Source organism: Wolbachia pipientis (genome assembly GCF_030373985.1).
GTDB lineage: Bacteria > Pseudomonadota > Alphaproteobacteria > Rickettsiales > Anaplasmataceae > Wolbachia > Wolbachia pipientis_D.
Map to the genome: position 1 here is coordinate 1 of NZ_JAUCRB010000001.1, position 57,671 is coordinate 57,671.

At 34.6% G+C, this 57,671-nt stretch carries 54 protein-coding genes, 2 tRNA genes, 1 rRNA gene and 4 pseudogenes (1 of these 61 running past the window's edge); 33 read left to right on the top strand and 28 right to left on the bottom strand.

Features of this window, described 5'->3' with window-relative positions:
- The 13 genes and pseudogenes from QUS22_RS00005 to QUS22_RS00075 all read left to right on the top strand — a co-directional run.
- Nucleotides 1-869, top strand: a 16S ribosomal RNA gene (locus QUS22_RS00005); the annotation flags it as partial.
- 100 nt (nucleotides 870-969) lie between these two features.
- The gene (gene sdhC / locus QUS22_RS00010) at nucleotides 970-1,347 is read left to right on the top strand and encodes a succinate dehydrogenase, cytochrome b556 subunit (RefSeq protein WP_289512958.1); all 378 of its coding nucleotides are present in this window, start codon (nucleotides 970-972) and stop codon (nucleotides 1,345-1,347) included.
- On the top strand, nucleotides 1,344-1,706 hold the full coding sequence (sdhD, locus tag QUS22_RS00015; protein WP_289512959.1) for a succinate dehydrogenase, hydrophobic membrane anchor protein: 363 nt from the start codon (nucleotides 1,344-1,346) through the stop codon (nucleotides 1,704-1,706). The genes sdhC and sdhD overlap by 4 nt, the downstream gene beginning before the upstream one ends.
- Nucleotides 1,707-1,790: 84 nt before the next feature.
- A complete protein-coding gene (locus tag QUS22_RS00020) occupies nucleotides 1,791-3,038 on the top strand; it encodes a hypothetical protein (RefSeq protein ID WP_289512960.1) in 1,248 nt (415 codons plus the stop codon).
- Nucleotides 3,039-3,163: 125 nt separating this feature from the next.
- A pseudogene (locus tag QUS22_RS05640) lies at nucleotides 3,164-4,465 on the top strand (sugar phosphate nucleotidyltransferase).
- Nucleotides 4,466-5,033: 568 nt separating this feature from the next.
- Nucleotides 5,034-5,359: pseudogene (locus tag QUS22_RS00040) on the top strand (ECH_0659 family protein).
- Between the two features lie 172 nt (nucleotides 5,360-5,531).
- Nucleotides 5,532-5,717, top strand: coding sequence for a head-tail connector protein (locus QUS22_RS00045; protein WP_289512965.1), 186 nt, complete (start codon nucleotides 5,532-5,534; stop codon nucleotides 5,715-5,717).
- Nucleotides 5,718-5,953: 236 nt separating this feature from the next.
- Nucleotides 5,954-6,115 carry a hypothetical protein gene (locus QUS22_RS00050; protein WP_289512966.1) on the top strand — a complete coding sequence of 54 codons (162 nt, stop codon included), beginning with the start codon at nucleotides 5,954-5,956 and terminating at the stop codon, nucleotides 6,113-6,115.
- A gap of 92 nt (nucleotides 6,116-6,207) precedes the next feature.
- Nucleotides 6,208-6,617: pseudogene (locus QUS22_RS05450) on the top strand (DUF3168 domain-containing protein).
- Nucleotides 6,618-6,663: 46 nt separating this feature from the next.
- Entirely contained in the window at nucleotides 6,664-6,855 is a 192-nt protein-coding gene (locus QUS22_RS00060; protein ID WP_410543815.1) for a hypothetical protein, read from the top strand.
- Nucleotides 6,856-6,916: 61 nt separating this feature from the next.
- On the top strand, nucleotides 6,917-7,696 hold the full coding sequence (locus QUS22_RS00065; RefSeq protein ID WP_289512969.1) for a hypothetical protein: 780 nt from the start codon (nucleotides 6,917-6,919) through the stop codon (nucleotides 7,694-7,696).
- A gap of 331 nt (nucleotides 7,697-8,027) precedes the next feature.
- Nucleotides 8,028-8,213, top strand: a complete 186-nt coding sequence (locus QUS22_RS00070) for a hypothetical protein (protein ID WP_289512970.1) — start codon at nucleotides 8,028-8,030, stop codon at nucleotides 8,211-8,213.
- 738 nt (nucleotides 8,214-8,951) lie between these two features.
- On the top strand, nucleotides 8,952-9,284 hold the full coding sequence (locus QUS22_RS00075; RefSeq protein ID WP_289512971.1) for a hypothetical protein: 333 nt from the start codon (nucleotides 8,952-8,954) through the stop codon (nucleotides 9,282-9,284).
- A 259-nt stretch (nucleotides 9,285-9,543) separates the two neighbouring features.
- Here QUS22_RS00075 and QUS22_RS00080 read toward each other — a convergent pair whose 3' ends face one another.
- From QUS22_RS00080 to QUS22_RS00100, 5 genes are all read right to left on the bottom strand, one after another.
- Nucleotides 9,544-10,902: a DNA recombination protein RmuC gene (locus tag QUS22_RS00080; protein ID WP_289512972.1), complete on the bottom strand. Its 1,359-nt coding sequence runs from the start codon at nucleotides 10,900-10,902 to the stop codon at nucleotides 9,544-9,546.
- A 108-nt stretch (nucleotides 10,903-11,010) separates the two neighbouring features.
- Nucleotides 11,011-11,415 (bottom strand): hypothetical protein, encoded by a 405-nt coding sequence (locus QUS22_RS00085; protein WP_289512973.1) that lies wholly within the window; start codon nucleotides 11,413-11,415, stop codon nucleotides 11,011-11,013.
- 565 nt (nucleotides 11,416-11,980) lie between these two features.
- Complete coding sequence (gene typA / locus QUS22_RS00090; RefSeq protein ID WP_289512974.1) at nucleotides 11,981-13,810, bottom strand: translational GTPase TypA; 1,830 nt, start codon at nucleotides 13,808-13,810, stop codon at nucleotides 11,981-11,983.
- Between the two features lie 243 nt (nucleotides 13,811-14,053).
- A complete protein-coding gene (locus QUS22_RS00095; RefSeq protein WP_289513259.1) occupies nucleotides 14,054-14,857 on the bottom strand; it encodes a glutamine amidotransferase-related protein in 804 nt (267 codons plus the stop codon).
- 276 nt (nucleotides 14,858-15,133) lie between these two features.
- Nucleotides 15,134-15,206, bottom strand: a tRNA-Phe gene (locus QUS22_RS00100).
- Between the two features lie 81 nt (nucleotides 15,207-15,287).
- Between QUS22_RS00100 and coaD the strand changes: the two genes are divergently transcribed.
- On the top strand, nucleotides 15,288-15,788 hold the full coding sequence (gene coaD, locus QUS22_RS00105; protein WP_289512975.1) for a pantetheine-phosphate adenylyltransferase: 501 nt from the start codon (nucleotides 15,288-15,290) through the stop codon (nucleotides 15,786-15,788).
- Between the two features lie 74 nt (nucleotides 15,789-15,862).
- Nucleotides 15,863-16,081 (top strand): zinc-finger domain-containing protein, encoded by a 219-nt coding sequence (locus QUS22_RS00110; protein WP_289512976.1) that lies wholly within the window; start codon nucleotides 15,863-15,865, stop codon nucleotides 16,079-16,081.
- A 5-nt stretch (nucleotides 16,082-16,086) separates the two neighbouring features.
- Here QUS22_RS00110 and QUS22_RS00115 read toward each other — a convergent pair whose 3' ends face one another.
- The 6 genes from QUS22_RS00115 to rpsB form a co-directional block, all read right to left on the bottom strand.
- A complete protein-coding gene (locus tag QUS22_RS00115) occupies nucleotides 16,087-16,713 on the bottom strand; it encodes a phosphatidate cytidylyltransferase (RefSeq protein WP_289512977.1) in 627 nt (208 codons plus the stop codon).
- Nucleotides 16,703-17,398 carry a polyprenyl diphosphate synthase gene (gene uppS, locus QUS22_RS00120; RefSeq protein ID WP_289512978.1) on the bottom strand — a complete coding sequence of 232 codons (696 nt, stop codon included), beginning with the start codon at nucleotides 17,396-17,398 and terminating at the stop codon, nucleotides 16,703-16,705. Before uppS ends, QUS22_RS00115 begins: the two co-directional genes overlap by 11 nt.
- A 183-nt stretch (nucleotides 17,399-17,581) precedes the next feature.
- Nucleotides 17,582-18,139 carry a ribosome recycling factor gene (gene frr, locus QUS22_RS00125; RefSeq protein ID WP_289512979.1) on the bottom strand — a complete coding sequence of 186 codons (558 nt, stop codon included), beginning with the start codon at nucleotides 18,137-18,139 and terminating at the stop codon, nucleotides 17,582-17,584.
- A 7-nt stretch (nucleotides 18,140-18,146) separates the two neighbouring features.
- Nucleotides 18,147-18,890, bottom strand: coding sequence for a UMP kinase (gene pyrH / locus QUS22_RS00130; RefSeq protein ID WP_289512980.1), 744 nt, complete (start codon nucleotides 18,888-18,890; stop codon nucleotides 18,147-18,149).
- Between the two features lie 10 nt (nucleotides 18,891-18,900).
- On the bottom strand, nucleotides 18,901-19,770 hold the full coding sequence (gene tsf, locus QUS22_RS00135; protein WP_289512981.1) for a translation elongation factor Ts: 870 nt from the start codon (nucleotides 19,768-19,770) through the stop codon (nucleotides 18,901-18,903).
- Nucleotides 19,751-20,599 (bottom strand): 30S ribosomal protein S2, encoded by an 849-nt coding sequence (rpsB, locus tag QUS22_RS00140; RefSeq protein WP_289513260.1) that lies wholly within the window; start codon nucleotides 20,597-20,599, stop codon nucleotides 19,751-19,753. The genes tsf and rpsB overlap by 20 nt, the downstream gene beginning before the upstream one ends.
- 181 nt (nucleotides 20,600-20,780) lie before the next feature.
- Between rpsB and QUS22_RS00145 the strand changes: the two genes are divergently transcribed.
- A tRNA-Asp gene (locus tag QUS22_RS00145) sits at nucleotides 20,781-20,854 on the top strand.
- Between the two features lie 233 nt (nucleotides 20,855-21,087).
- Here QUS22_RS00145 and carB read toward each other — a convergent pair.
- From carB to QUS22_RS00160, 3 genes are all read right to left on the bottom strand, one after another.
- Nucleotides 21,088-24,315 (bottom strand): carbamoyl-phosphate synthase large subunit, encoded by a 3,228-nt coding sequence (gene carB / locus QUS22_RS00150; protein WP_289512982.1) that lies wholly within the window; start codon nucleotides 24,313-24,315, stop codon nucleotides 21,088-21,090.
- A gap of 143 nt (nucleotides 24,316-24,458) precedes the next feature.
- Nucleotides 24,459-25,232, bottom strand: a complete 774-nt coding sequence (locus QUS22_RS00155; protein WP_289512983.1) for an SDR family oxidoreductase — start codon at nucleotides 25,230-25,232, stop codon at nucleotides 24,459-24,461.
- Nucleotides 25,201-26,043 (bottom strand): YihY/virulence factor BrkB family protein, encoded by an 843-nt coding sequence (locus tag QUS22_RS00160; protein WP_289512984.1) that lies wholly within the window; start codon nucleotides 26,041-26,043, stop codon nucleotides 25,201-25,203. The genes QUS22_RS00155 and QUS22_RS00160 overlap by 32 nt, the downstream gene beginning before the upstream one ends.
- A gap of 244 nt (nucleotides 26,044-26,287) precedes the next feature.
- Here QUS22_RS00160 and QUS22_RS05455 point away from each other — a divergent pair.
- Nucleotides 26,288-26,371, top strand: a pseudogene (locus QUS22_RS05455) (hypothetical protein); the annotation flags it as partial.
- Nucleotides 26,372-27,231: 860 nt separating this feature from the next.
- On the opposite strand, the gene QUS22_RS00165 reads toward QUS22_RS05455, so the two are convergent.
- Nucleotides 27,232-27,882 carry a coiled-coil domain-containing protein gene (locus QUS22_RS00165; protein WP_289512985.1) on the bottom strand — a complete coding sequence of 217 codons (651 nt, stop codon included), beginning with the start codon at nucleotides 27,880-27,882 and terminating at the stop codon, nucleotides 27,232-27,234.
- Nucleotides 27,883-27,959: 77 nt separating this feature from the next.
- The gene (locus QUS22_RS00170; RefSeq protein ID WP_289512986.1) at nucleotides 27,960-28,145 is read right to left on the bottom strand and encodes a hypothetical protein; all 186 of its coding nucleotides are present in this window, start codon (nucleotides 28,143-28,145) and stop codon (nucleotides 27,960-27,962) included.
- Nucleotides 28,146-28,659: 514 nt separating this feature from the next.
- On the opposite strand from QUS22_RS00170, the gene QUS22_RS00175 reads away from it, so the two are divergent.
- Nucleotides 28,660-30,003: a phosphomannomutase/phosphoglucomutase gene (locus QUS22_RS00175; protein ID WP_289512987.1), complete on the top strand. Its 1,344-nt coding sequence runs from the start codon at nucleotides 28,660-28,662 to the stop codon at nucleotides 30,001-30,003.
- Here QUS22_RS00175 and QUS22_RS00180 read toward each other — a convergent pair.
- The 6 genes from QUS22_RS00180 to QUS22_RS00205 form a co-directional block, all read right to left on the bottom strand.
- A complete protein-coding gene (locus tag QUS22_RS00180; RefSeq protein ID WP_289512988.1) occupies nucleotides 30,000-31,223 on the bottom strand; it encodes a heme biosynthesis protein HemY in 1,224 nt (407 codons plus the stop codon). The genes QUS22_RS00175 and QUS22_RS00180 overlap by 4 nt on opposite strands.
- Nucleotides 31,220-31,951, bottom strand: coding sequence for a hypothetical protein (locus QUS22_RS00185; RefSeq protein ID WP_289512989.1), 732 nt, complete (start codon nucleotides 31,949-31,951; stop codon nucleotides 31,220-31,222). Before QUS22_RS00185 ends, QUS22_RS00180 begins: the two co-directional genes overlap by 4 nt.
- Entirely contained in the window at nucleotides 31,944-33,173 is a 1,230-nt protein-coding gene (locus QUS22_RS00190; RefSeq protein WP_289512990.1) for a lipoprotein-releasing ABC transporter permease subunit, read from the bottom strand. The genes QUS22_RS00185 and QUS22_RS00190 overlap by 8 nt, the downstream gene beginning before the upstream one ends.
- A 587-nt stretch (nucleotides 33,174-33,760) precedes the next feature.
- Nucleotides 33,761-34,612 (bottom strand): ParB/RepB/Spo0J family partition protein, encoded by an 852-nt coding sequence (locus tag QUS22_RS00195; protein WP_289512991.1) that lies wholly within the window; start codon nucleotides 34,610-34,612, stop codon nucleotides 33,761-33,763.
- Nucleotides 34,609-35,451 carry a ParA family protein gene (locus QUS22_RS00200; protein WP_289512992.1) on the bottom strand — a complete coding sequence of 281 codons (843 nt, stop codon included), beginning with the start codon at nucleotides 35,449-35,451 and terminating at the stop codon, nucleotides 34,609-34,611. Before QUS22_RS00200 ends, QUS22_RS00195 begins: the two co-directional genes overlap by 4 nt.
- A 90-nt stretch (nucleotides 35,452-35,541) precedes the next feature.
- Nucleotides 35,542-38,022, bottom strand: coding sequence for an ATP-binding protein (locus QUS22_RS00205; RefSeq protein ID WP_289512993.1), 2,481 nt, complete (start codon nucleotides 38,020-38,022; stop codon nucleotides 35,542-35,544).
- A gap of 113 nt (nucleotides 38,023-38,135) precedes the next feature.
- On the opposite strand from QUS22_RS00205, the gene hemF reads away from it, so the two are divergent.
- The gene (hemF, locus tag QUS22_RS00210) at nucleotides 38,136-38,960 is read left to right on the top strand and encodes an oxygen-dependent coproporphyrinogen oxidase (RefSeq protein ID WP_289512994.1); all 825 of its coding nucleotides are present in this window, start codon (nucleotides 38,136-38,138) and stop codon (nucleotides 38,958-38,960) included.
- A 208-nt stretch (nucleotides 38,961-39,168) separates the two neighbouring features.
- Here the strand turns inward: hemF and grxD are convergent, their stop codons facing one another.
- The 3 genes from grxD to QUS22_RS00225 form a co-directional block, all read right to left on the bottom strand.
- Nucleotides 39,169-39,492 carry a Grx4 family monothiol glutaredoxin gene (gene grxD / locus QUS22_RS00215; protein WP_289512995.1) on the bottom strand — a complete coding sequence of 108 codons (324 nt, stop codon included), beginning with the start codon at nucleotides 39,490-39,492 and terminating at the stop codon, nucleotides 39,169-39,171.
- A gap of 15 nt (nucleotides 39,493-39,507) precedes the next feature.
- Nucleotides 39,508-39,726: a BolA/IbaG family iron-sulfur metabolism protein gene (locus tag QUS22_RS00220; protein WP_289512996.1), complete on the bottom strand. Its 219-nt coding sequence runs from the start codon at nucleotides 39,724-39,726 to the stop codon at nucleotides 39,508-39,510.
- A 67-nt stretch (nucleotides 39,727-39,793) separates the two neighbouring features.
- The gene (locus QUS22_RS00225; protein ID WP_289512997.1) at nucleotides 39,794-41,113 is read right to left on the bottom strand and encodes a malic enzyme-like NAD(P)-binding protein; all 1,320 of its coding nucleotides are present in this window, start codon (nucleotides 41,111-41,113) and stop codon (nucleotides 39,794-39,796) included.
- Between the two features lie 144 nt (nucleotides 41,114-41,257).
- Here QUS22_RS00225 and pgsA point away from each other — a divergent pair, with 144 nt between their 5' ends.
- The 7 genes from pgsA (at nucleotide 41,258) to QUS22_RS00260 (ending at nucleotide 47,759) form a co-directional block, all read left to right on the top strand.
- Nucleotides 41,258-41,800, top strand: a complete 543-nt coding sequence (gene pgsA, locus QUS22_RS00230) for a CDP-diacylglycerol--glycerol-3-phosphate 3-phosphatidyltransferase (protein WP_289512998.1) — start codon at nucleotides 41,258-41,260, stop codon at nucleotides 41,798-41,800.
- Nucleotides 41,801-41,908: 108 nt separating this feature from the next.
- A complete protein-coding gene (locus QUS22_RS00235) occupies nucleotides 41,909-42,871 on the top strand; it encodes a hypothetical protein (RefSeq protein ID WP_289512999.1) in 963 nt (320 codons plus the stop codon).
- A 593-nt stretch (nucleotides 42,872-43,464) separates the two neighbouring features.
- Nucleotides 43,465-44,199 (top strand): outer membrane protein assembly factor BamD, encoded by a 735-nt coding sequence (locus tag QUS22_RS00240; RefSeq protein ID WP_289513000.1) that lies wholly within the window; start codon nucleotides 43,465-43,467, stop codon nucleotides 44,197-44,199.
- A gap of 46 nt (nucleotides 44,200-44,245) precedes the next feature.
- Entirely contained in the window at nucleotides 44,246-44,995 is a 750-nt protein-coding gene (locus QUS22_RS00245) for a YebC/PmpR family DNA-binding transcriptional regulator (protein WP_289513001.1), read from the top strand.
- Nucleotides 44,996-45,259: 264 nt separating this feature from the next.
- Nucleotides 45,260-46,117: a M23 family metallopeptidase gene (locus QUS22_RS00250; protein ID WP_410543816.1), complete on the top strand. Its 858-nt coding sequence runs from the start codon at nucleotides 45,260-45,262 to the stop codon at nucleotides 46,115-46,117.
- Entirely contained in the window at nucleotides 46,101-46,970 is an 870-nt protein-coding gene (locus QUS22_RS00255) for an SPFH domain-containing protein (protein ID WP_289513003.1), read from the top strand. The genes QUS22_RS00250 and QUS22_RS00255 overlap by 17 nt, the downstream gene beginning before the upstream one ends.
- A gap of 90 nt (nucleotides 46,971-47,060) precedes the next feature.
- Nucleotides 47,061-47,759 carry a thiamine diphosphokinase gene (locus QUS22_RS00260; protein WP_289513004.1) on the top strand — a complete coding sequence of 233 codons (699 nt, stop codon included), beginning with the start codon at nucleotides 47,061-47,063 and terminating at the stop codon, nucleotides 47,757-47,759.
- Nucleotides 47,760-47,788: 29 nt separating this feature from the next.
- Here QUS22_RS00260 and QUS22_RS00265 read toward each other — a convergent pair whose 3' ends face one another.
- Nucleotides 47,789-48,994 carry a hypothetical protein gene (locus tag QUS22_RS00265; protein WP_289513005.1) on the bottom strand — a complete coding sequence of 402 codons (1,206 nt, stop codon included), beginning with the start codon at nucleotides 48,992-48,994 and terminating at the stop codon, nucleotides 47,789-47,791.
- A gap of 125 nt (nucleotides 48,995-49,119) precedes the next feature.
- On the opposite strand from QUS22_RS00265, the gene QUS22_RS00270 reads away from it, so the two are divergent.
- Together QUS22_RS00270 and lepA are read left to right on the top strand one after the other, a co-directional pair.
- Entirely contained in the window at nucleotides 49,120-50,526 is a 1,407-nt protein-coding gene (locus QUS22_RS00270) for a malonyl-CoA decarboxylase (RefSeq protein ID WP_289513006.1), read from the top strand.
- Nucleotides 50,527-50,590: 64 nt separating this feature from the next.
- A complete protein-coding gene (gene lepA, locus QUS22_RS00275; protein WP_289513007.1) occupies nucleotides 50,591-52,387 on the top strand; it encodes a translation elongation factor 4 in 1,797 nt (598 codons plus the stop codon).
- Nucleotides 52,388-52,887: 500 nt separating this feature from the next.
- Here the strand turns inward: lepA and QUS22_RS00280 are convergent, their stop codons facing one another.
- Both QUS22_RS00280 and QUS22_RS00285 read right to left on the bottom strand, forming a co-directional pair.
- The gene (locus QUS22_RS00280) at nucleotides 52,888-54,159 is read right to left on the bottom strand and encodes a M16 family metallopeptidase (RefSeq protein WP_289513008.1); all 1,272 of its coding nucleotides are present in this window, start codon (nucleotides 54,157-54,159) and stop codon (nucleotides 52,888-52,890) included.
- 1 nt (nucleotide 54,160) lies between these two features.
- The gene (locus QUS22_RS00285; protein ID WP_289513009.1) at nucleotides 54,161-54,769 is read right to left on the bottom strand and encodes a superoxide dismutase; all 609 of its coding nucleotides are present in this window, start codon (nucleotides 54,767-54,769) and stop codon (nucleotides 54,161-54,163) included.
- Nucleotides 54,770-54,940: 171 nt separating this feature from the next.
- On the opposite strand from QUS22_RS00285, the gene QUS22_RS00290 reads away from it, so the two are divergent.
- The 5 genes from QUS22_RS00290 to trpS form a co-directional block, all read left to right on the top strand.
- Nucleotides 54,941-55,531: a hypothetical protein gene (locus QUS22_RS00290; protein ID WP_289513010.1), complete on the top strand. Its 591-nt coding sequence runs from the start codon at nucleotides 54,941-54,943 to the stop codon at nucleotides 55,529-55,531.
- Nucleotides 55,532-55,702: 171 nt separating this feature from the next.
- Nucleotides 55,703-56,023, top strand: a complete 321-nt coding sequence (rpsP, locus tag QUS22_RS00295) for a 30S ribosomal protein S16 (protein ID WP_289513011.1) — start codon at nucleotides 55,703-55,705, stop codon at nucleotides 56,021-56,023.
- A 9-nt stretch (nucleotides 56,024-56,032) separates the two neighbouring features.
- Nucleotides 56,033-57,019: a polyprenyl synthetase family protein gene (locus QUS22_RS00300; protein WP_289513012.1), complete on the top strand. Its 987-nt coding sequence runs from the start codon at nucleotides 56,033-56,035 to the stop codon at nucleotides 57,017-57,019.
- Nucleotides 57,020-57,080: 61 nt separating this feature from the next.
- Nucleotides 57,081-57,647: a nucleotide exchange factor GrpE gene (locus QUS22_RS00305; protein ID WP_289513013.1), complete on the top strand. Its 567-nt coding sequence runs from the start codon at nucleotides 57,081-57,083 to the stop codon at nucleotides 57,645-57,647.
- A 13-nt stretch (nucleotides 57,648-57,660) separates the two neighbouring features.
- Nucleotides 57,661-57,671: the start of a tryptophan--tRNA ligase gene (gene trpS, locus QUS22_RS00310; protein WP_289513014.1), read on the top strand. It continues 988 nt past the right edge of the window; the window shows 11 of its 999 coding nt (coding positions 1-11); its start codon is at nucleotides 57,661-57,663; its stop codon lies off the right edge, out of view.

Consider the following 57,671-nt stretch of genomic DNA (forward strand, 5'->3'; position numbering starts at 1 on the left):
AATTCCTAGTGTAGAGGTGAAATTCGTAAATATTAGGAGGAACACCAGTGGCGAAGGCGTCTATCTGGTTCAAATCTGACGCTGAGGCGCGAAGGCGTGGGGAGCAAACAGGATTAGATACCCTGGTAGTCCACGCTGTAAACGATGAATGTTAAATATGGGAAGTTTGCTTTCTGTATTACAGCTAACGCGTTAAACATTCCGCCTGGGGACTACGGTCGCAAGATTAAAACTCAAAGGAATTGACGGGGACCCGCACAAGCGGTGGAGCATGTGGTTTAATTCGATGCAACGCGAAAAACCTTACCACTCCTTGACATGGAAATTATACCTATTCGAAGGGATAGGGTCGGTTCGGCCGGGTTTCACACAGGTGTTGCATGGCTGTCGTCAGCTCGTGTCGTGAGATGTTGGGTTAAGTCCCGCAACGAGCGTAACCCTCATCCTTAGTTACCATCAGGTAATGCTGGGGACTTTAAGGAAACTGCCAGTGATAAGCTGGAGGAAGGTGGGGATGATGTCAAGTCATCATGGCCCTTATGGAGTGGGCTACACACGTGCTACAATGGTGGCTACAATGGGCTGCAAAGTCGCAAGGCCAAGCTAATCCCTTAAAAGCCATCTCAGTTCGGATTGTACTCTGCAACTCGAGTGCATGAAGTTGGAATCGCTAGTAATCGTGGATCAGCATGCCACGGTGAATACGTTCTCGGGTCTTGTACACACTGCCCGTCGCGCCATGGGAGTTGGTTTCACTCGAAGCTAATGACCTAACCGTAAGGAGGGAGTTATTTAAAGTGGGATCAGTGACTGGGGCGAAGTCGTAACAAGGTAGCAGTAGGGGAATCTGCAGCTGGATTACCTCCTTAGGCTTTGTGCATAACTCACTACTTTTAATGGTAGTGTTATTATACACTATGCTGCTGTCTTTACTTCTACTTTATTTTAACTTCCTGATAATTGAATTTTATGAGTTATAGGCCTCTTTCTCCACATTTACAGATATATAAATTACAAGTTACTAGTTTTTTCTCTATTATGCACAGGTTGACTGGTATCTTGTTATTCCTTTTATTAATGGTACTTTCTTGGTATTTCATATTACATATTTATTTCCCTGGACTATTTATAGTAAAGTACTTAAATGTATTGTTATCTACTCCTATTGCTAAGGTAGCTTACATTTTATACCTTGTAAGTTTTCTATATCATTTTCTTAATGGTATTCGTTATTTGTTATGGGATGTTGGGCTTAATTTGGAAATTACTGGTGTTTCGAAAAGTGCTATACTACTGACAGTAATGCTACTTCTTTCTACTATGACTTTTTTATTTATGTTTATATGAATCAATCTGGAAATTCAGTACGTCATTGGTGGGTTCAGCGTGTTTCTGCGGTAATTTTACTATTTTTATTTCCCTGGTTTATCTATTCATTCTCTTATGTATTTTATGCTAATAGCCCTGTGTATTTTAATGAAAAATTACTTCAGGCTATTAATCACCCTCTAAAGCTTTTATTTTTTGTTGTATTGCTATTTTATATTTTTTGGCATGCAGTGCTTGGAATGCAGGTAGTGTGTGAAGATTATATACATAGTGTACCTCTAAGAATTTTTACGATTACATGTATAAAGTATTTATCGAGCATCACTTATATAGCCCTTGCTTTTACAATTTTTGTCTTTTACAGGCATATTTTCTAGTAAAATTGTTAATTGTGTGTTAATATATTATTAGTGTACTAGTTCTATTATTGAGCTATAGCATTATGATTTTGGTTTAGTAACATGTTAGGAGCTTTGAAAAAGTGGGAAACGAACCTTGTGCTAAATGTGAAGGATCTATTTACTCCACCTGACTCTCAAGTTTATGTCAAAGACCTGAGAAAGGTCATGGTATATAAGGATGGGCGAAAATGCCAGTATCCAAAAAATTATGATCAGATTGTAAAGTCTTGTAAAATTATAGAAAGTAAGGATGTACATGGAAATTCTATATTAGATGAAGACAAAAATCCAACCTATAAACTTTTGTATGGCGATAAAAATAAAGATGGATGGCTAAGTTTTAGATTAACTTTGGTTAGTAAAAATGAAAAGGGCGGTAAGTCTTATTTTAATATCAATTATACAGATAATCAAGGTAAGCAAATTCCTATAGGTGAGTTGCATGAGTCGTACTTTGAGCCATTTGGCTTTTCAAGATTGGATCTTAGAAAACGTGTACCAGTTTTTGAAGCTAAAAGAACTAAGGATCCTAAATATCCATTTCAATTAACTAACTCTTCTGTACTAACCAAAAAGGAAAAAAATAAAGAAGGTGAAATTCAGAAAGTTATTGATGAGGAAGGAAGAAATGGAGAATTATTGTACACTAGTGATTATAAGAAACTAAACACTAGTTTTTTTGAAATTAGAGATCAAAGTAATAACCTGGAGCTGGATAAAAGTCTTATATCTGTTCCTGTTGTTTTCATCACAAGCTTGGCTAAAGTTTGTGCTAAGCAGCTTACCTACCTGCCTATGAAATTAGGGGAACATTTAATAAGCAAACAAAATCCAGTTGCAAGATCTTTTGGTTATATTTTATTTATCCCTGCAGTGGCAACGAAGAACTTAGTAAATATGGGGGCTACTATACTTAAGGCTCCAATTTTGTTGTTCGTAGCAGATGAAAAAAAGTATTGCAATGCTTATTGGACCATGTGGAAACATCAATTGGGAAAATACTGGAAAGAAGCAAGGAGTGACTTTAATGTTATTAAGGATGGAAAAAGGGCAGAGCCAGAGAAGAAAGATTATCCTGAATACGAAATTGCAGGTACCTGGAAAGAGCTTGACGCTGAAAGTCTGAGTATTGAAGGAAACTTAGAAAAGGGATTAAGTAAAAGTGGTGGGAGCATAGAAAATGAATCTAGGAAACAAAACAAAAGCAATGAAAAGATAGCTAAGCTTGAGAATCAGAGGGAGAGTACTTTTCATGTTGATAAGGTAACGCAACAGGAAGGACAGAAAGGCGTAACTCTATCACGTTAACCGTACTAATCGGCCATTACTTTAAATTAATATCTACTTTCTATCTTAACCGTTCCACAACAGAAACTTGCATGCATCTTGCCCTTAGTATAAGATATTAATTAAATAATTAATATTTTAACTAAATGCATCCTGTAATATTGTGTGGTAGTAGTGGAAGCAGACTTTTGGCCTTTATCTAAGTCGAAGCAGTTTCAGAAAATATTTAGCTATAATACTATGTTTCAAAACACTTTGTTGAGACTAAAAAGTGATTATATACTACCCATAATTGCCACGAATATACAATATAAGTTATTAGTAGTGGGAAGAGTTGTGTGCGCTGCAAGAATATGAAGTAATCTTCGAACTAGTAAAAATCGGAATAGAAGCGGTGGTATTAATTGCTGCGCTTCTTTGCGATGAAAACGAGACAATGTTAATTCTGCCTTCAGACCATTTTATAGGGGATTTAATTAGCTTTTATGTTTCTGTTAAGAAAGCAAGCTAGCCTCTGAAACTAACTCTATAGTTACTTTTGAAGCTTTACGAATTCAATTGTGAATACAGTTATATAAATGCAGTTTATAGTCAGAGGAGGAAATACTATATGGTGAAGAGCTTTATAGAAAAACCTGAGCGTGAGTTGAGAGACAATCGTTATTGGAACTCTAGCATATTTGTGTTTAAGGCAAAACGCTACATAGATGAGATCAAAAAATCTGCCATGAATCTTTTACAATTTATGTTGTACAAGTGTGTGACATTTTACACCACAAGAGAGATTTCTGTATTTAAAACAACAAGATTTTGTGGGAATTGAAAACATATCTATTGATTGTTTAGTGATGGAAAAAGCAAGAAACGTTGCGATGATCGAGGCTAATTTTGGTTAGGTGGATGTTGGAGCTTGGAGCTCAGTTTTAGAATTAAGTAGGAGATTTAGTAAAGAATCGGAGCCATTCCAACTGATAACAGGAAAGAAAGAGCCAGTTTTGACAGCAGAAAGTGATGCAAGAAATTTACTAAGTAGAGGTTATAAGCATCAAAATATTCTAAATAAGAGCCTAATATCATTTATTGGTAGAGTTAAGGAAGCAAAGCTGATAAGAAAAAAGTCAAGCAATGGGGATTTTATAGTGTAATTTTAATGAGTGAAAATTTTCTTATAAAATATCTTTTTGTAAATCTATTGAGCTGTATTTCCAAGCAATTTCATTACTATAGAGATGAATACCATATAATGCTGTCGGAGCTGGATATGTTAACTTAGGCAATAAAACAAGTGCTATAGCGAAAGATCATGTGGTAGAAATTCCAAGGAAGATTTCCCATAGGAATGAAAATAGAAGCGCAGGTTTTCCACGTGAAATAGTTGAATTTCAAATAGGAGAGCTTTTATCTGATAATGGTAAGTGAGGTTGGATGATGTATATGGAAGATTTTAAAATTCTGATGCACAATTGTGTGAACATAGGCTTATAAGAAATTCAAGTAGCCAGCTAGCATAAAAATACTTGACAAATTCCTCCACCCCCCTTATCACGATATTAAAGGTATTTCTGACTCAAAACTTGTTTTTGACCTGCAGGTTCAATGACAAAATTCAGTAAAAAATTTAGGTGTTTTTTGGTGGATTACATCAAATCATTGGGGCTGCATGTCTTTTAAATTTTTTCTACATTCAGCCAAATTGCGCTTAAGCTAAGTGTTAGCAAATTATTACAGCGCAAATTTAAAGTGTTAGATGGTCAAAACTCGCTACCTGTGGTTTCTTTGCCTTTTTTCTGCAGTTAGTAAATTTCTTAATGTTTAGATTAGTTGCAATTTAAGAGAGGTGTCATTCCAGTGTTCAGACATACAACTGTATGAGCATTGTGATGACATCAATCGTGCCTAGCTTACTTTTCAGCGGGTGTTTGTATAGTTGTGAGTAGTATGATATAGTGTAAATTTTTTACTTCGGTAGTTTTTTCGTTATCATTATAGCCGTAATAGTAGTTAAGTGGGATAGTTATGAAGGCTTTTGCAAAAAACTTTAAGAGTAAGGGAAAAAAGCTGGAGGAATTTAATGAAGAAATTGTAGATATAACTACTGTAGCTCAAGATAAATTTGCGCATGAATTTGAAAATATCGCATATGAAAGTGTGCAGAAATTTCGTAATTTGCTTGCTAAGGAGCCAAACTCTATCTTCAACAATATCATTCTCAAAATGTCAATTTTCTAAAATCCAACCTAGTTGAATATGCTATAAGTTCAAATTTTATTAACAAAAAAGGAAAAACAGCTTTAATTCGTTCTCTCCTTAATGTAGTGGAGCATACAGTAAAGAACTTGTAGTGCAAGAATTTCAAGCACTTAGAACTGCTGCTATACAGATTTCAACTTAACACTGAATGCAAGGTTTATATTATTCCGGTGTGTAACGCTGGAATCTAGTTCCTTATTATACAGCTATCTAGATATGCTTGTTTTCTATTAAGTTCTCTAGATCCTAGTATCAGCTATTTGGATGGCAAAAAATATATTTATACATGGCACAAATAAGGAGGGTTATATGTCTGCTTCACCAAGAATATATGTCCAACGTAAACCTAAACCTAAATTCTTTCCAGTGACTTTAGAAGAGGTTAAATCTTTTTTACGTGTTGAGAACGATCAAGATGATAGGTTGATTTCAAATCTAATTTTTATGTAACGGATTACGCTGAATGGTATATGAAAAAGTCACTGGTAAAGCAAATGTGGCAAGTTTTATGTGAAGGTTGTATACCTCATAGGATCTATTTAAGCTATGGTCTTGTGAGAATAATAATATATGCCACTGCAACGATGTCTAAAGATTAAGAAAAGAGGGCACTTAAGTATCATTTTAGTGATGTAGTAGGTTACATTGAATTTTTCAATTGTTCGAATGCAATAAGAATTGATATTATGTACGAAGCTGGCTATGACAAATGTTTACGAGTAGATAAATTAGGTATTATGCAGCATGTTTCTGCTCTTTATAAATATCGTGAATCAGAAGTTAGTAGCTATTTGTCTGGAGTGAAAGAGATGTACTCCCCATTTCGCGAGCCGCGAGTTGTTTTGTAGCTCCTTGTTGTCATTTAAGTGGCTTGACTACTTGGGTCTAGCCTTATCAGTAAATCTTATCTGTGTTGGCTATATCATAGCTGGAGTTAATTATGGAAAAAATTCAAGCTATAAATGAGTTATACAACAGTATTTACGCGGCGCTGAAAACAGATCCTGGTTTAAAAAAGCACGTTACTAACATTTACGACTACTTACCCAAACAGGTCACTATTCTTTACCTAAGATTGTGCATAGTGAATTACAACGACCTACATATGTTGTCTAATTTTGCTACAAAGCAAGATTTGCATGCGATATATATACTTACCATATAAGTAGTATGCTTATCGCTATAAGGCATATTAACTTGGTGCTTAAAAGCATTAAAGGTTCTTATAGTAAGACCATTTTAGAGAGTAATTGTGCTATAGATCAGTGCGATTAAATTTTACACTCAATAATTAATTTTGATATTTTTATAAAAGGAGGTAACAATGAGCAAATGACAGATAAAAATTAAAGATCATGATAATAATTTCATTGTGTTGAATAATATAAGAAACTTAATGTTCACTTTGCTTAATAATAGGGAAGAGATAAAAGATATTTCTTCTTTTGTCTGGAGAAAAGTGCTCGATAAGGAAAAGATAATGCTCAGGTGCCCAGCTGAACTGTATGAGGGGTATTATAAACTTGCTGCTTTTGATAGCTTTACTGTAATTTTAGCGAGTGCTGAAGTAATAAACACCCTTCATTAATGTTAATTTAATCTTTTCGTATACAATAGTAATCGGTAAAAATTTTAACTAAATTTAAGTTATGGACGATGATTATCTTTTTGAAAGAGGGAATAACAATAGTGGAGAAAATAACGATGACAAAAGAGAGAGGAATTTGAAGGATGAAAATCAGCTGAACCAAGAAGAGCAGCAGAAAGGTAAAGATATAGAACAATCTGTTCAAGACTATTTAAAAGTTTTTGAGGGTATCTTAAATCAAATTGATGAAGGAATTGATAATTTAGATAGTTACGAAAGGACTATGCAAGTAAAACGGAGTATAGATAGGCTCATTGAGACCTTGTATAGTCAGGCAGCATCTGAAGATATTGATGCAGAATTTGAAACCACAAAACATACTCGCGATAAATCAGAGTCCATGAAAAGAGTTATGGAGAAGAGAAGAAAACAAATAATGGAAGAAATGTTAAGCGGCATCTGGCAACAAAAGGAGTTAATGAACGTTAAACACTTAAGTCACGGACACGAAACAGCACATGATGAAGATGTTCTCAGAGCAAAAGCAGGAATGAAGTCTTCAATCAAGGGAGTGTTATTTTCAGTTATTGCTCATAGGATGGACCCAAGAAGAAGAGCAGGAGAAACTGCTGATGGTAACGAAAAGCAAGCTCGTATATATGGCAGGAAAGCAGTTGGTGGGATTCTAAGTGCATTGTTGAAAGCGTTTTTAGTTGCAGTCGTTGCTGCTGTGCGTGAAATTGCTAAGCCACTTCAGCATACTAACAAGCAAGAGACATCTTTTGCAAAGCAAATTGAGGAAAGCAGAAATGCAGATTCACAAAAAGGTCGATCTGTATAGATTTCTTTTCTAATAATCTTTAATATTGACTTCTTTAATATCAATTTTAACAAGCTTTCTGCTATTTTCCTTCTTATTTTAGCTCATTTTTTGAGATTTTTGACCAATTTTAGCACTGAAGAGGAAAAACATTATTGACTTATTTATTTACTATATTAATACCAAGGAATTAGTAAGTAATGGTTATACACTATGGATAGTGAGATAAGTAAGCAACGAGGTATATGTAATACTTTTGATATGCCAGATCATTTAGAAGAATTGCACCTTAAATCTGGTAATCGTGTAAGTTGAATGGAAGTAATGATCAACAAGTTTATGCAAGTGTCCGGTGCAGCATCCACAGCATTATATTAGTTCACCGTACTTTGCCAACAATCAGTTGCCCACGTTTGGTGGTTCGTTAAACGGATGGTATATTAGCCTAAAGGACATGGCTTCGATGCCAGACAAGTTATTAGAAATATGGTGGCACAATATGGAAATTATAATCAATACACTAGAGAAGATCCAATAAACCCTTCTATGTTAGTCAAGAATATAATTTTACCTACAAAAAAGATGAAGGGAATCAGAAAAATTACCTTAATAATTACCCTGAACAACAATCTCCTGATAAAGAGCACACTATCCATAATGATCAGGTACGTTATGATTCAGGATATAACTCCGGCAACGATAATCAGACAAGCTTCTAGTGGATCAAGTTATTGTGCACAGAAGAAGATTCTGACTACAGCTTAAGTACTAATTATCCTTTTCTAAAGGATTCACTTCTGGTGAAGATACCAACAACTAAAGGTGAACATGAACTAATAGGTGCATTTTGTAGGGAGATAAAAGACATAAAAAAAACAAAAGATTTGAAGCATAAGCAGACATTTTAAAAAGAGTTGGGAATATAATAGATAAGTACTTGGAAGCAGGAATAAGACTGAATTCATGTTGTAGGTGTTGTAAAGAAACTTTAACAAGTTTAATATTAGAAACAATATTAGAGGTTATTCATATGTTTAGTGTGAATGAGCTTATTCATTTTTATTTGGAGTACCTGATCCTTATGATCATACCTACGAAGGCGATGATGATAAAGATAAAGCTGAAATTGTCGTAAAAAGTATCACTATAGATTTGTTGCTAAAGGGTGGGATAGAAAAGAAAATTGCTCTACTATGGCACGCTTACAAATAAACATTTTGATTTTAATTGTTTAGATAACATCAATAAGGAATTTAAGAACAGGAAAAAGAAGCTAATGAATATAGCATACGAAAGTATTGTAAATAAAAGCGAACAAACTCAACAGAATAGATTAGAAGTAGAGACAAATAATAGATATCTTTATGTGAAATGCTTGCAAAATAGTATCATTGAGCCTGCAAAAATCTTAAATAATGAAAAAGCTGAAGGTTTAAATTTAAGGGTTGGCATACTTCAAATTGGAGAAAGTATAGTGAGAGTTGAAACCGTACACGGGAAAAGAAATTACACAGATATCTTAAAAGGTAGTATTGAAATATCTTTTACCACCGAGGTAGGAAAGATTAGTATTTATCTAAGTTCCGATAAGGAAGAAATACTAAAATAAAAGTAGAGATTGATGAGAAAAAAGAAGCAAGGCTTAACAAGTTAAAAGGTAAGAGAAAAAGTTTAGAAGAAAACTGTTTCTTGGGAGGAAAAAGCGCTCTAGAAGCGATCAAAAATAGAAGTTTTAGAGAATTGTAGTGTACCTACAGAGCTAACTGAGGACGCTGTTTCATCTACTTTGACAGAAGTTCATTTGTGATGCGTGGCCAAGGCTTAGGGGAGGCTAAGTTAATAGATTTCTTACATTACCCTCTGGTTTTTTAGTCTACTTTCAGTTCCTCAGCGTGTAAACTGCTCGGTAAAGATTCTAGTTCCTTTGCAGCAACCAATTCTTTATTTTTTGCATGTATACCAAGCTTATTGAATTCTCGGGCAGCAGGAAACACTCTTGCTTCAAGTGAACCTGCAGTTTGATTATAATGATCAACAGCACTTTTTAAGCTTCTCCGCAGATTATCAAAATTCTTGCCCATTGTGCAGATTCGCTCATATAAAATATGACCCAGATCACTGATTTTTTTTGCACTTTCAGCTATCATTTCTTGCTTCCATCCATATGCTATTGCCCTAAGCAACGCAATTAGAGTGATCGGTGTTGCAATAATCACTTTTTTTTCTATTCCAATCTCTATTAAAGCAGGCTCATACTCCAATGCTGCACTAAACACTCCTTCTCCTGTGAGAAAAAGCACAACAAGTTCTGGAGTATTTTCAAATTGATTCCAATACTCTTTTTTGCCCAGATCATTTATATGTTTTTTTATTGCCAAGGAATGATCCTTTAATTTCTCCTTTTGCACTTGCAAATCGTTTTGCGATACAGCATCAAGATAAGAACTGAGCGGCACTTTAGCATCTATTATTATTTGTTTTCCAGATGGCATTTTTATTATTAAATCAGGACGTAATAAACTATCCTCATTTTTATCAACCACTGACGGTTGAGTAAAAAAATCACAATATTCAATCATTCCCGCCATTTCAACTACTCTTTTTAACTGCATTTCACCCCATTTCCCCCTAACATGAGGTTTTCTCAAAGCATTAGCAAGGCTAGAAGTTTGGGTCATTAATGCTCCAATTTGCTCTTTTAACCCTTTATAGGCTCCCACTCTCTCTTTCTCTAGCTCACGTATTTCACTATCAAATTTTTCCAATTTTTCTTTTATTGGAGTTACAACTTCGTTGATTATAGCTTGTCTTTTCTCAAAATTACTTTCTGTCTCTTTTAGTTTACTATCAATTACTTCCTTCGCTAGGTTCAGAAAATTATTATTGTTCACCTGCAAAGCATCAAGAGAAAGTGCTTTAAAAATATTTGTGAGTCTTTCCTCTGCTTTTGTTAGTAATTCTATTTCCTTTTTCTTTTCTTCGCGTTCTTTTTGCAGAGTTACTTCAAGCTCTACTTTCTTAACTTTTAAATCTACTATTTCCTCATCCTTTGCTAGTAAGGTCTGTTTTGCCTCTTGAAGCTCACGCTCCAACTTACACAAATTGCCTTCAAGGTTTGCTGATCTTATTTTCTCTTCGCTAAATTTCTTATTCTTTTTTACGAAAATATAGAGAAATAATAGTAAATAAAGAAAATTTAATCCGAGAACTATAGAACTGAAAAGCATCAGAATGCAAAAAAACTGTACTCATAATACTATCTAATTTTTGTGTATATCGAAAAGAAAAAAAGAGCACTTAAAGAGGTGCTTTTTTATACAAAGTTTGCTGATTAATTAATAATAACCATTTCCACCTAAACTTAGGTTATTAATGTGATGCTTTCTTTCTATTACTGGTACATCAGTTGCTGAGCTTGGTACATCACCATTTTCAGCCACTTTAGGGACTGTAATCGGATCTTTAGATATCTGAGTTATAGTGAAGGGACTTTTACCTTTACTTAGACCTAACATATTTTCCATTTTCTTCAGTTCGCTATATGAAGTGTCACGACCATAAGGTGTTATTGAGAGTACATTAAAACTTGAATAAAACGGATTACTACAAGAAGCTCCTAATTCAAGGGTAACTTTGAATACACCTTTGTCACATTCGATATATACTTGATATTTTGATAAATCTTGGTAATTGTTATTACTAAAAACTTTGGGTGTATTATCTCTCGCTATGTGTAGCACCAGGTGCTATTGTTACCTTTTTTAATAACATCAAAAATACCAGGGTTATCTTGTAGTAGGTTACTTATTCTACTGTCAGGAGAGTTACTTAGCGCTTGATTTCCTGGTCGACCGGACCAGCTTGGTTGATTTGTCTCTTATTACTAGACCTCCACCCTGATGAAATTTTTCTTAAAATCCATGAAACTCCTGTGTGATCAGCAGTCCACTTAAAAAAATTTTTTATGTTTTTCCACATATTTTACTTCTAAAGTTGTTAATAAACTTTTTTAAGTATTTTATTAAAAGTTTAGTATGTCAACTATTTTCTGCTTTAAAGGGAAAATGTATGGTATAGAAAAGTAAACTAGTTCTTTTTTTTCTGGATTGTCTAGTCACTGGAATGATATCTTTCTTCTCGGTACAAGTTACTTATATCTCAATGTTCGTACAGTTGTATTTCAGCTACTTTCATGACACCACCTGCTATGCAAATTAGCTGCAAATTGCAACGCTCGCATATTAAAATAGAGAGAGTAATACAAAGGGTCCATTGAGTGCCTCTTCAGGGCAGAGAAACCTCTACTTACTCCTTATTCTTTGCCCTGCCTGCGCGCTTACGTTCATTTGGATCAAGGAACTTCTTGCGCAGACGTATAGATTTTGGAGTCACTTCCACCAATTCATCATCGCCTATATATGCTATCATATCCTCCAGTGTCATTATCTTTGGTGGAGTGAGTTTTATAGCTTCATCACTACCTGCAGCTCTTACATTTGTTAATTGCTTGCCTTTTAATACATTTATCTCCAAATCATTGTCACGACTATGCTGGCCAACAATCATACCACAATATACCTTGTCTTGTGGCTTAATAAACATGATTCCCCTATCTTGTAAATTGAAAATTGCATAGGCCACGGCTTCACCTTTGTCTGTTGAAATTAAAACCCCATTGCGCCTTCCAGAAATTGGACCTTTATGTGGAGCATAACTGTGAAATAAACGGTTGATTATACCAGTACCGCGAGAATCAGTTAAAAATTCTCCTTGATAACCAATTAATCCTCTTGATGGCACTAAAAACGTTAACCTTGTTCTGCCATTACCAGAAGGCTTCATATCGGTTACTTCACCTTTTCGTAAGTTGAGTTTTTCCATAATGATCCCACTATATTCATCATCCACATCAATTACTATTTCTTCTATGGGTTCAAGCTTTTTACCATCTTCTTCTTTAAATAACACTCGAGGACGTGAAATAGAGAGCTCAAAACCTTCTCTTCTCATATTTTCAATTAATACTCCAAGCTGTAGTTCACCACGTCCACCTACTTCAAATGCCTCGCCACTTGGCGCCAAAGTTACAGTAATTGCAACATTTGTTTCTGCTTCTGCATATAAACGATCCTTTATAACAGTTGAGGTAAGTTTTGTTCCCTCTTGCCCAGCAAAAGGCGAGTCATTAACGCTTATAGTAATTGCCATCGTTGGCGGGTCAACTGGAGTTGAGCTGATTGCAGTTGTAGCTTCTGGTGCTGCTATTGTATCTGAAACTGAAGCTTTTTCAAGACCTGCAATAGCAATTATGTCACCTGCTATAGCCTGCTCTACTGGAATACGTTTTAAGCCAGAAAATGAAAGTAACTTAGTTAATCTTCCTCGCTCAACCACTTTACCGTCGAGATCAAGTACCTTGAGATCTGAATTGACTTTTGCGATTCCTTGATAAATTTTTCCTGTTAATATCCTGCCAAGAAATTTATCAGATTCAAGTAGAGTGACCAGCATAGCAAAAGGTGCATTTTGATCATAAATAGAAGGTTTTATATAATCTATAACTGTTGAAAATAATGGACTTAAATCTTTTCTTTCGTCAGAAAGTTCCTTAACACACCAGCCATTTCGACCAGAAGCGTACAATACTGGAAAATCTAGTTGCTCATTAGTTGCATCAAGATTAAAAAACAATTCATATATTTCATTTACCACTTCATCAATTCTGCTGTCTAGTCGATCAACTTTATTGATTATCACAATTGGCTTCAAATTTGCTTTTAGTGCTTTCGACAGTACAAACTTAGTCTGTGGCATGGGTCCTTCTGCAGCGTCAACCAGCAGCAACACGCCATCTGCCATGCATAATACCCTTTCTACTTCCCCGCCAAAATCCGCATGCCCTGGTGTGTCAATAATATTGATTTTTTCATCACTCCACGTTATTGATGTGCATTTTGCAAGTATTGTAATTCCTCGTTCACGCTCCTGATCGCCACTATCCATCACTCGCTCTTGAACCTCTTGATTCTCACGAAACGTGCCACTTTGTTTTAACATGTTATCAAGTAAAGTAGTTTTACCGTGGTCAACGTGTGCAATTATTGCAATATTGCGGATCGATTTAAATTCATTCATTTCCTATCGTTTCAAAATTAATTTAGTAATAAGTATACATTCAATATACTTGGAGTAAATAATTAAAGCTGTGTAAAAAGGAGGTGTGTCATGTAAGTAGCTGGCACTTAGACCTCGCTTTCTAATTTCATAGGATGAATTATTCTAAATTGCGTTTATTTGCAAGTAATAACTTTGCATAATAATCTAGATCCCAGCATTACGTGCTGGGATGACGATAGTATTGACGTTAGAAAGCATCCGTTAAGCACGATAGAGAAAATCATTTATGATTGCTATGGCAACTAGCGTTGAAATCTGACACGCCTTGTGATTTAATAAATAGAGGTTTTTATCTGACTTCACAACCAGTGCTTCTGGATGACTTTGAAAGTAAATATTACCATGCTTATCTTCTATAGCTTCTATTACCCCGTCACTGGAAAATGCTGCAACTTTATATCCAAGTAACTCTAATTTTCTTCTATTTTCTGGTGTATTAATTACTGCCCCTGAATGAGCATTTGGGAAATATGTTGAAAACCAGCCATTTTCGTCAGGTGGTAAAAATTTAGCTGTCACTTCTGCTAAACGACTGTTTGGAACTACCTTTATCTGTTGGAGAGGTACACCCTCTTGCTGTGAATTAGGTGCTGATTTTAAATGAGATCTTTGCTTTTCTTCATCATTCACAAGATTTGCTACACTCACTACTTCAATTCCCTTTGCTTTCATGATACCTTGTAAACCACCACATATGCCAAGTAAATGAATTGCAGGATTATCATCCATTATTTTTACAATTGCTTCAGTAACGAGTTGATGATAAGGAGTAGGTGGAAAAGGTTCCGAATGTAAATTATAATAATTTCCCGGAATAAGTATTCTATTTATTTTGTGCTCTTTAATGAATTGTGCAACTTCAACTTTTATTTTGTCTAATGTCAGCTTTCTTGCCAATATTTTATCTTGTTTTACAAGATTAAGTGACTCTGCCTGAATTTTTTTAAGGCTAATTATCTTATTATAATCAATTAGTACAGTTTTAACTCCCCAATTATTAAACATCTCGTAGATATTCTGAGATAAGCCAACCTCACATGGGTATATCTCTTCTTCTGTTTTCAGTAAACCAACAACTATGTCACCACCTATTGGGTGCAAATTTTCATTAGTGCCTGCATAAGTAATGCTGCTGAATAACAGGATTACACTCAATAAGATATTAAATACTCTATTATAATATTTATGTAATATAATTTACCTCACTAATATTTGTATGAATATCATAACACACAGTAGAGTATTCTGTAATAAAAAGGTAAACTTGGTAAGAAGGCGAAGTGGCCTGAGCAGGAATCGAACCAGCGACACAAGGATTTTCAGTCCTTTGCTCTACCAACTGAGCTATCAGGCCAACAATATGTTTTAATTTTTAGATAAAAAATGTTATTATGTCTATCAAAAGTTTTTAAAGTAATTTATATAAAAATAAAGGATGAATATTAATAACAGAATAGGAATTTACCCCGGTACGTTTGATCCTATAACCTTTGGGCATATTGACATAATAAAAAGAGCATGTAAACTGGTTGATAAGTTAATAATCTGCGTTGCAGAAAATACTAATAAACATACTACTTTTGACGTAAAACTACGTACAAGCATGGCTGGAAATGAAATTAAAAGATTAAGAATTGGCGCAGATGTTGTATCTTTCAATGGGTTGCTAATGAAGTTTGCTAAAGAGCAAAATGCTTCTGTTATTATTAGGGGACTCAGAGCAGTGTCGGATTTTGATTATGAGTTTCAAATGAGTTGGGTAAATTATAAACTTCTTCCTGAAATTGAGACCATATTTCTTCCTGCTTCTGAGGATACTCAATTTATCTCATCAAGCTTTATAAAAGAAATAGCAAGATTAGGTGAGAGTGTTAGCAAATTCGTACCAGAGGGCGTCCAAAAAGAATTAATTAACTTAAATAAGGGTAAAAAGTGAAAAATGATGCCTATTGTTTTTTATTTCCAAAAAATATATTTAATACATAAAATGTTATAAACTAAAGGAGCAACATGCAAAAAGTGAGGGTCAATAAAAGAAAAGTTTGTTGTCATGGTGATGAGAATGATGAGGGTTCTGGTCATCCATTAATATATTTAGATATGGGAGAAGAGGAAGAAATAGCCTGCCCTTATTGTGAAAAGACGTTTATTCATGACTGTACTGTAGAAGCAGTTAATAGAGAGGAAACAATTGCTAAGGATGAATTTAATAGCAATTCATCTTTTTAAGTTAGTTAGCTTATATAGATAGCAATAAGAGGAGCAGTAAAAATAAAACTGTCCATACGGTCAAGTATTCCTCCATGGCCAGGTATTATATTTCCACTATCTTTAACATTGTAAGCTCTTTTAATGAGTGATTCAGTGAGATCGCCAAGTTGTGCTAGAATAGCGATTGCAAAGCCAACGATTGGAGAATAAAAAATCGGGAATAAACCTAAAAACATCGATCCAAAAATTGTGCACACTATTCCAGCTAAGATAGCACCAAGAATCCCTAACCAAGTTTTTCCAGGACTAACAATTGGGCAAATTTTAGCCCTACCAAAATTTTTGCCAAATAGGTAGGCAGTAATATCAATGCTCCAAATGGTTAAGATGAGCCATACTAATGCGTATTTTCCCTGTGGTAGATTATATAGGTATATTAATGAAGCATTTGGTAGTGCGATCAATAATAATGCAAAAACGTATAAGATTCTGTTTCCTTGGGTTAGGTTATACCATTCAAAAGAAGATAAAACTGCTATCGAAAAAATTAGTAGATAAAATGATAAATCACTGAAGTATGTAGCAAAAGAGAATATAAGCAATATTACTATTGAAGACAGTACTCTAACTATAAAATTATTATCTGCCATATCTTTTTTCTCTTTTTGTATAATCCTCTAATGCTTTACTCAAGTCTTGACAAGAAAAATCGGGCCACAAAGTATCACAAAAATACAATTCGGCGTAAGCTGCTTGCCATAGTAAAAAGTTACTTAACCTTTTTTCACCACCAGTGCGAATTAACAAATCCAACTTTGGCAAATCTTTAGTATATAGAAATTTTTCAAACTCGTCTTCTGACACACAATCAATATTTTCTTTCATAATATTGCTTATGGCGTGTATAATTTCCTGTTTTGCACCGTAGCTGACCGCTACAGTAAGTAATAAACCATCATTCTTATGTGTCGTTTCTTCTACTTTTCTAACTTGGTCAAGCATCTTTTGAGGAAGCAAATTTAAATTACCAATAAAATTCAATTTAATGTTATGGTTGCAAATGAAATTAACTTTACTTTGATCAGTTAGAACAGAGTAAAACAGATCAAATAGACGGTCAGTTTCTTCTTTAGGCCTAAACCAATTCTCCATGGAAAACGCATACAAAGTTAAATAGGGTATAGTCAGGGTTGTGCAATGCTTAGCAATATCATACGCAACCTCACTACCCTTTCTATAACCATCAATTTTTACCCTTCCTTGATTGCTTGCCCACCTACTATTACCATCCATTATGATTGCTAAATGTTTTGGTAGAGATTTTAAATTCAACATTTGGAGCTAATCTAGTTTTGATTTGAATGGAGTTTTCTGAATTCTAGTGTCAAGCACTGGGATGACACCCTTTCTTGATGGGCTCAAACCACAATACTTGTACAGTTGTGTATCAGCTACCTGCATGATACCCTTGTATATAATTTGTTTTTTTTCACTACTTAAGGCTTCTTCCATATTAACTTAGTGATTCAGTATATCTTTTGCTTTAACAGACAATTCATCATCAATCTTTTTTATATTGTCATCGGTAATATTTTGTATTTCCTTTTTAACACCATGAAAATCATCTTCTGAGATTTTTTTATTTTCTTGCATTTTCTCTATTTCTTCCATAACATCTCTGCGTATATTTCTAATGGCAACCCGTGCATTTTCAGCAAACTGATGCAGTAATTTCACCAATCTTTCACGTGTTTCTTGTGTTAAGTCTGGAAGAACTATGCGTATGGTGTTACCCTCAACAACAGGGTTTAAGTTTAGATTAGCATTTAATATAGCATTTTTTACTTCACCTGCAACGCCAATGTCCCAAACTTTAATTGATAGGGTTTTATTATCCGTAACTGAAACACTTGCAACTTGATTTAGCTTTTGATGCCCACCATAGACATTTACAACTATGCCATCAAGTAATGATGCGCTGGCTCTACCAGTACGTATACCTTTAATATCATTATGGAAAGACTGAATAGTTTTTAGCATCCTTTCTTTTGTTCTAGTTTTTACTTCGTTCAACATAAATTACCTATAATTCACAATCTGAAACTATAGTATAAATACCATAACCCTTAATAATATTGGCCATTTTTTCTTCTTTCAAAGAAAAAACTATGATTGGAATAGAATTCTCACGTGCAAGAGAGATTGCCGATGCATCCATAACTTTTAAATCACGAGTCAACAAATCCATGTAAGAAAGCCTATCATACATTATAGCATCCTCATTTTTTTCCGGATCAGCGGAGTATACACCATTTACTTGTGTACCTTTCATAATAACATCACAATTCGTTTCAACGGCACGTAGAGCTGCAGCTGTATCTGTAGTAAAAAATGGATTACCTATACCTGCTGCAAAGATTACTACTCTACCTTTTTCTAAATGACGAATAGCTTTCCTTCTTATATAAGGTTCACATACAGTAGCCATGGGTATTGCAGACAATACCCTAGAATCTACTGAATTTTTCTCTAAAAAGCTTTGTAAGATTAAAGCATTGATTATAGTTGCGAGCATTCCAATATAATCACCGCTTGCCCTTTCATAGCCACTCAAAGATGCAGATGCACCACGAAAGATATTACCACCACCAACAACAATACATACCTGAACTCCAAGCTTGTTAATGTCAGTTATATCTTTGCACAATTGATCTATAATTTCCATATCATGACCAAAAGACCGTGATCCCATTAAAGCCTCGCCAGAGATTTTAAATAACACCCTTGAGTATTTTATTTTACTTCCTTTATCCGTTGAGGCAGCCATTTATAATTACTTAATTTTTACTACCCAAAATAAGTAACTTATAATCGGACAGTTTAACATGAGAATTTACACTCGATTCGCTTAATTTTATAAAATCAGAAATTTTCATTTTATCATCCTTTATAAACTTTTGTTCCAGTAAAACAACTTCTTCATAATACTTAGCCATTCGCCCATCTACTATTTTCTTTGTAACTTCTTCAGGTTTGTTTAATTTTTTTACTTGCTCGTCAACTATAGAAAGCTCATTGTTCAACTTTGTATGATCCAAATCATCTATAGATAGAGCTTCAGGTTTCATAGCAACTATGTGCATCGCTATTTGTTTCCCAACCTCTTGTAACTTCGATTTATCACCAGATGATTGCAATGCAACTAAAGCACCTGTTTTACCTAAGCCACGCATGTCACCATGTACATAGCCAGCAATAACTCCATCATTAGCTTCCAGGTAACAAAGCTTGCTCAGTTCTAATTTTTCACCAAGGACCGATGTACCATTCATGATAGCTTCCTGCACTGTACCAATGCCTGCATACTTGGTATTTTTTAACTCATCAATACTAGCACAGCGTTCTTGACAAGCAATTGACGCTAAATTCGAGATTAATTCTATAAATTTCTCATTTCTTGCAACAAAATCAGTTTCACAATTTAACTCAATCAATACACCACAATTTTCAGCCAAATGCATAGCAACCAACCCATCTGAAGTTACTCTATCAAACTTTTTATCAGCCTTAACAAGTCCTATTGTGCGTAACTTATCAATGGCTCTCTTGATGTTACCATCACACTCTTCCAACGCTTTCTTACAATCACTTAAACCAAGCCCTGTTCTATCACGTAGTTCCCTTACATTATCTAGATTCATCTTCATTATTTACCACCCCCTTTTCACCTTCTTTATAAACTTTATTATGCCCCTTTTCAGTTTGTACAACACCATCTTCTTTCCCTTTAATAAACTCGTCACCTTTTATATCACCAACCTTAACTCCAGACCTTGCTAAACTAGACTCTATTCCAGCCAATATAAAATCAGCAGCTAACCTACAATAAAGCTCTATTGACTTTCTTGAGTCATCATTACCTGGTACAGGATAAGTAATATCATCTGGATTAGAGTTAGTATCAAGTATTGCAACTGTTGGAATTCCCAATTTTTTAGCCTCTTTAACTGCAATGTGCTCTTTATTAGTATCAATGATGAATAAGATATCTGGAGTTGCTCCCATTTCTCTAATACCACCTAATGCCTTATCAAGCTTTTGCCTTTTCTTTTCAATATTTCCTAGCTCTTTCTTTGTTAAAACGCTACTTTCATCATTTAGTATCTTCTCATACTGAGTTAGCGTCTTTATCGAAGAAGAAACAGTTTCCCAATTAGTTAGCATACCACCGAGCCAACGATAATTTACGTAGTATTGACCGCAACGAACTGCTTCACTTGCAATAATATCTAAAGCTTGAAATTTTGTACCAACAAACAAAATACGACCACCTTGAGATGCAACGTTATATAAAGCTTTCATTGCCGTCTGTAGCAATAGCAATGTTTTCCGCAAGTCAATTATATGTATACGATTTTCTTGATGTATCCCATATATGTATGGAGCCATTTTTGCATTCCAGCGACTAATTTTATGACCAAAATGCACACCAGATCCAGCTAGATCACGTATAGTGATCTCGGGCAAGTTTACCATATTCATTCCTCCAAATAGTTTACCCTCCATGGCGCTACCCTAACAGCACTACTTGTACATGCCATGTGTGGAATTAAATTATTTATATAGTAATATAAAGGACAACAAAGTGCAATCAAAAAATATTGACAAAAGGCAGCATGTTTATTAACCTTAAAACTAAAAATGCTAAAAGGAAATCGGGGGTGTAGCTCAGTTGGTTAGAGCGCATGCCTGTCACGCATGAGGTCGTGAGTTCAAGTCTCATCGCTCCCGCGTATAGCTTCTAGCACAGTCTAAACTCGCTATACTAAGTCTTTTTTCCTTATTGAGAAATATAACAGCATATTTGATTCTAATTATAATAATTTTATATTTTCATTTCCATCACCCCAGTTCTAGGTTATATTATTACTGCACTTACCAAGAAAAAGTAGGGAGAAAGTTAAGAATGTTTTTTACAAAAAAATGCTGAAGCTACCTATATAAAATTATTTCAGTCTTAGTATTTAAACATTCTGTATCTGCTGTAATGATTTTACTTCCAACTTACTATTCTTTAGATATTGAATTGCAAGCACTAAAGCTTTACTTCCAGAAGCTGTGGTGCTATAAGCTATATTTTGCAAAATAGCAGTTCTGCGAATATCTTTGCTATCTGAAACTGATTTTACACCTTTTGAAGTATTGATCACTAGATTTATTTTTCTATCTTTAAGCATATCAACTATATGTGGTCTACCTTCCCTCACTTTATTTACAGCTTTTGCAGCAATGCCGTTATTATTCAGGTACAAAGCTGTACCTTTGGTGGCATATATTTCAAAATTTAGTTCTTTTAACATTTGTGCTACTGACAATATATACTCTTTATCATCATCTTTTACTGAAATCAAAGCTCTTCCTTCTGTTGGCAACTTATATCCTGCAGCCATGTGCGCTTTTGCCAGTGCAGCTTCGAAGGATGAGTCAATTCCCATTACTTCTCCTGTTGACTTCATTTCGGGGCCAAGTAGAATATCAACTCCCGAGAAATGGGTAAACGGAAAAACAGCAACTTTGATTGCAAAGTGATCAAGAGATTTTTTTTCTTGGTCTAATTTTTTGCCTAAAATAATCTGAGTGGCAAGCTTTGCGATAGAAATATTGACTACCTTTGAAATAAAAGGAACTGTGCGACTAGCCCTTAAGTTCACTTCAAGTATATATATGTCATTTTCTTGAATGGCAAATTGAATGTTTATCAACCCTTTCACTTTTAGCTCAAGAGCTATTCTTTCAGTTTGCAGCTTGATCTCTTTTATAATTTTGTCATTCAATGTGTTTGTTGGTATTGAACAGGTTGAGTCACCGGAATGAATTCCAGCTTCTTCAATATGCTCCATAACTACCGCAATGAAAACTTTTTCCCCGTCACATATAGCATCAACGTCAACCTCAACTGCATTCACTAAGAATTTATCAAGTAGCAGCGACCCATGTTCAAAAATTTTAGTTTGACCAAGGACATATTCCTTAAAGCTCTCAATATCGTGCTTAATTGACATGGATTGACCACCCAAAACATAGGACGGCCTAACTATTAATGGAAACCCCACTTTTTCTGCATTGGTTAATGCTTCTTCCACCGAATGACAGATGGAATTTTCAGGTTGTTTTAAATTAAGTTGCAAAGCAAGGTTTTTGAACCTCATACGATCTTCAGCAAGGTCTATAGAGTTAAAAGATGTGCCTAAGATATTAAAACCCCTTTCATTTAGTATTTTGGCTAACTTTAAAGGTGTTTGACCACCTATTTGCACTATAACGCCTACCAGTGTACCATTTTCTCGTTCTTTACTTAGTATTTCAAGTACATCCTCTGCAGTCAATGGAGCAAAATACAAACGATCAGCAGTATCATAATCAGTTGAAACAGTTTCGGGATTACAATTAATCATTATTGTTTCATATCCCATTTCTTTGGCAGCGGAAGCTGCATGCACGCACGCGTAGTCAAACTCAATACCCTGACCAATACGGTTTGGTCCACTACCTAAAATGATAACTTTTTTTCGGTTAGAAACGTCCGCTTCGCACTCTGCCTTATCTATAACTCCTCCCTCATAACAGCCATACATATAGGCAGTGCTTGATTCAAACTCAGCTGCACAAGTGTCTACACGTTTATAAACTGGATTAACACCAAACTTTTTCCTTATTGCTTCAATCTGTTCTATTTTTTTGTTACTTAGTTTTGCTAACCTTGCATCTGAAAACCCCATCTTTTTTAGTTCTAATATTTCGTATGCGGTTTCAGGTAAACCAATTTCTTTAATTTTTTGTTCGGCTAAGATGATCTGCTGTATATTTTGTAAAAACCATAAGTCATATCCTGTAATTGAATTTATTTCTTCTATGCTGACTCCATGACGCATTGCGTCAGCAGCGATCAGCAATCTGTTTGGTAGCAATTTTGTTAATTGAGATTTTATATGATCAACATCTGTAGCTTCAGAAAACACTTCATCAAGTCCTGTAAGACCAGTTTCAAGTGAACGGAAAGCTTTTTGTATTGATTCATTAAAAGTGCGGCCTATAGACATTACTTCCCCCACCGATTTCATGGAGATTGATAGCTCACAACCCGTTCCCTTAAATTTTTCGAATTCAAAACGAGGAACTTTAGAGACAATGTAATCGATCACTGGTTCAAAAGCAGCAGGTATAATTGGTGCGCAATCGTTGCGTATTTCATCGAGTGAATAGCCAACAGCAAGCTTAGTTGCAATTTTTGCTATAGGATAACCTGTTGCTTTTGAAGCAAGTGCAGAAGAGCGAGAAACTCTTGGATTCATTTCAATTACAACAAGGCTTCCATCTTCTTTAGGATTGACTGCAAATTGGACATTTGCACCACCTGAACTAACATCAATTTCTCTCAGCACTGCTATAGATGCATTTCTCATTTGTTGGTATTCTGCATCACGTAAAGTCAAAGCAGGAGCAACAGTAATGCTATCTCCAGTATGCACGCCCATTGGATCGACATTTTCTATTGAACAGACTACTATGCAGTTGCCTTTGCAATCACGGATAACTTCCATTTCGTATTCTTTCCAGCCGATGATGGATTCATCTATTTGAACTTCATTTATTGGTGAAATTTTCAGAGCGTTCTCTACAATGTTGAAAAACTCCTCCTTATTGTACGCTATGCCGCCACCTGCACCACCAAGAGTGAATGATGAACGGATAATTGCAGGTAATCCAACATAATTCAGAGCTTCTTTCATTTGTTCTTGGTTTTTTATAATGGTGCTCTTAGGATATTTTATTCCTATTTTATCCATAGATTGGCGAAATAGTTCTCTATCTTCCGCCTTTTTAATTGCCCCTCTATTTACACCAATTAGCTTTACGTTATACGCATCCAATACTCCATTGTCTGCAAGCTCCACTGCACAATTCAAAGCAGTTTGCCCGCCCATTGTCGGCAATATCGCATCTGGTTTCTCCTTAATTATGATCTTTTCTATGATTTCGGGCAGTATAGGCTCAATATACGTCGCATCAGAAAATTCAGGATCTGTCATTATAGTTGCAGGGTTGGAGTTAATCAAAATGACTTTATAACCTTCGCTTTTTAATACCTTGCAACTTTGAGTTCCAGAATAATCAAACTCACATGCTTGACCTATAACTATTGGGCCTGCTCCTATTACTAATATAGATTCTATATCTGTACGTTTTGGCATAACTATAACAACGACCTCTACTTAAGTAATGTTATCAATCTTTTCTATACATGTGAATTTTTATTAGACTTGTGAGTTATACAGCTAGGTCTAACAATTATAGACAATTTTAAGGTTACCCTCAAAACATAACGCTTGATAACTTATTTAAGAGATTGGCTTAACGGTAAGACTTGCCCTGATATGTTACAATCTTTAGAAGCTAATTCGATAAATTTGTCTGTTAGTTTATCAGGTAATACTAATTCAGATATATCCTTTCCAGGAAATGCTTGCTTATACATTTCACTGTCGACAGACCCTTCTGGGTATACAGCATTTACGCACAATTTCGTATGTTTTGTCTCAGATGCATATATCTTTACCATAACTTCCAGTGCGGCTTTACTTGTGGCATAAGGTAACCAATACGGATAAGAAGATGGAGAATGTGTCACTTCTGAGGTCATGAATATCACCCTTCCAGAGTTAGATTTTTTTAATACTGGATCTAAATTTTTTAATAAGTACCAATTAGCAGTAAAATTTATATTCATTACATCCTGTAGTTCTTCAAGCTCGCAGTCATGAACAGAACTCAACTTGCCTAAAATTCCAGTGCACACAACTAATATATCAAGTACTCCAGATTCTGATAATTTTAGGCTTTCTATCATATTCGCTAGTATTTTTACATTCTCAAAGTCTAAAAGATCAAGCTGAATTAGTTTCACAGAACCTTCTTTAAATTCTTGAAGCTCTTCAATTTGACTATACAGTGGCTTGAGATTATCGATAGACCTTGAAATTAAAATCACATGCGCACCTTCCTTAACAAACCTTTTTGCAACAGCAGATCCTATTCTACCTGAAGCCCCAGCAACTAAAGCTATTTTGCCTTCTAATTCACCCATTCCTTTTTCCTTGGTAAGACCCATTAAAATATTTTAGCTGAAAATTAAATTTTGCTCCATATATAAAAATTAAGCTTAATATATAAAAAAATAGTAATGATACCACTATGCCACCTAAACTTCCGTATATCAAATCTAATTGGCCAAAAGAAGCTTTTAAGTATTGCTTGAAAGCTGAAGCTGAAACCGTCCAAAGCATAACAGCTACACAAGACCCAGGAAACACATCCGACAAGTTTTGCTTTATGTTCGGCAACATAAAATATAGCCAAGAGACTACTATGAAGAGCACAGATTCAATGAGGAGATATTTAGTATAACTTAGCCCATGATAGGAAAAATCTACCAACATTGGTACTAAGGTGGAAAACACTACAGTCAGAGTAACAATCAATGTCATTACTAGAAATTGTAATATACTTAATACTCTTCTTAATATATAAGGTGGCGAAACCGGAACTTTGTAGGCTTTATTTAGTATCGTTCTAAGTCCCTCAATAGTTGATGAAGCAGTCCAAATAGCTCCTACAATTGCCAAAGTTAATAAACTATGTGGCGGACCTGATATTATCTCCCTAATGCGCGGCATTAAAGATGCTAAAATGTCTTGTGGCATGTTATCAATTATAAATGTCCAGCCGATGTTGTATTGATCTAAAAAATTTGCAAATGTTGACGCTAAAGCCATTAGAACAATGAGAAAAGGAAATATTGATAACAGGATTAAAAATGATAAGTATCCTGCATGTTCCATCCCATCATTACGAATTGTATCAATCAAAGCACGGTAAAGACAATAAATAATGCTGTAAAACTTCTGTAGTAACCTATTCACTGTAATATAAACAAATCTAGTAAGATATTCTAAATAAAATAAAAGATATTTTTAAGCAAAAACCCTCTAATGGCACTAAGAATTGTTATGTGTTATCGTTTTTTATTATAAACCCTTCTTTTGCCATTCCAGCTCACACTGCTGGACTTTTACAACGACACTTTGATAGGTAATATCAGAATTACTAATGCAAAGAAAAATTCCTTTTTGGAGTTAAAAGTGGGAAAAAAAAAGTACTCCACTACACCTTATAGTTTTATTTAATTGCAAAGACTCTGTAGTAACTTTGTTACAAAATGGAGCAAGCGTTAACGTACTTGATGCGTAGAAGTCATGACAACCAGATCAAGCCTAGCTTCGTGATTTTTTTGGATCATTAGGAGTTAATTTTGTACTTGATGATTTTATTTTTTGTGGTAATGGTTACAATTCTGCCCCAGCAATATTTTGCTTTTTGTCAAAAAAGTCTCGCACATCATCAGAAGTCAAAATTGTTTGAACTGATTAAGTGGGAGTAGCATTTCCCTTTTCTCTAGTACGGTTATCTACTTTTTCTGGCTGTAAAAAATCAAGCCCCTTTGGAACAGGTCAATCCATAATGTTTGTGGTTGAGCTTCTCATGCCCCTCGGCTTTGTGTTCTGCTCACGTCACCTTACTGTATACTTGCTCGAATTTCTTCATAATTACGTTCAACTTCAGTTTGAGTTGGTGCAGCCGTTATTTCTCTCTGGCCTCTTTCCTGCTGCCAATATGTTCTGTAATTGCTCTAGACTCTCTTTAACAGACTTCAACTCCTCCTACGTATATGTTAACATGTCTTCCTTTTCCTTGAGATGAAGTTGGAGAGTTTCTATTTCACTCTGTATATTCCTTTCGTTTAGCTCATCTACAAGCGCCCCACTTATGTTAGATTAGTGAATTGCTTCTTCTAAAGCTTCTTTTAGCAGTTAGTTCAATTCTTCAGCCAATTCTCTATTCTTTAATTGTTCTTCGTTCAATTGACTTATTGCATTAGTCAATTTCTTCTCTCTTTATGATAAAAGTTCTACTAACTGTTTTTCATAATTGTCTTTTAGACTTGCGCCCATTTCTTTTACATCATTTTTCAGTCTCACGTTCTCTTTTCTTTTAGTACGCTTAGCTCCGTTTTACTTTGCTTTAGTTTCTTGCTTAGTTCTTCGTTGACTTTATCTTGTTGATTGGGCTTTGCTTTTTTCACCTTCTAATCGATCCTTTAATTCTGCTATTTTAGCATTTTTATCTCTTTGACTTTGCTCTAGTGTGCCTACCTCTTGTTTTAACTGCTCAATTTTTTGATCCTTTCCAGTTAATTCTTTTGTCTCTCTTTCCAATTCAACTTTAAGTCTTACAAATTCTTTTTCCCAAGCTTGATTTTTCTCGATTAATTCACTTACTTTCTTCTCACCTTCTTCTGTTATCTTCTTATTACGGCTTTCCAACTCTGCATTTTGCTTCTTGAGAAGTTCGGTCTCTCTTTCCAATTCTTCTATTTTACTTTTTAATTCTTCTGTTTCATCCCCTAGTCCTTTTCCTTGCTTACGTACTTCTTCATCATCAAAAGTACCGCTTTCAAATGTTTCATCCTCACTATTAGTAGATAGAGAACCTTTGCGTGAATAAGGTTTAGATGTGCTTCCAGGAGAGAAATACCCGTTGCTATCTGGCGTAAGCGATCGCGACGATACAGATAGGTCTCGTGTCAATATTCCCTCCTTCGGTATTTGCTGGTTATTTATACTCTTGGCCATGTCAACAAAAGCTTGGTATAGAGTTTTTCCATTTATAAAAACTTCTTTATTCTGTTCAACTAATTTCAATATTTCATTTTTTGTTCCCTCTGGTAACGGGTCTGTAAACTATAATCTACCAAACTTTAGCTCACCGATGACACTTCTTATACCGCTGGAATCGACTTTACAGTCATGCTAGAATCTATGCTGTTGCCCTTAGAATCCTTAGCCTGCCAGTTAACGGTCATTTCACATGGACCGGAGCCAGCAAAATCATAATGCCTCTCATTGCCATTTTTCTTGCATGTGGTAGCTTGATTATCTTTCTCCAAATATGTTATAAACCTCATCTTTATTGTTGGCCCTTAAAATATCACTAATTTTTATTGATTTTTCTTCTTCAAATCTAATGTTGAAGTCATTATCTTTTATTCAAGACGCCAAAAAACTTTGACCTGGCAAAAGTTTTTTAAACTTTCTATGTGTCTCACCTATCGGTTGCTCGAATTCTTGGAAATTTGTTTTCCATTTTGAGCTCACTTGTCCCTTAACATCTTTATCTTACAGTAAAGGACCAACAAAGTACCAGATTAAATTTTCTTACTCTAGTCTTTTGATAAAATCCTAAAGGTCGTTGTAAGGTTCAATGAAACTTAAAATATTATTTTTCTTCTCTTCATCTACATTTAAACTTTGACTCTCAGTACAAATACACTTTCATTTTCTCCCGGCATAATTTCACATTTTTAAAAATATATTATAATATTAGCTTCTTCTTTTTAAGAAATCAGCTAATAATTAGGTAAATAAGCTTGAGCGTTTGTCTGTAATGTTGTATAGTAGTTACTCTGAGTAGTGTGCAGCATGGACAATACTATTATAAGAAAATACGATATTAGAGGTGTGGTAGGCAAAGATCTGCAGATCAATGATGGATATGAGATAGGTAGAAAATTTGGTCAAACCGTAACCAAAGTCTGTATAGGCTATGACAGTAGAATAGATTCATCAAGTATAGAAAAAGAATTAATTAAGGGCTTAATTTCATCTGGAGCAAATATTATACGCGTCGGAATGTGCTCGTCACCTATGCTCTACGCTACAACGCAAATCATGAAGGCAGATCTTGGTATCATTATCACTGCTTCTCATAACCCCAGTGAATATAATGGCTTTAAATTTTTCAGTAGTAAAAAAGTTTTCTCAGACCAAGAAATAAAGAAAATTATAAGCAGCCCAATTAAAAACAACACGAAAACTGGAAGTTTAATTAACATAAATATATATAGCGAGTACATTCATATATTAAAAAGTGCGTTAAAGAACAATGTTACACAGAAGCTAAAAATAGCCTGGGATTGCGGAAATAGCCCAGCAAGTGGAATCATAAGGTATATTGAAAAGATCTTACCAGGCCATACGCATATTATAACCAATAACTCCATAGATGGAGAATTTCCACTGCATGATCCAGATCCCATAGAAGAAAAAAATCTTGCTCAATTAATTGACATTGTAAAAAAAGATAAATGTGATCTTGGCATTGCACTTGATGGTGATGGTGATAGAGTGCGCTTAATTGATAATAAAGGCAGTGTTGTTTCCAATGACCATTTATTTATGATTTTTGCACGTGAAGTATTGGAGGAATACCCAAAAAGCAAAGTCATTGCTAGCATAAAAATGAGTATGAAAGTGTATAATTTTATTAGCAAGTTAGGAGGACAAGTAATTACCTGCGCCACTGGACACTCATTAGTCAAGAAAAAGATGATAGAGGAAGAGGCAAAGTTTGCTGGTGAATTAAGTGGACATTTTTTCTTTCCCGAGCTAGGGTTTGACGACGGACTATATTCTGCTGTTAAAGCCGTTGATATTTTACTTAAGAAAAACCAAAGCCTATCTCAGATTATTGAAAATTTGCCGAAGCTATACATCACTCATGAAGTGAAGATTGTGGTTAAAGATGAGAAAAAATTTCGAATAATTGAATTAATAAAGAAAACACTAGAGCAACAAAATATTGTATTTTCAGAGCTTGATGGTATTAAGGTAACCGATAACGATAATAAAGGTTGGTGGCTCCTTAGAGTATCAAACACACAAAATTGCATTACAGCACGATGTGAAGGAAATACTTTAGAGGATTTTGAACTCGCTAAAAGAGTTTTGTTTTATTACATCGACAAAGCAAGGTCTTTGAATTAGCTCTCTTGATTATAACACAAACAATTAAAGCTATTGCAATTTGAACACTTATAATCCCATTGCCCTTGTTCTTTGCTGCAACTTTTACATTTCCAGCCTGGATCAGGCAAAGCTTTTGAATCCATCTTGTTTAGCCAATAAATTGCTTGATCATATTCTTGCAACACAATCTTGAGCTGTACTGTAATAAGGTAGATTGACATATAATTAGCTTTTTTCATAGCACTATCTAAGTGCTGGTTTGCAAGGCTATATTTACCTGAGCTAATTGAAGAGGAAGCCAGTAAACAATGACTAAAATAGTAATCGGGACGTAGATTGTATAGCCTTTCAGCACCTTTAATATTTAAACTGATGTAAATTTTTGCTAATTGAGGGGTAGGGTTTACTGTATACTCTGTCTCCAGTATTGCAGAAGCTTTTTTGATCTTTCCAAGTCTAATATATAACTCTGCCTTTAAATAATTGATTGGCTGAAAAGTTTCGCAATAACTTTGTGCTCTAAATAAAGACTTTATAGCCTCCTTTAAATTTCCTTTGCTTTCATACTGCTTTGCTAAAGCACAATAAAAAACTGCTAACATCTTTTTACAATCAAAGGGAAGGAAAATATTGAACTTTGCAGCTTCTTTTAATTTCAAAATTGCATTAACCCAATCTTCTTGTAATATGTAATGCTCTATTTGAAAGGGAATAGACAGAATTTTATCATCAATTGAACTGGAACAGTATTCTATGAATTTTTGAAAGATTGCTCTTTTTTGTTTGAGGTGAGCAATCAGCTTATTAGCCAGAAGTAGAGCTAAGTTGCGATTTTTGTTTGCAATACTTGTCAAATTATTACTGAAAAAGCTATAATTTCCCGTCTTACCCGAGTTAAAGAGCTTTACTAAAGATAACTTATCGCTTTCCTCACTTAAATTTTTGACTAGCTTGTGAGCGTTCTCTATATTGCCAAAATCTATGCTAAAAAAAGCCTCAAAGAGAAGCAATTCTTCTTTATCCCTTCTTCTGTTTCTTATGTTGGCAAGTGTCGATAAAATGGAAGAGAAAAAGCGTGCAAGCCCAATCAATAAAAATAATAAAATTATACAAGCAAAAATAATGAAATACAGATCAATACTTATAGTGTAATTGCCTAATTCTAACCTTATTATTTCACCACTTACCTTGATCCATATGACAAAAAAAGAGAGAGCAAAAACTATAAAATAAATCATGAGATATATTGTAATAAGTGATGATATATTGTTGAAATATTCTTAGAAGCTATAATAAAATTATTCAATTTACTGAGCCATAACTTAAATTCTGGGTGTGTTAAATTGCCTACTGCAGTAGCTATGCCCTGCCAGTCATTATCGTTTATTAACTCCTCAATTTCTGCAAATTTTACCCTCAATGGGTCATTCTTATCTTTTATCTTTATCCAATTTGAAATAACTTTTTCAAATAATGTACTCTTATTATAGTTAATAACAGCAATGTTTTTTTCAAAAGATAATTTCAGCTCGCGTAAAGTCTCTACCTCTTTCAAATTTTCCAATTCACCCACTGCACTTTCTATCTCTGGATCGTCAAGCTCCGATATTAAAGGCTTTATTGAACTTATATGATTATCAAATTTTGCTTCTTGTAATAACGAATTCTTCATTTTAACCACAAGCAATAGCAATTTTGCGAGGTTTTTATGCCTTGAACTACCATCACCTTGCTCACATTTAGTGAGCAGATTTCTCTTTAATTCAAACATTTTTTTTTCTATTCTTGATTGATTAGCTTCAAGTGACATTCTGAGTTCATTCATCTTCTCCATTAAAACTTTTATATTGTTCTTGCTTGCTTGTAGATTTATTTTGAAAGATATTATGTTATTTATTGCAATATAACTGGCAAACAACAACACAATTAGGAGCAAGCCTATGTATTTTTGTTGAGTATCACTCATAATATAGTATCTCAGCAGGATCTTGCGCAGCTGCCTGCAATGCAGGAGCAATTGTCGCCAAAAATGACAAGAATAATGCAAGTGTAGAAATACTTACTACGTCTTGAGGAACTAATATTACTGGCAAACTTGAAAAAAAGTATATCATAGGATCGAGTAGTTTAACATTAGTAATGCTTTCTAAAAATACTTTAATATTTTCAATATTGAGAGAAAAAACAACACCTATAATAGAGCCAAGGCAAGTTCCTGTAAAACCAATGAGTAATCCACAAGCGCAAAATATGCGCATAATGCTTCCACTTGTTGCACCAAATGTGCGCATAATTGCAATCGCAGATTTCTTTTCTTGCACTATCATCATTAAATTTGAAATAATATTGAATGCCGCCACAATTATAATCAAAGCAAGAATTAAAAACATCACATTTCTTTCAGTCTTTAAAGCATTAAAATAGTGGCTTTGTTGTAATTGCCAACTTTCAGCTTCCATCTCTATTTCTTTTTCTATAGTGTTTGCTAGCTTATCAGCCTCAGTAATGTCGTCTACAAACACTTCTATATTTCTAACACTACTTTTATAATTAAAAAAAGCCTGTGCTGCCTTTATAGGCATGTATATCAAGGTATTATCATACTCTAACATACCCATATCAAATATTGCTACAACCTCATACTCTTTCACTTTCGGCATCTCATCAAACAATGCATCAAACCCTTGAGGCGATATAAGAGTAATTTTATCGCCATTATTAATATCTAATACTTCTGCTAGACGTGCCCCTATCATTACTCCTTCATTAAATTTTTTTATATTACCTATAATTATATTATTTATAATGCTAGTATTATTAAGCAAGTCTTGAGTTGACAAACCCCGCACTATAGCGCCAGCAATTCTACCACTTGCTGCAATAATAACTTGGTCATTAGTCATAGGGATTGCTTTTAATACACCTGGAATTTTCTCAATAGATTTTGATACTGCATGGTAATCCGAATTCACATTTTTATCAAAATAAACATTAATATGGCCATCAATGCCAAATATTGAGTCAAGCAGCTTTGCTCTAAACCCGTTCATTACAGACATTACCACTATTAGTGTTGCAACTCCAAGAGCAATACCGATAATAGAAAACAAAGTCATAATAGAGCAGAATCTAGCATTTTTTGCCCGCAAATAGCGAACAGCCATAGTAATTTCAAAGGCAATGGACATACAAAATATTTAGAGTCATATTCTTGAAATTTTATATCATTGTAGACTTTTCTTCACTTGAAAACTAGAGGTTTTTAATTCCTTAGATTTGGAGGCTTATAGAATATCCTTAACACACAACTGTACGAAAATTGTAATTTGAGCCTGTATAGGGTGTCATGCAAATAGCTGAACTGTGATGACACTATAGGAGGGATGACGCCTCTCTTGGACTCTTAAATTGCAACTAATTTAAACATTAAGAAACTTGCTAAATGAAAAAAAAGACAAAGAAACCTCAGGTAGCGAGTTTTGACCCTATAATGCTGTAACTTGGGGCTGTGGTAATTTGGTTGACGCTTAGTTTAAGCGCGATTTTGGTTGAATGTGAAAAATTTAAAAGACATGTAGCCCCAATAATTTAATGTAATCTGCCAAAAAATACTTTAAGTTTTTTACTGAATTTTGTCATTGAACCCATGCGGATCAAAAATAAGCTTTGAGTCAGAAATACCCTTAATGCCATAAAGGGACTGAAAAGACTGGTCAAGTAGTTTTTAGTCAGTTCTTCCTGTTTTCAAATCATAATATTAGTGTAATTGCATAATCTATATTTCAGGCTTTCTATTTAAAATTTTTAATATTAAATCTAATTCATTTAGGTTATTATACCATATCATAACTTTACCCTTGGAATTATTATCATTAATTTTGATCTTTAAACCAAGTTGAGAAGATATAGTGCTTCCCATTATAGCTATGTTTTGATTTTTAGTATATTTTTGTTCTTTGTGGTTACTACCTTGATGTAAGTCTTTTATCAATTTTTCAGTTTGTCTAACGCTTAAGCCTTGAGAAACTATCTTTTCTGCAATACTTTCTGCATTTTCAACATTAATCAACGCTCTTGCATGACCCATAGACAATTTTTTTTCATTGATCATCACTTTTACACTGTAGGGAAGTGACAACATCCTAATCATGTTAGTTATGTGGCTGCGACTTTTGCCTACAACTGAGGCTAGTTCTTCATGTGTATAAAAGAACTCATTTATCAATTTTTTATATGCTTTACCTTCTTCTATTGGATTTATATCTTGCCTCTGTATATTTTCAATAATGGCTACTTCTAAGCATTCCTTGTCGCTCAAATCTTTTATAATGACTGGCACACTATCGAAATTTGCAATCTTACCTGCTCGCCAACGGCGCTCTCCTGCTATTATCTCATAGCCATCATTATTTGAATTTTTGCGCACTATGATAGGCTGTATGATGCCGTTTTTCTCTATCGAACTTGCAAGCTCTTTCAATGACTCTTCATCAAAGTACTTCCTTGGCTGGAATGAGCTTGAATGCAGTAATGAAATAGGCAAATATTCTTGCCGATCTTCTTTATTATCATAGTTATCGCCTATGAGACCAGCAAGGCCTCTACCTAACCTTCTGTTATCCTTCATACCACTCCATCACTCACCATCCTCTCCTCTTTACAGCTGCTTGCATGCTTTTTTAAAATCTCCTTTGCTAAACTTATATATGCTTGTGCACCAGGGCATTTAAGATCATATACAATAGCAGGCTTTCCATGAGAAGGAGCTTCTGATAGTCTGACATTACGTGGAATGATAGTTTCATATAATGGAATAATAGTTTTATATACCTTGTCATTTAAATACTGACAAATATCATTTTTAATCTGTTCGCTAAGTTTATTACGTCTGTCATACATTGTTAACACTATTCCTTCTATTGCCAAAAAAGGGTTTAAGTTATTTCTTTTTATCAATTCCACAGTTTTAACCAGATGACTTAATCCCTCCAGGGCAAAAAATTCACACTGAAGAGGAACGATAATAGAATTAGCAGTGGTCAAGGCATTGATAGTAAGCAAACCAAGTGATGGAGGACAATCAATAATTATGTACTCATAATTATTGCATATTTTTTTTAACGTGCTTTTTAGCACAAATTTTCCTCGTTCAAGTTGTGATAGTTCAATTTCAGCAGCTGATAAATCAACCACTGACGAAATTAGTGATAAATTTGGAATTTCCTTTATATTGAAAATTGCTGATTCTATCAGTTTATTTTCACTACTTAGTAATATTTTATATATATTTTTTTCTTCTCTACTGCGATAAGAAATCCCAAGCCCGGTACTAGCATTTCCTTGAGGGTCAAGGTCTACCAGTAAAGTACTTTTTCCTGCAGCAGCAAAGGCTGTCGATAAATTTATACTAGTTGTGGTTTTACCGACTCCACCTTTTTGATTTACTATTGCAATAGCCTTGCTCACGCCTTTTATCTTATGTGTGAAATAACTCTATTGTATATATGCTGGAAATTTTTGCATTAGAAAATTTTTTTGTTGCCGATTGTACTAAAGTTAAAATATTTTTTTTGCTTTGTGTAGTACACTTTGAACTTTGTTTCCCAATTCATTTAGAGTGAATGGTTTTGGTAAAAAGTAAAAATCTTCTATGTTAATGTTGTAGTTCTTCAAAAATGCATCTTCTGCATATCCAGAAATAAAAATAACGTCAATATCTGGTCTGTAAATTAGAGCTTTTTTGACTATTTCTGGACCACTAACTTCTGGCATTATTACATCAGTGATTATTAGATCTATGTGTAGACTTTTTTCACTTATTATTTCTAATGCCTTGCTGCCCATGCTAGCTTCTATTACATCGAATCCTCTTCTTTGTAACGCTTTAGTAGTGAATTCTCTTACCGAATCTTCATCTTCGATTAATAAAATCGTACCATTACCTTTAACTTCATTTACTAATGGTTCCTCTATTTCTTTGCTATCTTTTTCTCTATTATTTTCATCTGATATATAGACCATAGGTAAAGATATTCTAAATTTACTTCCATGATTTACCTTACTAGCAACATAGATGTACCCTTCAGTTTGTTTAATAATACCATATACAGTAGAGAGGCCAAGACCTGTACCAGAGGTAATATCTTTAGTAGAAAAGAATGGGTCAAATACTTTTTGAAGTGTATCACTCGTCATTCCACATCCTGTATCAATTACTTCAATTACAACATAATTTCCATGCTCAATTGCTTCTTTGTCCGGAGAAAACATATTCTTAGGTGTGGAATTTAGCGAATCAATCTTTTTATTAAAAGTTCGTATGGTTAGTTCTCCGCCCTTTTCCATAGCAGCACTAGCATTGATTACTAAGTTAATAATAACTTGCTCTAATTGTCCCTGATCGGCCCTCACCATACCTAAATCTCTGCCATAATAAGCTGTAAATTTTATATTCTCGCCTATTAATCTTTTTATCATTTCATAAAGATTAGCTATCGTGCTGTTTACATCAATAATTTTTGGTTGCATGGTCTGCCTTCTTGAGAAAGCGAGCAACTGCTTAACTAAATTTGATCCACGCTTTGCATTTTGTTGTATTTGTATTATATCTCCAAAAGATGGATCACCAGCTGAATGCTGGAGCAAAAGCAAATCACAGAATCCTATTATTCCGGTTAGTATGTTGTTAAAATCATGCGCAATACCACCTGCAAGCTGTCCTATAGCTTGCATTTTTTGATAATGCTCAAGTTTTATCTCCAGATTTTTATGCTCAGTGTTATCAACAAAATAGCAAAGTATGAACATTATCCTATTATGAAGGAACTTATTGAAATGTATTTTCATGTTATTGTTATTGTTGAGCTGCACATCAAAAGATGCGTTATTTATCCTATTACTCGAAAAATATTCGCGTATTTTCATATGATAGTCATTTGATATTAGTGTAAAGATTGAATTGTTATCTGGCCCCGCAAGTTTTATTAGCGCTGTATTTTTCTTTACAAAGTTGCCGTTCACATCACATTGTGCAATAGCGATTGATGAGTTTGTAAAACAAGGGTGTAATTGATAATCAATAACGTTTGATTCAACTGGTGTAATAAGGCCATATATATAATTATGATGATGTTTATCACAAAACATAGCAGTGCTCATATAAGCCTTAAATGGCACACAACTTATGGTGCAAAACAAAATTTCATTACCGATTGCTGTGTTATTATACTTGGATTGAAATATAAAATCGTTGATTGAGCTGCCTTTTTCTAGTTTTTTCAATTCGAATATGTCCAGAAACCTTTTATTTACAGATAAAATTACCCCCTGAGCATTTGCAATGTAAGTTCCTATATTGTGCTTTTCTATTAATTCTTCGTATACTTGCTCTTTGTTCATCTGTGTTGCTTTTAACACAAAATACCCATGAGGCCTTGCTATTGGTGCTAATGATAAATTTAAAATCTTATTACTATCTATAGCAACTTGGGGATTGTTTGGTATCGGTTCAAGAAGCAAAAGAAATTTGGATATTCCATTTTTCCTGCTTAAGGCAATGCGTACCTGTACAGAAGAGTTATTTTTTAGCGCATGATATAATGCCTTTCTATCCTTCTCCGAAATATTCCCTGCTTCAAGAATCTTGCTTAATGTAACATCGTCATCTACGTGATCCTTGAATCTTTCGTAGAACCTTGCATCAGCATAAACAACACCCTCATCTTTGTGCAAAATAAGACAAAATTCTGTATTATGATTTAGCGCATTCGCAAATATTGCATTTTGAAATTCTATGATGTTAAGTAGGTACTTATAGTGTTTTATATTATATATTACAAAGAGAGTCATTAGAGTGCTAACTAATAGGTTAATCTCTATATTAATATGCCGATCATATATATCAAAAAAGTAGAGTGCTGATATTACTATCGAAGGTAAGAACATAATGACAGCCATAACCATAATTGACATTCCATGATCTCTCAATATAAAATCAACCCTGTTCTCTTTCTTGCTCTCTATATATCTTTTACTCATTGCACACACAAAAATGCTTTATTATATTTATTTAATTATTATAGATTTATTAACATCTTCGATGAGTAATTACTACTTAAATCTTTAAATATTAGGTATTGGTATAAGATATTATGGAAGAACAAAAAACACAAGCTTTTGAATGGTTCTGCACACTAAGAGACAAAATTGTAGAAGCTTTCTTGTCTATTGAAGGACAGTTATCCACAGATCCAAAGATTGAAAAAAGGAAATGGAATCGTTCAGGTGGTGGAGGTGGCGAATCTACAATTATTTACGGTAATGTTTTTGAAAAGGTAGGGGTAAATGTTTCAAAAGTACATGGAGAGTTCGCAGATTCAGTTATGAATGAAATTCCTGGCGCAAGTGAGAATGATGGGAAATTTTGGGCAAGTGGCATATCCTTAGTATCTCACATGCAATCGCCCCTTATCCCTGCGGCACATATGAACACAAGACTGATATATACCTCAAAACAATGGTTCGGTGGAGGAATGGACTTTACTCCAACATATGAAAATGAGGAAGATTATAAGTATATTCATGAATCAGTCAAAACAACATGTGATGAATTTGATACTGAGTATTATCCAAAGTTCAAGGAGCAGTGCGACAGCTACTTTTTCTTACAACATAGAAAAGAACCGCGTGGCATTGGTGGAATTTTTTATGATAACCTTAATTCTGGTAACTGGAAAAATGACTTCAAATTTACAAAAGCAGTAGGTAAAGCCTTTTTGGAAATTTATTTGCATATTATACGTCAGCATGTGCAAAAACCTTGGACGAAAGAACAACGGGAAACCCAACTAATAAAACGCGGCAGATATGTAGAATTCAATCTGCTTTATGACCGTGGCACAAGGTTTGGTTTAATGACCGATGGGAATCCAGATGCGATTATGATGTCAATGCCACCTCTTGTTAAGTGGTTATAAGATATTTACAAACCAAATGTGTGAACTTTGTTATTTGGAAGCAATTTTTCAATAACAAACGATATCATTCCAGCGCGTGGTGCCACAGCTTCACGAACTTTGTTTACGAAGACAGTATGTTAAATGTTACATCTAGCTTGTCTCAAACATAATGTGTTACTCCAATATCAAGCTAATTGGATAACATCCTTTTTGATAGATTGCTTACTTACTCTGCAATAACCTTTTTTTCTTTTAGCAAGCTTTGCAGCTCTCCTTTTTCATACGTCTCACGAACGATGTCACAGCCACCAATAAACTTCCCCTTTACATATAATTGCGGAATCGTTGGCCAATCAGAAAACTTTTTTATGGATTCACGTACTTCATCATTCTCTAGCACGTTAACATATTTAAATTTCACGTTCAATTTTTTGAGAATTGACACAACGAGTCCAGAAAATCCACATTGAGGAAAATCAGAGGTGCCTTTCATGTATAACACCACGTCATTTTCTGCTATATCCTTTTTTATTTGTTCAAAATTGTTCATAAGCTCACCTTAATTTTAAGCGCTAGTTTCTAATTGCAATGTGTGTATAAACTGGCCTTCCAATGCCTTATATACCATTTTATGCTGTTCTATTTTTGTCTTTCCAAAAAAACGCTTGGGGGCGATTTTTAAGTAATAATGATCATCATCCCCAGCAAGATCATTAACCTTTATATCAGTGTCAGGAAATGATTGCCTAATAACTTCTCCTAATTTAGAAATTGCAATAACCATTGATTTATTCTGAGATACAATACTTTTATCATAAATCTAAAATGATTTTATGCAATTGAATTATTGATTATCGTAAAGATAATAGGTTCAACGTATTAAGAGCAATAGCAAGACGAGATTTTAATTGATTTTTATACTTATCCCAATTTTGTATTGTCTTTCTTGCAACACCTGAGAGAACAGCAGCTCTTGCAACGGCAGGGGACACCACAGAAATTAATCTTGGGTCAAATGGAGTAGGTATTATATATTCACGTCCATAGCCCATTTTACGACCACCATAGGCTGTAGATATTTCGTCTAGCACTGGCTCACGAGCAAGTTTTGCTATTGCATCTGCAGCAGCAATTTTCATTTCATTATTTATTGTTGTTGCATGCACATCAAGCGCTCCTCTAAATATATAGGGGAATCCCATTAAGTTATTGACTTGGTTATTGTAGTCTGATCTACCAGTTGCAATTATTGCATCTGGTCTCACAGATTTTGCAAACTCAGGCCTTACTTCTGGATCAGGGTTAGCAAGAGCAAAAATAATTGGATCTTTACACATGCTCTTTAACATCTCTTCGTTTAGTACATCCTTTACAGATAGCCCGATGAATACATCAGCGCCTTTTATTGCATCAAATAAAGAACGTTCTTTGATGTCAGTTGCATATTTTTCCTTCCACTCGTTCATGTCCTCTTTTCTGCCTCTGTATATTACCCCTTGTTTATCACACAGTACTATGTTTTTGGCGCCCATGGACTTTAATATTTCAAGGCAAGCAATACCGGCTGCACCAGCGCCATTCATAATGATCTTAACGTCTTCTAATTTCTTTCTTGCAATATCAAGAGCATTTTCCATGCTAGCTGCAACAACCACTGCAGTTCCATGCTGATCATCGTGAAACACTGGAATATCCATCAATTCATTCAGGCGTTTCTCTATTACGAAACAATCTGGAGATCTTATATCCTCTAAATTTATCCCCCCCCAACTTGGTCCAAGGTACTTTACTGCATTGATGAAGTCTTCCACATTTTCTGTATCAACTTCTATATCGACTGCATCAATATCAGCAAAACGCTTAAATAGAACAGCTTTGCCTTCCATAACAGGTTTTGAGGCAAGAGGACCAATGTTACCAAGCCCAAGCACTGCAGTACCGTTTGAGATGACAGCAACACAGTTACTTTTTGCCGTATAATCATAAACTACATCAGGGTTTTTAGCTATTTCAAGGCATGGAGCTGCAACTCCAGGGGAGTAGGCAAGCGACAGGTCATACTGAGTAGATAGAGATTTTGTTGGTAAGATAGATACTTTACCAGGATTATTGCCTCTACTGTGATACTTAAGTGCTTCTTGCTTTGTGGTGCTATCTAAATCATCGTTCATTATTATATCCTTATATTTTGAGCTTATGGCCAGTAAATCTTTAAGTATATGGAGTTTTTACAGATGTTCAATTGCAAACTATTAGCTTGTGAATTGTAATCTACTCCTGTATAAGTTTACCGTACTGCATTAAAGTTACGTTGCATGCTTAAGAAAAATTTGCCCAACTTACTGACAATTTCTCGTGCGCTTGCAATACCAGCGATAATATTAAGTTTTTATATAGAAAACAAATATGCAAACTTAATAACAATATCAATCTTTATATTTGCATGCATTACAGATTTTTTTGACGGCTATCTAGCGCGTGCATGGAAAGTCCAATCAAAATTTGGCAAACTATTTGACCCAATTGCTGATAAATTAATAGTGGTTTCAACGATAACTATGCTAGTTTATAAGCATAAGATAAATGATTACACAATAGTGCCATCAGTTATCATTGTTTGTAGGGAGATACTAGTTTCTGGCTTGCGGGAATTTCTGATAGCTACAAACATTAGCCTACCTGTAAGTAAAGCTGGAAAAATCAAAACATTTCTGCAGATGGTTGCTGTAATAGCACTAATAATGAGCAATTATGAAACAGCTCAACACATAGGTGCGATTTGTTTATGGGTTGCAGCCATTATAACTATGTGGTCAGGCTATAATTATATCTTAATTGGCATTAAACAGATCGATTAAATTCCTTGAGAAACAATTAGCGTACAAAAATGGTTAATATTTCAGTAGAATTGACTGAATAATTAAAATCCTGTATACTGTATTAGTTCATAAATTAGTTGGGTTTATATGACTGATGCTACTAAAAATAGCTTTAGTACTAAGTCTTTTTCTAGAAGACAAAAAAATGAAAGAGATTTTAGGATGGAAGGTTTCTTTTGGAATTTCTGGCCGACAGTTGATGAAAAAGTCAAAAAAGAAAGTCTTGAACAAGAGTCATTAGCGCTAAAAGCGGAAAAGAAGAAGCTCGAACAAGAACTACTCATTCTGAAAAAGAGAGAGCTATATAGACAATATGCATCATTGATAACAATGATTCCATTTGCATTACTTATGGCTATTGAGCTAGAAAAAATATGTAGCGATCAAGTATTGCTTGGTGTTATAAGTGGTGCGCTAAAACACACTATACTACCTTTCACAGTCTTATCTCTTATTTGTACGCTATATTTAATTTACAGTAATAGAAAGATAGCAAAAAAAGAACGAGAATTGGAGAATATTGAAAATAGAGAAGAAGTAGAGAGAAAAGGGCATAATTTTCCTAGTGTAAGTGAGTATTTGATTTATATTGAAGCTATAACAACTGCATTAGTTATTGTAGGTATGGTAATAGGTGAAGCATCGTCACTTGAAGCGGCAGAAGATGCAATTTTATTTCTTGCCAATGAGATAGCTTTTCTTGCAACTCTTGCTTCTTATATTGATGGGTGTGAAAAAAATAAGAAAAAGGAAACAGAAAAACCTAATCTTGATGAGAAATCTAGCAAGAAAACTAGCAACATATCTATAGCCGAGTTGGAGCTTGCTGGTTCTTCTATATTCTTAGTAAGAAGGATAATGTTAATGACATTAGCATCATCTTTAAATCATGCTGTTGGGCCTACTTTAGGCTTGGTAGGTATTGCGCTTTTTATGGTTGTGCAGGTATCAACTATATATTCCTACAGCAAAACGCTAAAAGATCCAAAAGTAGAAGGAAAAGGTACTTTAAAGGGTAATAGCACTATCTTCGGTGTAGGTAGTGAATAAGAGCAGGCTATGTAATGTTCTGCTGGTGGTGTGATAGAAAAAACAACATTAACATTAAAGTAGCCAGCTGGTACAAGAATCACTTAACAAACCTTGCCAGCCCCCTTATTATAGAATTGTGGGTATTCAGTTAAATTCAATCTGTGTAGATTAAACGACGAGAGTATCACGGTTGTAGTCTTATGTTTAATCTTTTAAGACAGTATAGTATGCCAATTTGCAGGATTAGAAAATGAGCAACTGCTACCACGGGGTTTCCTTTACCTTTTTTTCAGCTTAGTAAATTTTTTAAGCATTTATGACTAGAGATTAGTTTCATTTGCAAGCTGCTGAGTGGCGATTATTAAACGTTTAAAACATAAAAACGCTAATATTTCTAAATAGATATTAACCGGAGCTTCCTTTGCCTTTTTTCTCATTTGGTAATTTTTTAAATATTTATAGCCCCGGCTAGTTTCATTTAAAAGCACGTGGCGTTTGAAATTCTGCTACGCGCACCATTGCTTCTGCTGTCTAGTAATTTTGGAAATTTCAGAAATTTATTTATTTAGATAATATTTAGTCTATACTTTATTTTGATCAAAAGAGATTTTATGTATAGGACTTTAATCACGTGTTTTATTCTTCTAATTTGCTCCTTTACGCAATCATATTCGGATGGTCCTGAAAAGACAGAAACTGAACTATATAAGGAGGCAGTTAAACTTTTTGACCAGAAAAAATATAAACAAGCTATCAGAGCGTTTCAAAAAATAGAAGATTTGTATCCTTTTTCTTATTGGGCAATGAAAGCAAAATTATTATCTGGTGTTTCTCACTATAATATGGGTAACTACAGCAGCGCTGCAAGTGATATGGACGATTACATACACATTTACTCAACCGGTGAAGATTTATCGCATGTGTATTACTTAATGGTATTATCTTACTGTATGCAAATTAATAAAGTGCAACTTGGGCAGCAAACCGCATATAAAACTTTAGAGCTAGCCACTGAGTACATTAATCTCTTTCCAAGCGGCGAGTATATAGAGGAGATGAAAGAGAAAGTAAAGCTAATCACAGAACATATATTAGCGAAAGAATATTTTATCGGCAGGTTTTATTTAAGGCGAGGTGAGTACTTAGCAGCAATTAAGCGTTTTCAAAATGTAATAAGCAATAAGGATTCTAGCTATTTTCCTAAATCTGTTAGCTATTTAATAGCAGCCCATTCTGCTCTTGGCCTTGACCTGGAAGCTGGGCAGTATAAAAGTCTGTTGACAGAAAACCTCGAAAGGAGTGACAAAGTTATACCTGAGAACAGCAAGCCTGAAAATTTGCTTTAGCTTTCTCTAGCTGCGGTATATAATTTAGATTTTTAACTATTTGAATATGGCTGGTCATTCACAATTTTCAAATATAAAACACCGGAAAGGCGCTCAGGACGTAAAGCGCTCTCGGAAATTTACAAAGCTCATTAGAGAAATAACAGTTGCTGCAAAGCAAGGACTGCCTAACCCTGAATTCAATCCACGCCTTCGCTCTGCTATATTTGCAGCACGTAAGGAAAATTTGCCAAAAGGTAAAATAGAAACAGCAATAAAAAGCGCAACTGGTAGTGTTGCAGGAGAAAATTATGAGGAAATACAATATGAGGGCTATGGACCTTCTGGCACTGCACTTATTGTTCATGCTCTGACGAATAACCGCAACCGAACTGCTTCTGAGGTGCGTTATATCTTCTCTCAAAGAGGTGGAAATTTGGGAGAAACAGGAAGTGTGAGTTACCTTTTCGATCACGTAGGCTTAGTCTTCTATAAGGCAGAGGGTGTAAATTTCGAAGATTTGTTCAACTACGGAATCGAATTAGAAGTATTGAATGTTGAGGAAAATAGCAAGAAAGGATTATATATTATAACTTGTGAAGTAAGAGATTTTGGCAAAGTGCGTGATGCTTTTTATGCAAAGTTTGGAGAGCCAGAACTTGCTCGTCTTTCATGGCAACCAAAGGATCTAATTGAAATTAGTGATAAAGAACTAATTGATAAATTATCTACATTGATTGAAGGGCTAGAAGATAATGATGATGTGCAGTACGTTGAAGGTAATTTTACTTTTACTGGTGATAATTCTGCCGCTTAAGTTATGCAATTAATCATATTTATACTACTTTTTATCTTGCCATTACATATCACCGACGCATCAATAGACCCTTCGGCGTTATTCCAGCACGAGATTAGGAAAAAAGAGCCAGTGTTGAACAAACAACTGTACAAGCAGTGTGATATAAAGGTAATTTCCCCCAAGAAAAATGTCGTCCCAGTATCCAAACACTGGGATCCAGAAAACTCAATCACAAACAAGCAATCATGTGATAAAAACTGGATTCCGGCGTCATGCGCTGGAATGACAGGAAGGAATTTTGAGGTGACAGAAAGCAACCATGATAAAAGATTGTTATTCGTATCCAATAGCATAAAATCTTCCTTTTTTGCCACGGGAATTGAACAAGGGTTGGTTCCAAATACGGTAATGAAGTTAATCGACATATATAAAGATTTCGGTGTTGATTTTAAAAAAGACATCGTGCCAGAAAGTAAATTGGAAGTTCTTTTTGAGAGATCGCCTAATAATCAAGAGACAGAAGAGAAAATTTTATACACTTCACTGACAACAAATAAAAAAGCCATTAGTTTATATTATTATAAATCACAAAACGGCAAAGAAGGATACTTTAATAAAGAGGGAATAAGCTTAAAAGATGGCAAAGCTTTTATAAGTCCTTTAAGTGGAGATTATCTTATATCTTCGAGATTTGGTAATAGAAAACATCCTATTCGTGGTAAAATTGTTTTTCATAAAGGAGTAGATTATGCAGCTAAATTTGGCGCTCCTATATACGCTACTGCAGAGGGTATAGTAGAATATATAGGAAATAATGGAGGATATGGTAAGTACATTAAGGTAAAACACAAGAATGGATATTCAACCGGTTACGCACATATAAGTAAATTTAGCGATGTGAAGTTAGGTTCTAAAATAAAGCAGGGACAGGTCATTGCTTACGTTGGTAGCACTGGTGTTGCAACAGGGCCTCATCTACATTATGAAGTTATATATAACGGCAAACACGTTGACCCGCTTACAATAGCATATAAAAATGAAGTTAGGTTACTTGATCATGAATTAAGGGAGTTTAAACTATTTGCAAATAAAATAGATAAAATAATCAATAAAGAGGGTTCAAGTGAAAAAGAAGTTTAAAGACAATACAGATAAAAATGCGATAAATGATAGAAATTTAAGCCAACTCCGGTTTCTTCCTGTACTAATAACGTTAGGATTAATCTTATTGGTACTTTTTGTGACGTATGACAGTGCAATTGCGCTTGGGGTTACTGCTGTTTCAGTGCTGGTTCTTTCTCAAGGGTTTTTCATTAATAACCCTAATGAAGCAAGAGTGATAGAATTTCTTGGACATTATATTGGAACTTATTTTAAATCTGGAATGTCTATTACAATTCCATTTACAAATAAATATGTTATTTCTCTGAAATTTCAAAATATCAACACGGAAAAAATAAAAGTGAATGATGCAAACGGAAGTCCAATAGAGATTTCAGTGGTGATTGTTTGGAGAGTGGACAGCCCTGCAAAGGCATATTATAATGTTAATAACTATTACGAGTTTGTTTTTGTACAAAGTGATTCAGTAATAAGAGAACTGGCAAGTAATTATCCATACGACAGCGAAAGTGATGAGGAATCTTTACGTAAAAATTCTGATAAGATTTCAAATGAGTTGCGGTCAATGTTACAACAGAGATTAGATATTGCAGGAATTGAGGTTACAGAAGCAAGAATATCTTATTTAGCATACTCATCTGAGATTGCGCAAGCAATGCTGAGGCGTCAGCAAGCACATGCCATCACTTCTGCAAGGAAGCATATAGTACAAAACGTAATAGGAATAATCGAAGAAGTGATAGCTCATTTTGAAAATGATAGAAGCATACAATTGGATAGCAAGCAAAAGGTTCAATTGATAAATAATCTACTGGTTGTCCTGCTCTCTGAGCAAGATGCACAACCAACGATTAGTTTGGATAATAATTAGCATAGATACCCAATAAACATATGGATACTTTTAATCTCTATTGCTGGACTAGCATTAGTGTAGTATTAATTATTCAAAAATGTTACTACGATGCGAAATCTACGTGAACCGTTTCATGACCATGTGCTACATTGTAGCATACAACAGCAATATCATTCTATTATAGTACTAAATGGAGAAATACCTGACTCATCGTTTTTTGAACAAGGCATACATATTGTTGCTGTAAATGGAGGGGCAAACAGGCTTCTATCAATTGGTGTAAAACCTGATCTTGTAGTAGGAGATTTGGATAGCGTAAATCCAAGTTTGCGTGCTAGTTTAAATACAATATATCTGCCTGATCAGGATTATTGTGACTTTTCTAAAACCATAGCTCACTTAAAGACAATGAAATTACTACCATCAATAATAACGGGTATTACTGGAGGAGCAATTGATCATATACTACAAAATATTAACATTTTTCTAAGTACAGGCAGTATATTTTACACACCTTCACCTTCCATGGTAGGTTACAGCTTAGAGAAAGGTATTACCCATTTTTCTTTGCCAGAAAATACTAAAATATCTTTACTTGGTATTCCAACAGCACAAATATCAACTCAAGGGTTGAAATGGGAACTGCACCTTAGCACCCTTGCTTTTCCGGGCAAGAGTTCTTGCTTTAATCGAAGTTTGTGCAGTGAGATGTCTATAGAAGTACACAGTGGTATATGTCTAGCAATGGTTTATTTAAAAACTGTAGATGATGCTGGAATGTGCGAAAAATCATGTACATCGAATTAAAAAGCAAGGGTCAGAAGTGTTAATAACTTTTAACCACCATGTACATGCCTATTACTATGAACAGGAGGTTCGACATTTTCTAGGTAACTGTTTAATTTTAGCGGGTCTTCTAAACGACATTCTATTCTTATTGGAGAGAAACAGGTATCCTTGATTACTATTGCCTTTGAGCTATTATTAAGATTTAATGTATTTTTTGTTTCATTATAAATAACCTGCTTATTTTTAAGTTTTATACCGACAAACTTTTCAATAAAGCTTAAAAAAAATTTGATAATAACATCAAGCAAGCTTTTCTTCACAGTATCATTTGATTGTAATTGCTCTTTTTCATTAACGGCATAATAATTTTCCAACTCTCGAGGGGCAGTAAGTGATAATCTACCGTTTTTATATGTTACACCATCCTTACCATCTTGAGACTCAAGTGTGAACTCTAGTAAGCTAGATAAATCGCATATTTTTTCTTCTGGATTGTCAAGTTTGTTTACAGGTATTGCCATATCAGACTTTATCCTTATATGGGTGTGGTCGGTGTAATTAATGTTCAGTACTTTTTTAGGATCTTGTGGGATTAAGCCATAACTGCTAAGTGCAGAGTGAAATTCTGTAAATATACCAGCCTCATATCCTGCTTGATTACAATTAGTAACTAGCTCTTCTAGAAGAGAGTCATTTGGAACTTTTGCTCCAACATGTTTAAACATTTCTTTAAAAACTTCTTTTGCAAATGGGCGGTAATTCTTGTTTTCATCTCCTTTTTTTGGCAATAGATGCTTATACTCCTGGCCTGCATTGTAAAATCTCTCAAATTCTTTTTTGTATGCATCAGTTTTTTGATGATCAGTAATTTCAGGATTTTTGCAGTGCTTATCCCATAAACCGCGCAACACGTCCTGCGCGTGCTCTTTTTCAAGAGCTTTAAGCACTGAATCAACAAAAGCTCTACTCTGATCTGTATCTATTTCTCTTTCTTTTCCACTTTCAGGATTATAGATGTCATCTTTACTGAAAAGTTCGCTTTTGTAATCCTTAGTGCCTTCTTTCAGTGTAGTAATAAAATTTTTATCTATCTCTTTTCCATTGATAACAAAATTCATCCTTGGAAAATCTACGTACATAGTTGCACCAGAGTTTGCTCCTTTATTGTCTTTTGCAGCTCTTAATTTATTAAAATCAAACTCTTCGGCTTGAGCCTGTAATGTAACTATTAGGTTTTTCTTTGCCTTTGCCATAGTATTTTTCCCATTAACAACTAAGATAATTATATCATAATAGTTATTGATAATTTAATAACATGCCTACTGTGTAGACTAAGATTTTTCTTTGGTTTAATATAGATATACGGTAGAAGGAATCTATGATGAAGAAATCACTAGTTAAAGCTGATATAGTGAAAGTTGAAGATAAAAAGGCAGTAAAAAGCTTTTTTAAAATACTGGATGGAGTTACGGACACTGTAAGGTCGTGGATTGGCAATATTGGCCCTGATTTAAGCAGTAATCGCGATATCGATAGCCTAGTCTTGAAGATGAATGAGTGTTTAAATTCAAAGGGAGGAGAAGTCTCAGCACGTAAGAACACTGTATCTCTTGGTAACCTGTACTTAAGCTTATCAGAGGAAGGTAAAATAAAATTTCTGCAAACTCTGGCAGAAAAATTTTGTCCGAATAAAGCAGAAATAGATGAAAAAATAGAAGGGTATAAGAAAAATCAAAATTCTGAATTAAGTTATAAGTTTGAACAGAATTTAATAAAAATCCTTGAATCACCACGTTCTAAAATATTGAAGCAATTCATTTCTTTACCAGAAGGCCTCAAGTTTATCATTGATATGCGTTCTGACGTGCTTAAGTTAAAGAATCAATGTAAAGAGCTTAGTCCACTGGAGAACGAGTTAAAAAGTATACTCTGTACTTGGGTTGATGTAGATCTACTCGATCTTTGTCAAATCACCTGGGATTCACCTGCATCATTGCTAGAGAGGCTTATCAAGTATGAGGCTGTGCATAAAATTGCTTCGTGGGGTGACCTAAAAAACAGGCTAGATTCTGATCGTCTCTGTTTTGCCTTTTTTCATTATAAAATACCAAACGAACCTCTAATTTTCGTAGAGGTTGCACTGGTGAATAAGATTGCAGATAGCATTCAACACCTTTTAGATGAATCCGTGCCTTCAAGTGATCCAAGTAATGCAAGTACTGCTATATTCTATTCAATATCAAACACTCAAGCAGGGTTATCTGGAATCAGCCTTGGTAATTTTTTGATTAAAAGGGTTGTAGAAAAGCTATCACAGGAATTTAAAAGCGTAAAAACATATGCAACGCTCTCTCCAATACCCGGCTTTACAAAATGGCTAAAAGAAAATTTAAGCCAAGATATTACTTTATTGAGCAAACTAAATGTAAAACAATCTAGTGCAGAGATTTTAGGAAGCATAGATCAATTAAAAACTAAAGTTGAATACGAAGGTGGAGTTAAGCAATGTTTGCTGAAGCTTTGTGCGTATTACTTGCTAAAAGTGAAAAACAATAGTGGCAGTGCCTATGACTTGGTAGCACATTTTCATTTAAGCAATGGTGCATCAATAAAACAACTAAATTGGATGGCAGATACTTCTGAAAAAGGTATAGGCCAATCTGCTGGGTTGATGGTAAACTATTTATACGAACTACCTAAAATAGATAACAATCATGAAAACTATATGATTAATAAAGTGATTTCCTGCTCAAAGCAGGTGTTATCGATATTAAAGGGTAAGTAAACAATTGCCTTCACAACACTTAAAATGTAAAATAATTCTACTTAGATGAATAAAATAGTCATTAATGGATAATATAAGAAATTTTTCAATAATAGCGCATATAGACCATGGTAAATCAACACTTGCTGACCGTTTAATAGAAGAATGTAAAGGTCTTGAAGCAAGAGAAATGACCAATCAAGTGCTCGATTCAATGGATATAGAACGCGAACGCGGAATTACAATTAAAGCACAAACGGTAAGACTCAACTATACTGCAAATGATGGTAATCAATATTGCCTAAATCTCATGGATACCCCAGGTCATGTTGACTTTTCGTATGAAGTAAGTAGAAGCTTAGCAGCATGTGAAGGCTCGCTTTTAGTGGTCGATAGCAGTCAGGGTGTTGAAGCTCAAACTCTTGCAAATGTGTACAGGGCAGTTGATAATAACCATGAGATAATAATTGCGCTCAATAAAGTTGATCTTCCTGCCGCAGACCCAGAAAGGGTAAAACTTCAGATTGAGGAAGTAATCGGTATTGACGCAAGTGAGTCAGTTTTAATATCGGCAAAAACTGGGCTTGGAATAAGAGATGTACTTGAAGCTATAGTGGCAAAACTTCCAGCTCCACAAGGTGATGTAAATGCTCCACTACAAGCAATTTTAGTTGATAGTTGGTATGACTCTTACTTAGGGGTAGTAATTTTAGTGAGAATTAAAAATGGAGTGCTGAGAAAAGGCATGAAAATTGTTATGATGTCCAATAATGCCACATATCAGGTGGATAATATCGGTATTTTTACTCCTAAAAAGGTAATGACTGGTGAACTCTCAGCAGGTGAAGTTGGTTTTATAACTGCTTCAATGAAAGAAGTGGCGGACTGTAAGGTAGGGGACACTATTACCAAAGAGAAAAGGCCGTGCAGTGAGCCATTGCCTGGCTTTAAAGAAGTACACCCCGTGGTATTTTGTAGTATTTTTCCTAATAAAGCAGATAACTTTAAATATTTAAGAGAGGCGCTGGAAAAATTACATTTAAATGACGCAAGTTTTACCTTCGAAGCTGAAACTTCAAATGTGCTCGGCTATGGGTTTCGTTGCGGTTTTTTAGGAATGCTGCACCTTGAAGTTATTCAAGAAAGACTTGAGAGAGAGTTTGATTTAGACCTAACAGCAACTGCACCGAGTGTTGTATATAAAGTTACCACGCGAAGTGGTGAAATTCTGAATATTCATAACTCAAATGACATGCCAGATCAAACAAAGATTGAAATGGTAGAAGAGCCGTGGATTACTGCAGCCATAATGGTACCTGACCAATATTTAGGAGAAATTCTTTCTCTATGTGAAGAAAGGAGGGGAGAACAGAAGGATTTATCTTACATTGGTAACACGACAACGGCGCTGTTAAAGTACAAGTTACCACTGTCTGAAGTTGTTTTTGATTTTTATGATAGATTGAAATCGATTTCTAAAGGATACGCAAGCTTGGATTGGGAAATTTCCAATTATCAGGAAAGTCAAATAGATAAATTGAGCTTTTTAGTTAATGGAGAGCCTGTTGATGCATTAGCCTGTATTGTTCACAAAAGTAGGGCAGAAAAAAGGGGACGTGAAATATGTACACGTTTAAAGGGTTTAATACCACGTCAGCAATATAAGATAGCAATTCAAGCGGCGGTGGGTGGTAAAATTATAGCCAGGGAGACAATTAATCCGTACAGAAAGGATGTAACAGCTAAACTCTATGGTGGAGATGTAACGCGAAGAATGAAGCTTTTAGAAAAACAAAAGAAAGGTAAAAAAAGACTATATTCTATAGGAAATGTAAATATTCCACAAAATGCTTTTATTCAAGCTTTAAAGATAAATGATTGATGTATAACCCCTCAAAACTTTTGTGTGTCACTGGATCTCTTACGTAATTTTGGAAGCGCGTGACACATATAACAACATCTCAGGTAGCTGAAAAAACAGAGCTGAAAAACTGCTTGATAAAACTTACTAGCCCCCTTATCATGACACTAAGGGTATTTCTGAGTCAAAGCTTGTTTTTGACCTGCAGGTCCAATAACAAAATTCAATAAGAAACTCAGGTATTTTTTTGCGAATTATATCAAATTATTGGGGCTGCATGTCTTTTAAAATTTTTCTACATTCAACTTTTTTATTTAGTGAATTTCTTAATATTTAGATTAGTTGCAGTTTAAGAGTTCAAGGGAGGTGTCACGTGTGACACTGATTTACTTTATGATGATGTCATTCCAGCGCTTGACGCTGGAATGACATCATAGGGGATACTGAAATGATAGGAGAATGAAGCTACTTGGAGACACCATTTCTAGTCTCACAGTATTATACAGCCATGCCATTTGAATCTAAGTTCTAAGCATAGAAACCACCTTATCGTAGCTTGGTAAAGGTTGAATTTCTCCAATTGCGGCTAAAGTGGTTTTCTCGTGTTGAGATAATAACTCTCCTGCTGCTTTTTTTACTTCAGCGGTGGTAACCGCGCTAGTTTTTTCTATCAGTTCATTTTTACTGATATATCTATCATAGTTGCCATAGTAGTGCCCCAAAGCTTCAGCACGAGAACTGACACTTTCACGTGACATTAAAATTTGGGATTTGATTCGCTCTTTCGCTCTATTTACTTCTTCTTCCTTCAGATCATCCGTAGATAATTTTTTCAGCTCTGTTGTTATGGATTTTAAGAGCTTATCTAAGTTGCTACTATCTGTGCCAGCAAAAACGGAAAGCATTCCTGTATCAGTATAGCTAGAATTAAATGAATAAATAGAGTAAACCAGTCCCTGCTTTTCTCTTACTTCCTGGAATAGGCGTGATGACATTCCGCTTCCTAGCACAGAATTAAGTACTTGAAATGTGTGATACCTATCGTCATAGCGCGAAACACTAGGCAAACCAACTAGTAAGTGCACCTGATCTAGTTTGCGATGCTCCAGGTATTCACCACCAGTATAACTTGCACCCTCTTTTTTTTTCAGCTCTTTTGAATGAATCTTCAAGAGAAAATCTTCGGTTAACTGGGAAACCTTCTCATGTTCAACATTTCCTGCAACAGCAAATATCATATTTTCGCCGAAGTAGTGTTCATTTAAGTAGTTATTTAGATCCTCTCGAGTAAAAGATTTTACAGTATCTTGTGTACCTAAGATCGATCTACTAAATGGTTGATTTTTATAAGCTGCTTCAAGATATTTATCAAAAATAATATCGCTCGGCGAATCGTTAGCTTGAAAAATCTCTTGTATTACAACGTCCTTTTCGCGTTCCAATTCATCTTCTGGAAATGTTGAATTCATCAATATATCTATTAATATATCAATACCGGCTCTTATGTCTTTCTTGAGAACTTTCGCGTAGTAACTTGTGCTCTCTCTCCCGGTGCTGGCGTTGAACGCTTCACCTATATCATCAAAAGCTTTCGCAATTTCAAATGCAGTCCTTGTTTTCGTCCCCTTAAAAACCATATGCTCTAGGAAATGGGATATGCCATTTTGATTTGCACTTTCAGCTCTACTGCCAACGCCGACCCGTATATTTAAAGCTACAGAATCAACATCATGCACCTGCTCGGTTATTATGCGCAGACCATTATCTAGTTTTGTTACCTGAGGTGCATTCATCTTATATATTCTTTTTTAAATTCTCTTCCGCAAAATCCCAATTAATTAAATGATCAAGGAAAACCTTTATATAGTCAATTCTGCGATTTTGACAATCTAGATAATACGCATGTTCCCAAACATCCATAGTGAGCAATGGCACTTGACCATAAATTAACGGTAAATCTGCATTTGGAGTTTTAGTGATTTTGAGCTTTCCTTTTTCGAGCACTAACCATACCCATCCACTACCAAATTGGCTCACCCCATAACTCGAAAATTCCTCATAAAATTTATCAAAGCTACCGATATCATCTTGAATTTTTTTTGCTAGAAGACTGTCATCTTTAGGTTTACCACCATAATTTTTTTTCATTGAGTTCCAATAAAAAGTGTGATTCCAAACTTGCGCTGCATTATTAAATATATGAAGTTTATCATTATTACCATGAACCTCCGTTATTAATTCCTCAATCTTCACATGTTGATAATCTGTATTTTCGACTAGCTCGTTGAGCTTGTTAAAATACCCTTTATGGTGCTTGTCATAATGATAAGCCAAAGTCTTTGCAGATATATAAGGCTCTAAAGCTGTTTTATCGTATGGTAATTCTGGTAAAGTAAAACTCATACTAACCTCTTTGTTTTTAACTTACTTGGATGATATTGTAATAAGTGCTTTTGTGCAACATATAATTTAGTTAAAATATTAGTATGTTTATTGCAATTATTCTAAAATAAGTTATAATAGTACAGTAATGTAAATACATTTTTTATTATTATAATTTTTTGGGGGGCTAATATGTCAAGTTTATCTGAGAACCTTAAGCATTCATATAATAATTTTAATGAATATGCTAAATATGGAACTGTTCCTACCGTAACAGAGAATAACAGTCAAGTTCCACAAAACAGCTTTTATAGGTCTGTACATTATATTGATGGTGTGTTAGGGCCAATCAAGGATATGATTGTAGGAGTGAATAAAGATGTCAATACTTCAACAACAACTTTGGGCAGAAGAGAGAAAGGAGTTTGCGGTGTGAAACATAATGAGCTTTATTCTAGCTTTGCAAACTTATTTCTCGTCTTTTATACAGGGTTTGCATATCTTATGTACTTGCCACACAAATTATTTTCCCATTTAAGAGGGACAAACCGTCCAGAATCTCTTGTAGGGTATACTAATAACTTGCAGAACAAAGCAGAACAACATGGTGAGACCTGTGCTAAGTTCTTAAGTTTAGTCTTGTCTTACATTGTTTCAGCTGTTATCTGGACTGTAGCACTTATTGTTACACCACTAACTTGGGCTGTTGATAAAGTGTCAAGCAGATTCAGCGAAGTAAAAGAGCCTGAAATGCTGGTGAACAATGAAGATCTTGTAAAATAGCTAGTGTGTATAATAATGTCCATGGCTTTGATGCTAAGTCATGGGCATTCCAGCGTTGCGTGTTGGAAATAATCCGCATTATTGGTAATTACGCTGTAAGATGCAAACAATTCATTTGACTTAAACTGCTTATTATATAAAATTGTAAATAACGTGTGAATAAAGGTTAACATGGCAGTTAAAATAAGGTTGGCAAGATTTGGTGCAAAGAAGCGTCCTTTTTATAGAATAGTTGTAGCTGATTCACGGGCACCAAGAGATGGGTGTTTTATTGAAAGAATAGGGCAGTATAATCCAATGCTACCAAAAGATAATAAAAATCGTGTTGTGATAAAAGCTGATAGATTAAAATATTGGCTAGGTGTAGGTGCACAAGCAACTGAAAGAGTACTATGGTTCATCAAAAAAGGCATAATAACTTTAGAAACAGAACCAAAAAAAGCAGAGAAAAAGAAAATAGAAACAAAGGAAGTAAAAGAACAAGAGGCATAAGTCTCTTTAATGTTGAACACTGATTTAACAACTAATAGTAAGTTAGATGATATCGTATCTTCTGATTTGTTAGCTATGAAGGATTTTATCTTCAGAAACATTGATGATGAAGGTATCAGGCTTGCTAGTGATATTATATCTCATCTCGTTAGGTCAGGTGGAAAAAAAATAAGACCTAAACTCATCTTCATCATATGTAAAATGCTTAACTATTCTAGAGAGGATAGAATTAAAGTTGCCGCGTCTGTAGAATTTATACATAATGCCACTTTACTTCATGATGATGTGCTTGACGAAAGTGAAGCACGCCATGGAGTTAAAACAGCAAATAAAGTCTGGGGAAATAAATCGAGTATTTTAGTTGGTGATCTGTTATTGACTCTAGCATTCAGATGGCTCATAGAATGTGGGAATTTAAACATTCTCTCTATTTTATCTGCAGCATCGCATTCACTTGTGAAGGGAGAAATAAAACAGATGACAACACGTTTTAACCCCTACATGGTTAGGAGAAATTACTTTGATATAATCGGGAAAAAAACAGCATCTTTATTTTCTGCTTGCTGTGAAGCTGCGTCTGTAATGTCTGGCGCTACAAGCGATGAAGCAGAAAGGCTGAAGAATTTTGGTTTTAATTTTGGTATGGCATTTCAAATAATTGATGATACGCTTGATTATACTGCTGATCAAGGTACTTCTGGGAAGCAAGTCGGGAAAGACTTTTTCGAGGGCAAGATAACTTTCCCTGCTATTGTAGCATATGAAAAAGGCAGTTCAGTGGAACAAAAGTTTTGGGAAAAATGTTTTTCTTCAGTTGGGAGCAATTTTGACCAGGCATTACACTATATTAATCGCCAGAACGCCGTTCAGCTTTCTATAGAAAAAGCAAGATACTACGTTAACATGGCACTAGATAATATTAGTGATTTTTCTGATTCTCTTTATAAAACTGCTTTAACTGACTTTTTAAATGCGAGCATAGCAAGACAAGCTTAGCTAGTTCTTGATATTTTCAGATTAATTGTTATATGTTTATTAGGTTTTTAAGGGTAGTAATATGTCAAGTAGTAGTAAGGAAAAAAAGAAGAAGTTTACCAATATGGTGAGTAAGCAAAAAAGCACAGACCAACAAGATAATAGTAAACAAACCGATGATTTAAATGAAGATCTTAATGTATTAAAAGAACGTGCGGCTCAGCTTGAAGATCATTTACGCCGTGCTGTTGCGGATAATGAAAACGTCAAACGTATAATGCAAAGGCAAATTAGCGACGCAGGTGACTATGCAGTTACAAAATTTGCACGTGATATGATCGATTCGTGCGATAATTTGAAAAGAGTAATGGAAAATCTAAAAGACGATGATCCTGTTCATGAGGGAATCAAAGTAGCTTATCAAAAAATCATGAATGATCTCAAAAAACACGGAATAGAAGAAATAGACCCAATTGGAGAACCTTTTGATAGTAATTTACATCAGGCTGTTGTGGAAAGAGAAGATAATGAAAAAGAAGCTGGCACTATCTTAGAAGTTTTACAAACCGGCTATACTATTAAAAGTAGGTTGCTCCGTCCTGCAATGGTTGTTATTTCCAAAAAGTCTGCTGATTGTAAAAACAGTTAGCAAAACAGAATTAATGAGTAATAT

What these genes read in the sequence shown, in the direction of transcription:
- sdhC (WP_289512958.1), top strand. Translation starts at nt 970, where the DNA reads ATGAGTTATAGGCCTCTTTCTCCACATTTACAGATATATAAATTACAA.
- sdhD (WP_289512959.1), top strand. Translation starts at nt 1,344, where the DNA reads ATGAATCAATCTGGAAATTCAGTACGTCATTGGTGGGTTCAGCGTGTT.
- QUS22_RS00020 (WP_289512960.1), top strand. Translation starts at nt 1,791, where the DNA reads ATGTTAGGAGCTTTGAAAAAGTGGGAAACGAACCTTGTGCTAAATGTG.
- QUS22_RS00045 (WP_289512965.1), top strand. Translation starts at nt 5,532, where the DNA reads ATGGCAAAAAATATATTTATACATGGCACAAATAAGGAGGGTTATATG.
- QUS22_RS00050 (WP_289512966.1), top strand. Translation starts at nt 5,954, where the DNA reads ATGTACGAAGCTGGCTATGACAAATGTTTACGAGTAGATAAATTAGGT.
- QUS22_RS00060 (WP_410543815.1), top strand. Translation starts at nt 6,664, where the DNA reads ATGTTCACTTTGCTTAATAATAGGGAAGAGATAAAAGATATTTCTTCT.
- QUS22_RS00065 (WP_289512969.1), top strand. Translation starts at nt 6,917, where the DNA reads ATGGACGATGATTATCTTTTTGAAAGAGGGAATAACAATAGTGGAGAA.
- QUS22_RS00075 (WP_289512971.1), top strand. Translation starts at nt 8,952, where the DNA reads ATGAATATAGCATACGAAAGTATTGTAAATAAAAGCGAACAAACTCAA.
- QUS22_RS00080 (WP_289512972.1), bottom strand. Translation starts at nt 10,902, where the DNA reads ATGCTTTTCAGTTCTATAGTTCTCGGATTAAATTTTCTTTATTTACTA.
- typA (WP_289512974.1), bottom strand. Translation starts at nt 13,810, where the DNA reads ATGAATGAATTTAAATCGATCCGCAATATTGCAATAATTGCACACGTT.
- QUS22_RS00095 (WP_289513259.1), bottom strand. Translation starts at nt 14,857, where the DNA reads ATGTTTAATAATTGGGGAGTTAAAACTGTACTAATTGATTATAATAAG.
- coaD (WP_289512975.1), top strand. Translation starts at nt 15,288, where the DNA reads ATGAATATTAATAACAGAATAGGAATTTACCCCGGTACGTTTGATCCT.
- QUS22_RS00110 (WP_289512976.1), top strand. Translation starts at nt 15,863, where the DNA reads ATGCAAAAAGTGAGGGTCAATAAAAGAAAAGTTTGTTGTCATGGTGAT.
- QUS22_RS00115 (WP_289512977.1), bottom strand. Translation starts at nt 16,713, where the DNA reads ATGGCAGATAATAATTTTATAGTTAGAGTACTGTCTTCAATAGTAATA.
- uppS (WP_289512978.1), bottom strand. Translation starts at nt 17,398, where the DNA reads ATGTTGAATTTAAAATCTCTACCAAAACATTTAGCAATCATAATGGAT.
- frr (WP_289512979.1), bottom strand. Translation starts at nt 18,139, where the DNA reads ATGTTGAACGAAGTAAAAACTAGAACAAAAGAAAGGATGCTAAAAACT.
- pyrH (WP_289512980.1), bottom strand. Translation starts at nt 18,890, where the DNA reads ATGGCTGCCTCAACGGATAAAGGAAGTAAAATAAAATACTCAAGGGTG.
- tsf (WP_289512981.1), bottom strand. Translation starts at nt 19,770, where the DNA reads ATGAAGATGAATCTAGATAATGTAAGGGAACTACGTGATAGAACAGGG.
- rpsB (WP_289513260.1), bottom strand. Translation starts at nt 20,599, where the DNA reads ATGGTAAACTTGCCCGAGATCACTATACGTGATCTAGCTGGATCTGGT.
- carB (WP_289512982.1), bottom strand. Translation starts at nt 24,315, where the DNA reads ATGCCAAAACGTACAGATATAGAATCTATATTAGTAATAGGAGCAGGC.
- QUS22_RS00155 (WP_289512983.1), bottom strand. Translation starts at nt 25,232, where the DNA reads ATGGGTCTTACCAAGGAAAAAGGAATGGGTGAATTAGAAGGCAAAATA.
- QUS22_RS00170 (WP_289512986.1), bottom strand. Translation starts at nt 28,145, where the DNA reads ATGAGGTTTATAACATATTTGGAGAAAGATAATCAAGCTACCACATGC.
- QUS22_RS00175 (WP_289512987.1), top strand. Translation starts at nt 28,660, where the DNA reads ATGGACAATACTATTATAAGAAAATACGATATTAGAGGTGTGGTAGGC.
- QUS22_RS00180 (WP_289512988.1), bottom strand. Translation starts at nt 31,223, where the DNA reads ATGATTTATTTTATAGTTTTTGCTCTCTCTTTTTTTGTCATATGGATC.
- QUS22_RS00185 (WP_289512989.1), bottom strand. Translation starts at nt 31,951, where the DNA reads ATGAGTGATACTCAACAAAAATACATAGGCTTGCTCCTAATTGTGTTG.
- QUS22_RS00190 (WP_289512990.1), bottom strand. Translation starts at nt 33,173, where the DNA reads ATGTCCATTGCCTTTGAAATTACTATGGCTGTTCGCTATTTGCGGGCA.
- QUS22_RS00195 (WP_289512991.1), bottom strand. Translation starts at nt 34,612, where the DNA reads ATGAAGGATAACAGAAGGTTAGGTAGAGGCCTTGCTGGTCTCATAGGC.
- QUS22_RS00205 (WP_289512993.1), bottom strand. Translation starts at nt 38,022, where the DNA reads ATGAGTAAAAGATATATAGAGAGCAAGAAAGAGAACAGGGTTGATTTT.
- hemF (WP_289512994.1), top strand. Translation starts at nt 38,136, where the DNA reads ATGGAAGAACAAAAAACACAAGCTTTTGAATGGTTCTGCACACTAAGA.
- grxD (WP_289512995.1), bottom strand. Translation starts at nt 39,492, where the DNA reads ATGAACAATTTTGAACAAATAAAAAAGGATATAGCAGAAAATGACGTG.
- QUS22_RS00220 (WP_289512996.1), bottom strand. Translation starts at nt 39,726, where the DNA reads ATGGTTATTGCAATTTCTAAATTAGGAGAAGTTATTAGGCAATCATTT.
- QUS22_RS00225 (WP_289512997.1), bottom strand. Translation starts at nt 41,113, where the DNA reads ATGAACGATGATTTAGATAGCACCACAAAGCAAGAAGCACTTAAGTAT.
- pgsA (WP_289512998.1), top strand. Translation starts at nt 41,258, where the DNA reads ATGCTTAAGAAAAATTTGCCCAACTTACTGACAATTTCTCGTGCGCTT.
- QUS22_RS00235 (WP_289512999.1), top strand. Translation starts at nt 41,909, where the DNA reads ATGACTGATGCTACTAAAAATAGCTTTAGTACTAAGTCTTTTTCTAGA.
- QUS22_RS00240 (WP_289513000.1), top strand. Translation starts at nt 43,465, where the DNA reads ATGTATAGGACTTTAATCACGTGTTTTATTCTTCTAATTTGCTCCTTT.
- QUS22_RS00245 (WP_289513001.1), top strand. Translation starts at nt 44,246, where the DNA reads ATGGCTGGTCATTCACAATTTTCAAATATAAAACACCGGAAAGGCGCT.
- QUS22_RS00250 (WP_410543816.1), top strand. Translation starts at nt 45,260, where the DNA reads ATGACAGGAAGGAATTTTGAGGTGACAGAAAGCAACCATGATAAAAGA.
- QUS22_RS00260 (WP_289513004.1), top strand. Translation starts at nt 47,061, where the DNA reads ATGCGAAATCTACGTGAACCGTTTCATGACCATGTGCTACATTGTAGC.
- QUS22_RS00265 (WP_289513005.1), bottom strand. Translation starts at nt 48,994, where the DNA reads ATGGCAAAGGCAAAGAAAAACCTAATAGTTACATTACAGGCTCAAGCC.
- QUS22_RS00270 (WP_289513006.1), top strand. Translation starts at nt 49,120, where the DNA reads ATGATGAAGAAATCACTAGTTAAAGCTGATATAGTGAAAGTTGAAGAT.
- lepA (WP_289513007.1), top strand. Translation starts at nt 50,591, where the DNA reads ATGGATAATATAAGAAATTTTTCAATAATAGCGCATATAGACCATGGT.
- QUS22_RS00280 (WP_289513008.1), bottom strand. Translation starts at nt 54,159, where the DNA reads ATGAATGCACCTCAGGTAACAAAACTAGATAATGGTCTGCGCATAATA.
- QUS22_RS00285 (WP_289513009.1), bottom strand. Translation starts at nt 54,769, where the DNA reads ATGAGTTTTACTTTACCAGAATTACCATACGATAAAACAGCTTTAGAG.
- QUS22_RS00290 (WP_289513010.1), top strand. Translation starts at nt 54,941, where the DNA reads ATGTCAAGTTTATCTGAGAACCTTAAGCATTCATATAATAATTTTAAT.
- rpsP (WP_289513011.1), top strand. Translation starts at nt 55,703, where the DNA reads ATGGCAGTTAAAATAAGGTTGGCAAGATTTGGTGCAAAGAAGCGTCCT.
- QUS22_RS00300 (WP_289513012.1), top strand. Translation starts at nt 56,033, where the DNA reads ATGTTGAACACTGATTTAACAACTAATAGTAAGTTAGATGATATCGTA.
- QUS22_RS00305 (WP_289513013.1), top strand. Translation starts at nt 57,081, where the DNA reads ATGTCAAGTAGTAGTAAGGAAAAAAAGAAGAAGTTTACCAATATGGTG.